We start from the raw sequence: 57,516 nt of genomic DNA on the forward strand, positions 1-57,516 counted from the left end.
GAGAGACGTCGACCCAGACGTCAGCAGAGGCCTCGGCGGGGCGGGGGACGGAGCCGATGCGGCCGGTGGAGCCACAGGAGCCCACGCTGGAGAGTCTGCGGCAGCGGCTGACGGAGTTCGCGGCGGCGCGCGGCTGGGAGCCCTTCCACACGCCTAAGAACCTGGCCGCCGCGCTGAGCGTGGAGGCCGGCGAGCTGCTGGAGATCTTCCAGTGGCTGACGCCGGAGCAGGCGGGGCGGGTGATGGACGACCCGGGCGGTGCCCACCGGGTGCGGGACGAGGTCGCCGACGTCCTGGCCTATCTCCTGCAGTTCTGCACGGCGGCGGGGGTCGATCCGCTGGCGGCACTGGCGGCGAAGATCGAGCGCAACGAGGTGCGATTCCCGGTGCCCAAGCCTCCGACGGAGGGGCGGTAGTCGGACTGCTTGACGGTCCGTTGATCGGCCGAATGTGCCCTGATCACCCTTGTGGGGGACAGGAGTTATCCACAACCCCCAGGTTGTCCACAGCTTTTGGATAGGTGGCTGCGCGGATCCGGCTCCCGCCGCACGCTTACGCCGTGACCACCGTCCGGAGCTCCCGCGGACGGTCCGACGCGAGCGAGGGGAGCGGCGACCTGTGGATGCGCTGCGACTGATCAAGACTGCCCGGCACGCCCTGGCCGAAGCGAGGAACGTACCGGATGCGCTGGCGGAGGCCTGGCAGGCCGGGCTGCTCACCGAGGCCGTCGGCGGCCGGCTCGCCGAACAGGAGGAGGGGGAGGTGGCCGCGCTCGGGCACCTGCTCTGCGAGGCCGGCGCCCATGCCGCGAGCTGCCTGGAACAGTCGCCGGACGGCCACGGGGTCGACTGGGGCGGCGCCGGCCGGGCCTCGCGACTCACCGACCTCGGTGCGCTCGATCCGCTGCTGGCTGAGCTGGGCAGGCTCCTGCACGACGTCGCCGAGACGCTGGTCGTGCTGGCCTGCGGCGCGGACGCGGAGAGCCTGTACTGGACGTGCATCGACGGTGTCGACGCCGGAGCCGAGTGCAAGGAGTTGGTGGCGGAGTTGCACCGGGCCGTCCGCAAGACGGAGGCGGCGGCCGGGGAGACGGCCGGCGGGGTGGTCGACGTGGAGGTCGGCACCCAGGAGAGCGGAGGTCCGGGCGGTGGCCCGGCCCTCGGGTGTGCGGCCTTGAGCGGTGCGGTCGTGGGAGGTGGGGCGCTGGGCGGTCGGGTCGGAAGCGGGGCCGCCGCCGGTCGGGGTCCGGGCCCTGCGGGGACTGGACCAGCTCCGGCGGCCTCGCCCGGGCGGGGTCTGCCGATACTCGTCGTCCCGCTGGGCCCGCCGGTCGGAGACCACTACCGGCCCCCGGGGGTGGCGGCCACCTCGGCGGAGCCGGCGACCGCCGCTGCCCTGGCACCGGAGGAGTGCAGCTCGGCGCCCAGCCCCGCGGGATCGGCGCTCACCGATGCGAGCAGCTCCCGCATCTGCTCCAGCAGGCTCTTCGGCCCGGCGTGTGCCGACTGCGCGGGGGCTGCGGCGGGTGAGGACGAGAGGGCTGCGGAGACGGCGGGTACGACCGGGGTGGGTCGGCCGGTGGCGCTCGGATCCTGCGGTGCGGCGGGTGCCTCGGACCATGGCTCGGACATGAGGGAGCCGCTTCGGCTCGGCGGCGCGCGGTGATGCGGTGGACATCGGCGCCGCTCACGGGGCAGGGCTGCCCGGCGGTGGCGTTGCCGGGGCAAGCGGCCCCCGTCGTCCCAACGGCCCGGCCGGCGACGGGGTCACGGCCGGCCACCCGATGCGGCCCAACCCCCGGCGCCGGTAAACCCCAGGGGTGAGCGGGGTTTGCGGCCGGCCACCCACCTGGGTTAGCGCCGCCCCACCCGCCCCGCCCTGAAGCCTTGGTCGGAAGCCCGACGGTGCCGGCCGTCCCGGGTGGGCCCGTGCGTGCCTCCGCACGCCGCCGGGCCCCCGGCACCGTCCGGGGTGGACGGCGCCGGGGGCCCGGCGGCGGAGCGGTGGCCGACCCTGACCGAGGAAGTCCGTGCAGTCAGTGAGGATCCGACCGAGGAGGTCAGTTGTGTGCGTGCAGCTCAGCGTTCAGGCCGCCCCAGGAACCGGACCGGGCGATCACCTCGACCGCGCCGGTCTGCGAGTTCCGGCGGAACAGCAGGTTGTCCTGGCCGGAGAGTTCGACGGCCTTGGCCACCGAGCCGTCGGGCGCGGTCACCCGGGTGCCGGCGGTGACGTACAGGCCGGCCTCCACGACGCAGTCGTTGCCGAGCGAGATGCCGATGCCCGCGTTGGCGCCGAGCAGGCAGCGCTCGCCGACCGAGACGATCTGCTTGCCGCCGCCCGACAGGGTGCCCATGATCGAGGCGCCGCCGCCGATGTCGCTGTGGTCACCGACCACGACGCCCGCGCTGATCCGGCCCTCGACCATGGAGGTGCCCAGGGTGCCGGCGTTGAAGTTGACGAAGCCCTCGTGCATCACGGTGGTGCCGACGGCGAGGTGCGCGCCGAGGCGGACCCGGTCCGCGTGGGCGATCCGCACGCCCGTCGGGGCGACGTAGTCGGTCATCCGCGGGAACTTGTCGATCCCGTACACCGCGAGCTGGCCGCCCTGGGCGCGGACGGCGAGGCGGGCCTGCTCGACCTGGTCCACCGGGACGGGGCCGATGCTGGTCCACGCGACGTTGGCGAGCAGCCCGAAGACGCCGTCCAGGTTCTGGCCGTGCGGCTTCACCAGGCGGTGGCTCAGCAGGTGCAGGCGCAGATAGGCGTCGTGCGCGTCGATCGGCTTCTCGTCCAGCGAGGCGATGGTGGTGCGGACGGCGACCACCTCGACGCCCCGGCGGGCGTCGCTGCGCAGCGCGTCGGTCGCGCCCGGGCCGAGCTCGGCCTCGGCCTGCTCGGCGGTCAGCCGGACGGTGCCAGCGGGGCCGGGCTCCGCAGCCAGGGCGGGCGAGGGGAACCAGGTGTCGAGGATGGTGCCGTCGGCGGCGATGGTCGCCAGACCGGCGGCGACGGCGCCGTTTGCGAGGGAGGTGGATTCAGCAGTCACACCGTGCACGTTAACGAATTCCGGCTCCGGGCGCCGCACGCGCCCACCGTGCGGACGGCCGTGCCGCAGGCCGGCGCGGCGGTCGGTGACGTCGCGGCCCAGCCGCAAAACCCCGTGCTCAGGGCGTCGGCGCTCGGTAATACTCTGCCGGGTGTTCATCTTGATCTCCACCACAGGTACGGCCGAACGTCCCGCCACCGACCTGGGCTTCCTGCTGCACAAGCACCCGGGCAGGGTCCAGCGGTTCGGGACGTCGCACGGCGAAGCCCATGTCTTCTACCCGGAGGCGACCGACGAGGTCTGTACGGCGGCGTTGCTGCTGGAGATCGACCCGATCGCGCTGGTCCGCCGGGGCAAGGGCCGCGGCGGCTCCCCCGACTTCGCGCTCGCCCAGTACGTCAACGACCGGCCGTACGCGGCGTCCTCGCTGCTCGCGGTCGCGCTGCGCACCGTGTTCCGCACCGCGATGAAGGGCGTGTGCGAGAGCCGGCCCGGGCTGGCGGACGAGGCGCGGCCGCTGCGGATCTCGCTGCCCGCCGTCCCGGCGAACGGTGCGGGCGACGGGGGCGGGGCGGCCATGGTCACCCGGCTGTTCGCACCGCTCGGCTGGCACGCCGAGGCGACGCCGATCCCGTTGGACGACACCTTCCCCGAGTGGGGCGACTCGCGCTACGTCCGGATCGAGCTGGCCGGGACGCTGCGCCTGGCCGACGCGCTCCAGCAGCTCTATGTCCTGCTGCCGGTACTCGACGGCGCCAAGCACTACTGGGTCGCACCCGACGAGGTCGACAAGCTGCTCGCCGCCGGGGAGGGCTGGCTCGCCGACCACCCCGAGCAGGCGCTGATCGCCCGCCGGTACCTGGCCCGGCGCTGGTCGCTCACCCGCACCGCCATGCAGCGGCTGGAGCTGGCCCGGCTGGCGGAGGCGGACGACCGGGAGGCGGAGGAGATCGACAACGCCGTGGACGACACGGAGGAGGAGACCGGCGCCGGGAACAGGGGCGCGCACACACACGCGACCACGACCACGACCGCCGAGGCGGGCAGGGCCGCAGATGCGGAGCAGCAGGTCGACGGCGAGCGGGAGGCGCCGGCCGAGCAGGAGAGCCGGCGGGTCTCGCTCGCCGAGCAGCGCCGCGAGGCGATCCTGGCCGCCCTGCGGGAGGTGGGTGCGACCCGGGTGGCCGATCTCGGCTGCGGACAGGGCGAGCTGATCGGCGCGCTCCTCCAGGACGCCCGGATCACCGAGGTGCTCGGCGTGGACGTGTCCGCGCGGGCGCTGTCGGCGGCCGCGCGCAAGCTGCGGATCGAGCGGATGCCCGAGCGTCGGGCCGCCCGGGTCAAGTTGGTCCAGGGCGCCCTGACGTACACCGACGCCCGGCTCAAGGGGTACGACGCCGCCGTGCTGTCCGAGGTCATCGAGCACCTCGACCTGCCTCGGCTGCCCGCCCTGGAGTACGCCGTGCTCGGCGCAGCCCGCCCGTCGGCTGTCGTCGTGACGACCCCGAACGTCGAGTACAACGTTCGCTGGGAGAGCCTGCCGGTCGGGCACGTCCGGCACGCCGACCACCGCTTCGAGTGGGACCGGGCGCAGTTCCGTGCCTGGGCCGAACGAGTCGCCGGCATCTACGGTTACACAGTCGGCTTCCGGTCAGTCGGTCCTGAGGACGCGGAGGTGGGCCCGCCGACCCAGCTCGCCCTGTTCCGCATCGGCGCAACCGCCGACGAGCCGGCCGGAGCCCCGGTTGCCGCCGCGACCACGACGGCCGCCACAACCGAAGCACCTGCTGCGCCCGCCATACCCGCCGCATCTGCCAGCACTGCGACCGCCACGACGCCCGAAGGGGGAGAGACCCGATGACCGACGACGCTCTGCAGCCCGAGGCCCCCGCAGCGGAGGACCCGTCAGCCGCACCGGCCGCCGCCGACATCTCCGCCACCGAGGCCGGTGCCGAGGCCGCCAACCAGGCCGGTGCCGTGCCGGCGCGCATGCTGCCCGTCACCGATGTCTCCCTGGTCGTCCTCATCGGCACGAGCGGTGCGGGCAAGTCCAGCTTCGCCCGCAAGCACTTCATGCCCACCCAGGTGATCTCCTCCGACTACTGCCGGGGCCTGGTCTCCGACGACGAGAACGACCAGTCGGCGTCCGCCGAGGCCTTCGACCTGCTCCACTACATCGTCGGCAAGCGGCTCGCCGCCGGGCGGCTCACCGTCGTCGACGCCACCAACGTGCAGGCCGAGGCGCGCAAGCAGCTGATCAAGATCGCCCGTGACCACGACGTGCTGCCGATCGCGATCGTCCTGGACATCCCGCCGGGGATCTGCGCCGAGCGCAACCGGACCCGCCCCGACCGTCAGCTGCCCGCACACGTGATCCCGCGCCAGAACCGGGAGCTGCGCCGCTCCCTGCGCGGGCTGGAGCGCGAGGGCTTCCGCAAGGTGCACGTCCTGCGCGGTGAGGCGGAGGTGGAGGCTGCCGAGATCGTCACCGAGAAGCGCTGGAACGACCTGCGTCACCTCACCGGCCCGTTCGACATCGTGGGTGACATCCACGGCTGCCGCTCCGAGTTGGAGACCCTGCTCACCCGGCTCGGCTACACCCTCACCCGGGACGCCGAGGGCCGCCCGATCGACGCCGGCCACCCGGCCGGGCGCACAGCCGTCTTCGTCGGCGACCTGGTCGACCGGGGGCCGGACACGCCCGGCGTGCTGCGTCTGGTGATGGGCATGGTCGCGGCGGGCCACGCCCTCTGCGTGCCCGGGAACCACGAGAACAAGCTCGGCCGGGCCATGGACGGTAGGAAGGTGACCGTCTCGCACGGCCTCCAGGAGTCGCTGGACCAGCTGGCCGCCGAGCCGGAGGAGTTCCGCGCCGAGGTCCGCGCGTTCATGCGCGGGCTGGTCAGCCACTACCTGCTCGACGGCGGCAAGCTGGTGGTCTGCCACGCCGGCCTGCCGGAGAGGTACCACGGCCGCACCTCCGGCCGGGTCCGCTCGCACGCCCTCTACGGTGACACGACCGGCGAGACGGACGAGTACGGTCTGCCGGTCCGTTACCCGTGGGCGGAGGAGTACCGGGGCAATGCCCTGGTCGTCTACGGTCACACGCCGGTGCCTACCGCGAGCTTCCTCAACAACACCATCTGCCTGGACACCGGCTGCGTCTTCGGCGGTAGCCTCACCGCGCTGCGTTACCCCGAGCGCGAGCTGGTCGGCGTCGAGGCCGAGCAGGAGTGGTATGCGCCGGTCCGGCCGATGCGTACCGACGCGCCCGGCGCCCGTGAGGGCCGCCCGCTGGACCTCTCGGACGTGGCGGGTCGGCGGGTGGTCGAGACGACCCTGCACGGCCGGGTCGCCGTTCGGGAGGAGAACGCCGCCGCCGCACTGGAGGTGATGAGCCGCTTCGCGCTGGACCCGCGACTGCTCGCCTACCTCCCGCCGACGATGGCGCCGAGCGCCACCTCGCGCCGGCCGGGCTACCTGGAGCACCCGGAGGAGGCCTTCTTCGCCTACCGCAACGACGGCGTCCAGCACGTCATCTGCGAGGAGAAGCACATGGGCTCCCGGGCCGTCGTGCTGCTCGCCAGGGACGGCGACGCGCTGGAGAGGCGGTTCGGCGTCCGGGGCCAGGGCGCGATCTGGACGCGTACCGGCAGGGCGTTCCTCACCGACGACCAGCTCACCAACGCCGTCCTCGGCCGAGTGCGGGCCGCCGCCGAGCGGGCCGGCCTCTTCGAGGAGCTGAAGACCGGCTGGCTGCTGCTCGACGCCGAGCTGATGCCCTGGTCGCTGAAGGCGGTCGAACTGCTGCGCCGGCAGTACGCGGCCGTCGGCGCGGCGGCCGGCGCCGCCCTGCCACAGGTGCTGGCCGCACTCGACCGGGCGGCCGGCCGCGGCCTGGACCTCGGCGAGTTGACGGAGCGCCAGCGCCGGCGGGCCGCCGACGCCGAGGCGTTCACCGAGGCGTACCGGCGCTACTGCTGGCCGACGGAGGGGCTGTCCGGAATCCGGCTGGCGCCGTTCCAGGTGCTGGCCGCAGAGGGGACCAATCTCGCGGTGCGCCCGCACGACGAGCACCTCGGCTGGATCGACCGGCTGGTGGCGGCCGACGATCCGGACGCGCCGATCCTGCAGACCACCGGCCGGCTGCTGGTGGACACCTCGGACGACGCCTCCATGGAGGCGGGCATCGCCTGGTGGGAGCGGCTGACGACGGATGGTGGCGAGGGCATGGTGGTCAAGCCGCTCTCCTCGCTGGCCCGTGGCACGGCGGGGGAGGGGCGGCCTGGCGGGCTGATCCAGCCGGGTGTGAAGGTGCGCGGCCGGGAGTACCTGCGGATCATCTACGGCCCGGACTACACGCGGTACCTCGACCAGCTCCGGCAGAGGTTCCTCGGGCACAAGCGCTCGCTCGCCCTGCGCGAGTACGCGCTCGGGCTGGAGGCACTGGACCGCCTCGCCGGAGGTGAGCCGCTCTGGCGGGTGCACGAGCCGGTGTTCGCGGTCCTGGCACTGGAGTCGGAGCCGGTGGACCCCCGGCTGTAGGCGGGCCGGCGGGCCGGGGCCTCGCTGCCGGGGCGGCCCACGCCCCGGGCCCGGCTGCGGGTCCTGGCCGCCGGTCCCGATTCGGCTCCCGGTTCGGGTCCCGCCTTCGGGCCGCTGCGTCAGGGATGCCCTGACGCAGCGGCCCGGCGTCGCCGCCCGAGTTCCGCTCCGGCGGCGTCCATCCCAGCTCTGCATACAAATTCCGAGAGTCGTATACTATTGCCGCTTCAGCATTCGCGTCCGCGTCACCCATCAGGAGCCCGGCATGGCGTTCAACCTCCGGAACAGGCACTTCCTCAAGGAGCTCGACTTCACTCCCCGGGAGTTCCGCTTCCTGGTGGACCTCGCCGCCCAGCTCAAGGCCGCCAAGTACGCGGGTACCGAGCAGCCCCGGCTGCGGGGCAGGAACATCGCGCTGATCTTCGAGAAGACCTCGACCCGCACCCGCTGCGCGTTCGAGGTGGCCGCGCACGACCAGGGCGCCAACACCACCTACCTGGACCCGGCCGGCTCGCAGTTCGGCCACAAGGAGTCGATCAAGGACTCGGCCAGGGTGCTCGGCCGGATGTTCGACGGCATCGAGTACCGGGGCCACGGTCAGGAGATCGTCGAGGAGCTCGCGGCGCACGCGGGCGTGCCGGTCTGGAACGGTCTCACCGACGAGTGGCACCCCACCCAGATGCTCGCCGACATCCTGACCGTCCAGGAGCACACCACCAAGCAGCTCGCCGAGGTCGCACTCGTCTACCTCGGTGACGCCCGCTCCAACATGGGCAACTCTCTACTGGTCACCGGCGCGCTGCTCGGTATGGACATCCGGATCGTCGCGCCCAGGCAGCTCTGGCCGGCCGAGGAGGTCCAGCAGGCCGCCCGGGGCCTGGCCGAGGCCAGCGGCGCGCGGATCACCCTCACCGAGGACGTCCCGGCCGGGGTGGCCGGGGCCGACTTCCTCTACACCGACGTCTGGGTGTCGATGGGAGAGCCCAAGGAGGTCTGGGCCGAGCGGATCGAGCTGCTGAAGCCGTACCAGGTCTCGATGGACACCGTCCGCGCTACCGGCAACCCGGGGGTGAAGTTCCTGCACTGCCTCCCGGCCTACCACGACCTCGGCACCGAGGTCGGCCGGCAGATGTACGAGGCGACCGGCATGTCCGAGCTGGAGTGCACCGACGAGCTCTTCGAGTCGCGGCACTCCGTGGTGTTCGACCAGGCGGAGAACCGCCTGCACACCATCAAGGCCATCCTGGTCGCCACCCTCGGGTCCTGACACCCCGGCGGGCCGAGCGGCGCGCGCCACCCGGGCCGACCCGTGGGTGCGCGGGATCGGCGTCAGGCGTTCAGCGTGAGGGCTCAGAACGGGACGTTCACACACGCCACCCGGTCGCTCGCACGGACGGCACCGGCCGCACCGGCTGCGTCGGGAAGGGCGCCGCCCGGGTGGCCGGCGTGCAGCACGATCGAGCGTGCCTCGCCCGCACGGACGGCCCACGCCACGCTCGCGTTCGCGGCGTCGGCCCCCGCGCCGTCCGTGCGGAGCGTCAGCCGCAGCTCGTTGCGCTCGTTGGCGTACGCGGGATCGGTGGACGGCTGCACCGGGTCGGGGACGTCCTGGTAGTGCGGCCCGGACGCCGCCGGATCGGCGCCGCACGCGCCGGTGTGCACATGCGCCGGGAACTCGTGCCCGGGCGCGAGCCCCGACACGGTCAGCGCGACGGCCGTCCGCCCGGCGGCCCGCTCCACCACCACCCGTACATGCGCGCCGTACGGGACCAGATCCTGCGCATGGCTGACGGCGGCGGACGGCACGAAGGCCGAGGCGCGGTCGAAGTCGGCCTCGACGACCGTCCTGGGCGGCCCGGTGGGTGGCAGCAGCACCAGCGGGATCAGCAGAGCGGTGGCAAACGGTGCGGACATCAGTGACCACGCCTTCGGGAGCAGGGAGCAGGGAGCAGGGAGCAGGGACCGGAGACCAGCGACCGGAGCGCAGGGAGCGGGGGAGGCGAGCGGCGTCACGGCGTCGGAGGCCGGTACCCACCCGCAGAGTCGATGCTCCCGCGCTCCCGTCCGCCGGCGGGCGCAGCCGGGCCTCAAGTCACCCGGACGAGCGCCCGACCGGCCCCGCCCTGCCCTGCCCCGGTCTCCCTCACGCGGACCCGCTGCCTGCCGTCCCGCCCCTGTCCGCCACCGCCGCCCTCGTCCGTTCAGGCCGCCCCGCCGACCCCCGTGATCCCCCGGATCTCGCAGCGCGGCCCGCTGGCCCTCATCAGTCGCAGATCGGCGGTGACCAGCGGCACCCCGTAATCCTCGGCGACGGCCACGTACGCGGCGTCGTCGGGGGTCAGGTTGTCCTTCAGCTCCCAGATCCGGCCCAGCAGCGGCACCACCGCCACCTTGCGGATCGCCAGCTCCGGCAGCAGTGCCGCCAGTTCCGCGACCCGGGCCGCCGTCAGCTCCCTCGCCAGGTACAGGCCGCGCAGGGACTGCATCACCTCGATGATCACGTGCTCCGGGGCCACCCATTCCCCGTCCGCCGCGAGCTCGGCCCGGGCGGCGTCGCCGCGCGCCCCCTCGTCCGCGAGCGCCAGTACCAGCGCGGACGCATCCACCACGATCATTCAGCTGCCCCAAGCCTGTCGTCTCTGCCGGTGCATCGGCGCACCTCGGCACCTCGGTTCCAAACCGTAGTCCCCATCAGCCGCCCAGCAGCATCCTGCCCAGCAGCAGCCCCGCCAGCAGCGAGCCGGCGTTGGCGGTGAGGGACGCGGCGTACGGGAGGGGCCCGCGCGCGCCGAGCAGGGCCCGCAGCAGCACCGCCTCCACCACGCAGACGGCGAGCTCGGCGAGGCCGAAGGCCGTCCAGTAGGCTGCGGCGGCGCCCGCTGCGAAGTGGCCCAGGAACCACCACAGCGGCGGGTGCGTCAGAGCGTTCACCGCGACGGCGGCCACCGTGGCCCGTACTGGGCGGACGCGGCCCACCGGGACGAGCGCCGCCACGTACAGCGGCACCTCGACCAGCAGGGTGAGCGCGAGGGCCAGGGGATACGGCACGGCCAGATCGTGCCACGGGGAGGATCGGCGTGGCCACAGCGGCAGCCCCGGCGACCGTGCGCGGCGTGGGTGCCGCGCCGCTGGCGGGCTTCGCCGCCGCCATGACGCTTGCCCTGTTCGCCGCGCTTCGGGCCCCCGCGGGCACCGCGGTGCTGGGGCTGGCGACCTTCGGCATCCTGCACAACGTGCTGGAGCTGCGCTATGTGGCGGGCCGCTTCGGGAACGTCCTCGCGGGGCCCTTCCTCAAGCTCCTCCTCGCCCTGATCACCGGCATCGTGCTGTGCCGCCTGCTGCCGCCCTCCACCGGCTCGCGCGCCGCCGAGATCCTGCTCGCGTACGGGCTGCTGGCCGTCGCCTGCGGGCACGCGCTGCGCCGCCGCCCCGCCCTGCTGGCGGCCGCGGCCGTGCTGCTGCCGAGTGCGGCTGCGACCTCGCTGGCCTTCCCCGGCTACCACTTCGTGGTGCTGGCGCACCTGCACAACCTCGTCCCGCTGCTCTTCCTCGGGGAGTGGTCGCGCCGGCTGGCGCGCGGCCGGGCGGCGTTTCTGGCCGCCCAGTGGTGCTGGGTGCTGGCCGTCCCGGTGCTGTTGCTGAGCGGTGCGCTGGACCGCTGGCTGGCCGCGGGCACGGCCACCACCGGCCGGCTGGCCGCCGCCTACACCCCGCCGGCCTGGCTGGACACCTCGGCGGGACTGCGGTTCGTCACGGTCTTCGCGTTCCTGCAGACCATGCACTACGTGGTGTGGGTCTGGTTCCTGCCGCGCTACGCGCCGGACGCCACCGCCGCCTTCGAGCGCCGGGCCCCGGTGCTGCGCGGCCCGCGCGCCTGGGCGCTGGGCATCGCCGCCGGTGCCGCGCTGGCCGTCCTGTTCGCCACCGACTACGCGCAGGGCAAGGCCCTGTACGCCGCTCTGGCGAGCTATCACGCCTACCTGGAATTCCCGGTCCTGCTCCTGCTGGTCCTGGGACTCGACCCCGCAGAAAGGAACAGCAGTGCTTCTCGCTGACGTCGCCGGCATCTCCGACCTCGCCGCCAAGGCCGACATCGCCCAGATCACCGGCATCGCCCAGGTCACCGGCATCACCCAGATCGCCGACATCGCCCCCGACCCCGTCGAGGCCGGCGGAGTCCCGCTGGCCCTGATCGTGGTGGCCGTCGCCGTGGTCATCGGTGTCGTGGCCCTGGTGCTGCTCGCCCGCTCCCGCCGCAAGCGCTGACCGGCCGGGGTACGTTCGCGGGCATGCCGAGCGCGTGCTTGCGCCGGGCATGCACTATGGTTTATCTCGACATCGAGATAACTGCCCACTACTATTTATCTCGACATCAAGATACTTGCCGAGAGGCGCTCACCGGCGATCCGGGTTAGGTAAGGCTAAGTTAGCCAGACCTTACCATCGTGACGGCCGGACATCGCACGAAGCACCTAGAAGGAGTCAGTCGTGTCCGCGAACAGCTTCGACGCCCGCAGCTCGCTGCAGGTGGGCGACGAGTCGTACGAGATCTTCAAGCTCTCCGCCGTCGAGGGCTCCGAGCGGCTGCCGTACAGCCTCAAGGTGCTGCTGGAGAACCTGCTGCGCACCGAGGACGGCGCGAACATCACCGCCGCCCACATCAGCGCCCTCGGCAACTGGGACGCGGCAGCCGAGCCGAGCGAGGAGATCCAGTTCACGCCGGCCCGCGTGATCATGCAGGACTTCACCGGCGTCCCCTGCGTCGTCGACCTCGCCACCATGCGTGAGGCCGTCAAGGAGCTGGGCGGCGACCCGGCGAAGATCAACCCGCTCGCCCCGGCCGAGCTGGTCATCGACCACTCGGTCATCGCCGACAAGTTCGGCACCCCGGACGCCTTCGTCCAGAACGTCGAGATCGAGTACGGCCGCAACAAGGAGCGCTACCAGTTCCTGCGCTGGGGCCAGACCGCGTTCGACGAGTTCAAGGTCGTCCCGCCGGGCACCGGCATCGTGCACCAGGTGAACATCGAGCACCTGGCCCGCACCATCATGGTCCGTAACGGCCAGGCCTACCCCGACACCTGCGTCGGCACCGACTCGCACACCACGATGGTCAACGGTCTCGGCGTGCTGGGCTGGGGCGTCGGCGGCATCGAGGCCGAGGCCGCGATGCTCGGCCAGCCGGTCTCCATGCTGATCCCGCGCGTGGTCGGGTTCAAGCTCAACGGCGAGCTGCCGGCCGGCGCGACCGCCACCGACCTGGTGCTCACCATCACCGAGATGCTGCGCAAGCACGGTGTGGTCGGCAAGTTCGTCGAGTTCTACGGCGCCGGCGTCTCCGCCATCCCGCTGGCCAACCGCGCCACCATCGGCAACATGTCGCCGGAGTTCGGCTCGACCTGTGCGATCTTCCCGATCGACGCCGAGACCATCAGCTACCTCAAGCTCACCGGCCGCAGCGCGCAGCAGCTCGCCCTGGTCGAGGCCTACGCCAAGGAGCAGGGCCTGTGGCACGACCCGTCGGTCGAGCCGGTCTACTCCGAGTACCTTGAGCTGGACGTCTCCACCGTCGTCCCGTCGATCGCCGGCCCGAAGCGCCCGCAGGACCGCGTGATCCTCGCCGAGGCCGCCGGCAAGTTCGCCGAGGCGCTGCCGACGTACTCCGCCGAGGCCTCGAAGCCGACCCCGGTCACCGCCCCGGACGGCAGCAAGTACGACATCGACAACGGCGCGGTCGTGATCGCCTCGATCACCTCCTGCACCAACACCTCCAACCCCTCCGTCATGCTGGGCGCCGCCCTGCTGGCGAAGAAGGCCGTGGAGAAGGGCCTGCACGTCAAGCCCTGGGTCAAGACCACCCTGGCCCCCGGGTCCAAGGTCGTCATGGACTACTACGAGAAGGCCGGCCTGCTCCCGTACATGGAGAAGCTGGGCTTCAACCTGGTCGGCTACGGCTGCGTCACCTGCATCGGCAACTCGGGCCCGCTGCCCGAGGAGGTCTCCAAGGCCGTCAACGACGCCGACCTGGCCGTCGTCTCGGTGCTCTCCGGCAACCGCAACTTCGAGGGCCGGATCAACCCCGACGTCAAGATGAACTACCTGGCCTCCCCGCCGCTGGTGGTCGCCTACGCCCTCGCCGGCAACATGAACGTCGACATCACCCGCGACGCGCTGGGCCAGGACGCCGACGGCAACGACGTCTTCCTCGCCGACATCTGGCCCTCCGAGAAGGAGGTCGCTGACACCGTCGCCGCCTCCATCGACGAGGAGATGTTCGCCAAGGACTACGCGGACGTCTTCGCCGGTGACCACCGCTGGCAGTCGCTCCCGATCCCGACCGGCAACACCTTCGAGTGGGACGCCGAGTCGACCTACGTCCGGAAGCCCCCGTACTTCGAGGGCATGGCGAAGACCCCGAGCCCGGTGACCGACATCGCCGGTGCCCGCGTGCTCGCCAAGCTGGGCGACTCGGTCACCACCGACCACATCTCCCCGGCCGGCAACATCAAGCCGGGCACCCCGGCCGCGCAGTACCTCACCGAGCACGGTGTGGAGAAGCGCGACTTCAACTCGTACGGCTCGCGTCGTGGCAACCACGAGGTGATGATCCGCGGCACCTTCGCCAACATCCGCCTGCGCAACCAGATCGCGCCGGGCACCGAGGGCGGCTACACCCGCGACTTCACCCAGGCCGACGCGCCGGTGTCGTTCATCTACGACGCCGCGCAGAACTACCAGGCCGCCGGCACCCCGCTGGTGATCCTGGCGGGCAAGGAGTACGGCTCCGGCTCCTCCCGTGACTGGGCCGCCAAGGGCACCGCGCTGCTGGGCGTCAAGGCCGTCATCGCCGAGTCGTACGAGCGCATCCACCGCTCGAACCTGATCGGCATGGGCGTCCTGCCGCTTCAGTTCCCCGAGGGCCAGAACGCCGACTCGCTGGGCCTGACCGGCGAGGAGACCTTCTCGATCTCCGGTGTCGTCGCGCTCAACGAGGGCGGCATCCCGCAGACCGTCAAGGTCACCGCGGGTGACGTCGAGTTCGACGCTAAGGTGCGCATCGACACCCCCGGCGAGGCGGACTACTACCGCAACGGCGGCATCCTGCAGTACGTGCTGCGCTCGCTCATCGGCTGAGCAGCGACCCAGGGCCCGCCTGACGGGCCGCTGACGGCAGCAACCGGCCGGGCCGCCCCCCTCCACCACGGAGAGGGGCGGCCCGGCCGCTGTCGTGGTACCACGGAGACATGGCGCCCAGATCCGATCCGTGGCCGCTGATCCACCTTGAGCGGCGTGCGCTGCTCGCGGACCTGGAGCAGCTGACCCCCGCGCAGTGGGCCTCGCCCTCGCTCTGCCCCGGCCGCAGCGTCCGCGACACGCTTGCGCACATGGCCGCGACCGCGCGGATGACACCGACGGGGTTCGCACTGAAGATGGCCAGGGCGGGCTTCCGCTTCGAGGCGATGGCCTCCCGAGAGATCGCCGAGCTGACCCGGGGGACGTCGCTGGACACCATGGCCAGGTTCGCCGAGCAGGTGGACTCCGTCACGGGCCCGCCGGGGCCGGCGGACACCTGGCTCGGCGAGACGGTGGTGCACGCGGAGGACATCCGCCGGCCGCTGGGCATCGGCCACGACTACCAAGCCGAGGCGCTGACCCGCTGCGCGGACTTCTACCGCGGCTCCAACCTGCTGATCGGCGGCAAGCACCGGGTCGCCGGGCTCACCCTGCGGGCCACCGACCTCGACTGGTCCGCAGGGGACGGCCCCGAGGTCAGCGGCCCGATGATCTCACTGCTGCTGGCGCTGACCGGGCGCCCGGCGGGCCTGGCCGACCTCGCCGGCGAGGGCGCGCCGGTGCTGGCCGAGCGGCTCTAGCGGCCGCCCGGCCCCACGTAGGGCGAACCACCTGCCCGGCCTCACGTAGCCGCCCGGCCGCCCGGCCCTACCGAGGGCGGACCGGGCGCCCGCCCGTGGCCGGCCCCTCAGGCGCGGTCGCAGGCCTGGGCCCGCAGCGCGCGGGACAGGTCGTCGCGGCACTCCAGGACGAGCCGGCGCAGCGCGGGCGCGGCGCCCTCGTGCTGCGTCAGCCACGCGTCCGCGGCGGCCAGCGTCTGTTCGGTGATCTGCAGCCGGGGGAAGAAGCCGCCGACGATCCGCATCGCGATCTCGATGCTGCGCTCCGCCCAGATGCGCTCCAGCAGCTCGAAGTACCGATCCGTGTACGGGGCGGTGAGCTCCCGCCGGCCGGGCAGTGCGAAGCCCGCGATCTGCGCCTCCACCAGGGCGTTGGGCAGCTGGTCGGAGTCGACCACGGCCGACCACGCGGCGGCCTTGGCCTCGGCCGTCGGCCGGGCGGCCAGGCACTGGGTGTACTGGCGCTTTCCGGAGGCGGTGTTGTCGGCGCTCAGCTCCGCGCCCAGTTCCTCGTCGGTGGCCTGGCCGGCGGCGGCCAGCGCGAGCCACAGCGACCAGCGCAGCTCCTGGTCGACGTCCAGGCCGTCGATCCGGGCGCTGCCGGCCAGCAGGCCCCGGACCAGCCGCAGGTGCTCGGAGCCGTTGGCCGTCTGGGCGAGGAACCGGGCCCAGGCCAGCTGGTGGTCGCTGCCCGGCGCTGCGGCGCGCAGCTCGCGCAGGGCGCCCTCGGCGAGCAGCCGCCCGCCCTCGGTGCGCCAGGCGGGGTCGGCGTACAGGTCGACGGCGCCCTTGGCCTGCTGGTGCAGGGACTGCAGCACGCCGATGTTGGACTCGTGCCCGGCGAAGCGCAGCACCAGGGCGACGTAGTCGCGGGCCGGCATCAGGCCGTCGCGGGTCAGGTTCCACACCGCCGACCAGGCCAGCGCCCGGGCGAGGTCGTCGCCGAGGTCGCCCAGGCCGGCGCGCAGGGTCTCCAGCGACTCGCCGTCGAAGCGGATCTTGCAGTACGTCAGATCGTCGTCGTTGAGCAGCACCAGGGCGGGCCGGGGCCGGCCCGCCAGCTCGGCGACGACCGTCCGTGCGCCGGTCACGTCGAGCTCGATCCGCTCGGTGCGCACCAGCGCGCCGTCGGCGTCCCGGTCGTAGAGGCCGATCGCGACCCGGTGCGGGCGCAGCGTGGCGCCGTCCTGGAACACCGCGAGTTCGGTGATCCGGCCCTCGGCGTCGACGGTCAGCTGCGGGGTGAGGGAGTTGACCCCGGCGGTCTGCAGCCAGGCCTTCGCCCAGGTCTTCAGGTCGCGCCCGCTGGTCTCCTCCAGGATGCCGAGCAGGTCGCCGAGCACGGTGTTGCCGAAGGCGTGCCGCTTGAAGTACTGCCGGGCGCCCTCGAAGAAGGCGTCCCGTCCGACGTACGCCACCAGCTGTTTGAGCACCGAGGCGCCCTTGGCGTAGGTGATGCCGTCGAAGTTGAGCTTGGCGTCCTCCAGGTCCCTGATGTCCGCGGTGATCGGGTGGGTGGTCGGGAACTGGTCCTGCCGGTAGGCCCAGGCCTTGCGCTGGTTGGCGAAGGTGATCCAGGCCGAGCCGTACCTCGTCCCGGCGCCGATCAGGGCGAACGAGCCCATGAAGTCGGCGAAGGACTCCTTCAGCCAGAGGTCGTCCCACCAGCGCATGGTGACCAGGTCACCGAACCACATGTGCGCCATCTCGTGCAGGATGACGTTGGCCCGGCCCTCGTACGCGGCGTCGGTGACCTTGGAGCGGAAGACGAACTCCTCACGGAAGGTCACGCAGCCCGGGTTCTCCATCGCGCCGATGTTGTACTCGGGAACGAAGGCCTGGTCGTACTTGCCGAACGGGTACGGGTAGTCGAACTCCTCGTGGAAGAAGTCCAGGCCCTTCTTGGTGACGCCGAGGATCTCGTCCGCGTCGAAGTGGCGGGCGAGCGAGCGGCGGCACATCGCGGAGAGCGGGATCTCCAGCGTGCTGCCGTCGGCCAGCTCGCGGCGGTAGTGGTCGCGTTCGACGTGGTACTGGCCGGCCACGACCGCGGTGAGGTAGGTGGAGATCGGCTGCGTGGGCGCGAACTCCCAGGTGCGGGCGGTGCCTTCGGCCGAGACGGTGTCGTGGACGGCGTCGTGGACGGCGTTGGACCAGACCTCCCAGGCGGCGGGGGCGGTCACGGTGAAGGTGAACGGCGCCTTCAGGTCGGGCTGTTCGAAGTTGGCGAACATCCGCCGGGCGTCGGCCGGTTCGAAGTGGGTGTACAGGTAGGTCTCGCCGTCCACCGGGTCGGTGAAGCGGTGCAGGCCCTCACCGGTGCGGCTGTACGCGCAGTCCGCGTCCACCACCAGGACGTTGTCCGCGGCGAGGCCGTCCACGGCGACCCGGGCGCCGTCGAAGACCTGGGCCGGGTCCAGCTCGCGGCCGTTCAGGGTGACCGCGCGGACGGCGGGTGCGAGCAGGTCGACGAAGGTCGAGGCGCCCGGCTGCGAGCTGCGGAAGGCGATGGTGGTGGTGGAGCGGAAGGTGGCCGCCGCCGGGTCCACGGCGGAGGTCACGTCCAGCCGGATCCGGTAGCTGTCCACGTCCAGGATGCTGGCCCGCTGCTGGGCTTCGTCGCGGCTCAGGTTCTTGCCCGGCACGGCGGTACTCCTTTGTCCGGCCCGCACTGCGATGCGGCGTGCGGCGTGCGGCTTTCGCGGTCTGCGGCGGCGCGAGCTGCGAGGCTGCGAGCTGCGGGTGCCGCGGAGGCATCCTTTCACGCGCTCTCGCGCGGGTACCATTGCACACTCGCGCGGACGGGGGCGGAATCAGCGGTGCCGCGCGGACGTTGGGTCTGGAGACCCCGTGCGGGGCCCGGACTCACCGAAGGACACCTGGCTGTGACGACTGCCGCTGACCGTAAGACCGCAGACTTCTGGTTCGACCCGGCCTGCCCCTGGGCCTGGATGACCTCGCGCTGGCTGATCGAGGTCCAGCAGCTGCGGCCGGTCGACGTGAACTGGCATGTGATGAGCCTCGCGGTGCTCAACGAGCACCGCGACCTGCCCCAGAACTACCGTGAGCTGCTCGACAACGCCTGGGGCGCGGTGCGGGTGTGCATCGCGGCCGCCGAGAAGCACGGCGAGGAGGTGCTGGGCCGGCTGTACACCGAGCTCGGCACCCGCTTCCACAACCAGGGCCTGCCGCAGAACCGCGAGACCATCGCGGCCGCGCTGGTCGCCGCCGGCCTGTCGGCCGAACTGGCCGACGCCGCCGACACCGACGCGTACGACGAGGCCCTGCGCGCCTCGCACAAGGAGGGCATCACCCTGGTCGGCGAGGACGTCGGCACCCCGGTGATCGCGGTCGAGGGCGCGGACGGCGAGCGGGTGGCGTTCTTCGGCCCGGTCGTCACCCCGACCCCGCGCGGCGAGGCCGCCGCCCGGCTGTGGGACGGCACCCTGCTGGTCGCCTCCACCCCCGGCTTCTACGAGATCAAGCGCACCCGCACCGCGGGCCCGTCCTTCGAGTGAGCAGCTGAGCCCTGATCCACTCAGCCGCTGGGGACGCATGCGGAAGGGGCCCGGTACCAAGTCGGTACCGGGCCCCTTCCGCGTCGGAATCAGCTCTCGACGCGCTCGGCGCTCACGGCGCTCACGGCGCTCTTGGCCGCCGCGTCGCGGCGCTGCTTGACGTACCCCGCCAGGGCGAGGGCGGCGACCAGCACACTCGCCGCGTACAGCTGTTCGCGGTTGCCCTCGGTGGTGGTCATCAGGCCGAGGATGGCGAGCACGGCGAGCAGCGCGGCCCAGGTCAGGTACGGGTAGCCCCACATCCGGACGGTGAGCAGCTCGGGTGCCTCGCGCTCCAGCTTGCGGCGCATCTTCAGCTGGACGACGCAGATGAAGAACCAGACCACCAGGATCGCCACGCCGGTGGTGTTCATCAGCCAGGTGAAGACGGTGTCCGGCCAGAACTTGCCGGCCAGCACGGCGCCGAAGCCGAAGCCACAGGAGGCCAGCACGGCCAGTCGCGGCACGCCGCCGCTCACCTTGGCCAGTGCCCGCGGGCCCTGCCCGCGGGAGACCAGCGAGTACGCCATCCGCGAGGAGCCGTAGATGTTGGCGTTCATCGCCGAGAGCAGCGCGATGAGCACCACGAACTTCATGATGTCGCCGGCGGCGGGCACGCCCAGGTGCTGGAGGACGGTGACGTACGGGCCGTCCGAGACGATCGACGGGTCCTTCCAGGAGACCAGCGTGACGACCAGGGCCATCGAGCCGATGTAGAAGACCGCGATCCGCCACACGGCGGTGCGCACCGCGTTGGCGACGTTCTTGCGCGGGTCCTCGGACTCGGCGGCCGCGATGGTGACCGTCTCCAGGCCGCCGTAGGCGAAGACCGAGGCCAGCAGGCCGACGATCAGACCACTGGTGCCGTTGGGCAGGAATCCGCCCTGGCCGGTCAGGTTGCTGCTGCCGGGCGCGCCGCCGTCACCGAGGACGCCGAGGACGCCGAGCGTGCCGAGCACCAGGAACGCCACGATCGCGGCCACCTTGACGGCGGCGAACCAGAACTCGAACTCGCCGAAGTTCTTCACGGCCGTCAGGTTGCTGGCGCAGAAGAACACCATGAAGATGCCGACCCAGACCCACGGCGAGACGGCGGGGACCATGTCGTTCATGATCTTGCCGGCGGCGGTGGCCTCGGCCGCGACACCGCAGCAGAGCATCACCCAGTACATCCACCCGGCGGTGACGCCGGCCCAGGGGCCGATCTCGCGCTCGGCGTGCACCGAGAAGGAGCCGGACGCCGGGCGGGCCGCCGACATCTCGCCGAGCATCCGCATGATCAGCATGACCAGCAGGCCGGAGAGGGTGAAGGCCAGGATGATCGCGGGGCCGGCGGCCGCGATGCCCGCGCCGGATCCGACGAAGAGTCCGGCGCCGATCACGCCACCGAGCGCGATCATCGAGAGGTGACGCTGCTTCAGGCCGTGCGACAGCTGCTGCCCGTCGCCGGTGGCCGGGGAGGGGGCGGTCGCGAGCTGACGGTCAGCCGTGGACTGCTCGGGCGCCGGCGGCGCGGGGGTACGGGCCATGAGGGTGGATCCAGACTGTTCGGATAGCGGGTCGAGTCGCCCAATATCCGGTGTGGCGGCGGTTCATGCCAATGAATCGGGCTCTGGGCCCACTATTCGGACCGATTCACTACCATCTGTGACCGAATGTGGACTGTTCTGGTCGATTTGCCCCTCTGGAGCCCGGCTCCCGGGGTGGAACTGCGGGCGGGGTTCGGCGCGGGCTCTTCTCGGGCCCGGCGCGGGCTCGGCACCGGCGCTTCGCGGGCCGTTCGTGGGCTCCTGACCGGTGTTGCATGGGCCGGATCCGACAATGGCCGACTCCGGCGCTTTGTCGGGTTCCCTGACGCGGGCACCGCGCGTGAGCGCGTAGGTTCACAGTTGTTCACTCAGCAGCCCCACAGTGCGGAGATTCCCCCGATGGCCACAGCCAGCACGCCCATACCGACCCGCGCCGTCCTCGCGGACCTGCTGCCCGCGGCGTCCACCCGGATCGGCACCCAGCTGCGCGACCTCGCGCTGGTGACCGGCGGCGCGGCGCTCACCGGCCTGGCGGCCCAGCTGTCGGTCAACGTCCCCGGCTCGCCCGTGCCCGTCACCGGCCAGACCTTCGCCGCCCTGCTGGTGGGCACGGCCCTCGGCACCCGGCGCGGCATCGCCTCGCTGGGCCTCTACCTGCTCGCGGGGATGGCCGGCCTGCCGTGGTTCGCGCAGGGCACCTCGGGCGTGCTGATGCCCTCGCTGGGCTATGTGATCGGCTTCGTCCTGGCGGCGGGCCTCACCGGCGCGCTGGCCCGCCGCGGCGCCGACCGCAGCCCGCTGAACACCGCCGTCGCCATGGTGCTCGGCAACCTGGCGATCTACGCGGTCGGCGTCCCCTACCTCGCGCTCTCGCTGGACATCTCCCTCGCCAAGGCCGCCGAGCTGGGGCTTTACCCGTACCTGGTCGGCGACGCCCTCAAGGCCCTCCTCGCCGTCGCGGCCCTCCCGCTCGCCTGGAAGCTCCTCAGGCAGCGCTGAGAGCAGGGCCGGGGCTCCGCGGCTCGGTCGGCGGAGCCCCGATCCCGCGGTCGGGCCGGTGCGCATGCCACACTCATACGCATGCGCGTGTACCTGGGTTCCGACCATGCCGGATTCGACCTCAAGAACCACCTCGTCCAGTGGCTGAAGGAGGCCGGCCACGAGCCGGTCGACTGCGGGCCGCTCGTCTACGACGCCGAGGACGACTACCCGCCGTTCTGCCTGCGCGCCGCCGAGCGCACCGCCGCCGACGCCGAGGCGCTGGGCATCGTGATCGGCGGCTCGGGCAACGGCGAGGCCATCGCCGCCAACAAGGTCAAGGGTGTCCGTGCGGCGCTGGCCTGGAGCGAGGAGACCGCCTCGCTCGGCCGCGAGCACAACAACGCCAACGTGATCTCCATCGGCGGCCGCATGCACACCCAGGACGAGGCCACCAAGTTCGTCGAGGTGTTCCTCAACACCCCGTACAGCGGCGCCGAGCGGCACACCCGCCGGATCGAGATGCTGAGCGACTACGAGACCACCGGTGAGCTTCCGCCCATCCCGGCGCACCACCCGAACAGCTGATCAAACGTCAGGCCCGGGAACGGCCGGCCCCTCCTCGGAGGTGGCCGGCCGTTCGTGTTCCCCGGCACCGCGGTGACCGCTGCCCGGTCAGCGGGCCTCAGGTAGGCGGGCCTCCCGCCGGCAGGCGTCCGGTCATCAGAAGTTGTGCGGCAACCAGGGCGCGACATCGGAGGTGAACGCCCGCGAGGCCTCGGTGAGCGCGCCCTTGCCCAGCTCGCGGACCCGCCCGGCGCGCGCCAGCGCACCCAGCGTCACCCCGCCCAGGTACACCGAGCCCAGCTCCCGTACGGTCAGCGCCAGCTCGGCCGGTGCCGTGGTCGGCAGGCAGCTGGCGCCCTTGCCGGGGCCCTCGCTGTGCAGCTGCCAGCGGCCGGAGTTCCACGGGCAGAAGGTGTCCTCCACCTCCAGCACCACTTCCACCGGCGCCGCGTACCCCCGGCCCTGGAGCGCCGCACCCACGTCCACCAGCCGCACGAACAGCGCGTCGGACAGCTGCGGCTGGAGCCGGCGGGGGTCGGAGACCAGGTGCAGCAGCGGGTCGTCCATCGGCCGGTTGCGGGCGGCCACCGTGTCGGTGAGGTCGAGGTCGAGCAGGAACGCCCAGAGCGCCGCGTACGCCTGCGGGCCGACCGCCTCCACGTCGTCGACCCGGACGGTGCCGGCAGGTCCCGTCCGGTGCCAGTCCGCCTTCACCGCGTAGCGGGCGTAGCCGAGCAGCCGGCCGCTCACGGCGTCCTCGGCGAGCACGCACTGCAGCTTGGAGAAGCCGGCCCGCTCGGACTCCGGGTCGACCAGCGCCAACTGCTCCCAGCCCGGCCGGCGCTCCAGCATCCCCGGCCGCAGCGGCACCCGGCTCGCGTACAGCTTCTCGCAGGCGGCGGCCGACCCGGCGGGGTCGGTCAGCCGCAGCCGCAGCGGGGTGCCGCCCGGGTCCGCCGGATCGGCGGCGGGGGAGTGCACCCGCACCCGGCCGCGCTGGATCTCGACCGACAGCCGCCAGCTGCCGAGCCCGTACCCGTACCGGCCGTAGATCGCCGGCTCGGAGGCGGTGAGCACCGCGAGCGCCTCGCCGCGGTCCCGGACGTCGTCCAGCTGCCGCCGCATCAGCGCGGTGAGCACGCCGCGGCGCCGGTAGGTGGGCAGCACGCCGACCATGGTCACCCCGGCGGCCGGCAGGACGGCGCCGCCGGGAACGGCGAGCCGGAAGGAGAACGCGCCCGCGCAGCCGACCGGCTCGGGGCCGTCCCAGACCCCGAGCGAGCGCTCGGGTTCGAAGACCCGCCGCCACAGCTTCCGGTGCTCCGGCGTCTCCTCGCCGCCACCGAAGGCGATCTCCACGGTCCGGAACCAGGCGGGCCAGTCTGTGGCGTCCAGGGTCCGTACGGTCAGAGCCTCGTGGGTCGTCCCGTCCTGTGTCATATGCCACAGCTACCACCGCGGTCCGGGGCGCGCTACCCCGTGCCGCGCGCGTGTCGCGTGCGCCGCCCGCCGGAGCCGTACGCCCTGCGGGGTCAGCCCTGGCGGCACCGGGCCCGAGGCGCCGAGTCGGCCGAAACCCGCCGAGTGCCGCCCGGCCCAACTCGCCCGGGCCCGCGTACCCCGTCGACGCCGACCCGCGGCGGTGGATATGGTCGGACCCCATGGCTGGCAGACTGCCGGGCGCATCGCCCCAGACGACTGCGACGAGGCCCGATGCCGCCCCGGTGGCGCCGGACCCCGTGACGACCCGGTTGCGCAAGCGGCTCCGCCGGGTCCGCCGAAGGCTGCGCACGGCCGGGGTCGACTACTTCCGCGGCGGCGCCGCGGACTGGCCGGTGCTGAGCGCGCTCGCGCTGCTCGTCCCGGTGCTGGTCCTGCTCAACATCCTCGCCCCGGCCTGGGCCCCGCCGACCGCGCTGGTGCTGCCGATCCTGGCGGCCGCGCTGCTGCTGCGCCCCGGCAGCCTGGTGCTGCTGTACGCGCTCACCGCGCTCGGCCTGTCCGCCGAGTCCGTGATCCACACCGGCCAGCGGGTGGCCAGCAACAACCCCGACGCCTACACCTACGGTGTCACCCCCGGCGCCGCGCTGGTGGTCGGCGCGGCCGGGGTGGCCGGGCTGCTGCTGGCGCAGTTCCGCAGCCGGGTCGGGGTGCCCTGGTGGGGCGGCTCCACGATGCTCTTCGACCTGCGCGAGCGCCTGCGGGTGCAGAGCCGGGTGCCCGAGCTGCCCGAGGGCTGGCACGCCGACATGGCGCTGCGCCCGGCCGGCGGGCAGTCCTTCTCCGGCGACTTCGTGGTCGCCGGGCGTACCGGCCCCGGCCAGCGGGTGCTGGAGGTGGTGCTCGCGGACGTCTCCGGCAAGGGCATGGACGCCGGCTCCCGGGCCCTGCTGCTCTCCGGAGCCTTCGGCGGCCTGCTCGGCTCGCTCCCGGCGCACGAGTTCCTGCCCGCCGCCAACGGCTACCTGCTGCGGCAGTCCTGGGAGGAGGGCTTCGCCACGGCCGTCCACCTGGTGCTCGATCTGGACTCCGGGGAGTACGAGCTGCTCTCGGCCGGTCATCTGCCGGGCATGCAGCGGCTGGCGGGCGCGGGGCGCTGGGAGATCAAGGAGACCACCGAGGGCCCGCTGCTGGGGATCTACGACGGTGCGAAGTTCGAGGGCGTGCGGGGGCGGCTGAACCGCGGCGACGTTCTGATGCTCTGCACCGACGGCATGGTGGAGGCGCCGGGGCGCGATCTCTCCGAGGGCATGGACCGGCTGATGGGCGAGGCGGACCGGCTGGTCCCGGGCGCGGGGCCGGCGAGCCGCCCGGGAGCGGCGGGGCGGCTGATCGAGACGGTGGCCAGGGACATCAACGATGACCGTGCGGTGCTGCTGCTCTGGCGTGATTGAGGATGACCGGATGTGCCCCGGTGTGATCGGGCACACGGGGAGCACCAGGCCAGGCGTATGTGCCGCTGTCAATTCCGGCCGATATCGGGAGCTGATCTTCGGCCATTCCTCCCGCACCCGTCGGTGACCTGGGCCGGACCCCCGTGACCGGGCATCGGGGTGCTCCGCCGCCGCTCGGCCCGGCCCCGCCGACGGACCGTCACCCGGTGTCCGCTAGGGTCTCGGTCGGCGGAAATCCGTCTCACATCGCAGGATCTTGACGGTCTGCTTCCAGCCAGACCTTTACGCAACCCGCACGGTCGACCACACTGAGTCCGGGCGGGACCGGTCGGGACTTGGGGGGATGGGGGCGTCGGGTGCGGCGAGACACGCACCGTACGGGCGCACGGAACTCCGGTCGTGATGTGTTCGACCGGAACCTCCGCCTCGGGACCGTCGGACAGGCCGGGGTCCGGCTTCGCACGGGATCTCGTACCGGGATCCGCACTGAAACGAGGAAGTGAGTCCGGGTGGCACTCTCCGTCTCCGCGCTGGTCCTGTTCGGCATCGTCTGCCTGATCTTCATCCGCAACAAGCAGATGAAGCTCGGCCACGCCGTGCTGGCCGCGCTCTTCGGCTTCATGCTCAACCAGACCACGGCCGCCAAGCCCATCCAGGACTTCCTGAGCCAGCTGGCCAAGAGTATCTCCGGCATCGCCAGCTGACCGGCCTGACGGTGACCGCGTGACCGTAACGGCCTGACCGGACCGGCCTCACCCGCCGGGCCGGCCGGTGCACCGGCCGCCGGTACCAGGTCGGTTCACCAGCCGTCGGCCCGTCGGCCGTCCGGCACGGGTGAACGGCCGGCTCACTGACCGGCGCGCCGCGCGTGCCGCCAGCGGCTGAACAGTTCGCGCGCCCGCATCCGCGTCCGCCCGCTCGCTGCGGGCCCGGGCTGCGCCGGCGCGACCACCGGCTCCGGCCGGTACGGCGTGCTGCCCTCGGCCGTCAGCAGGACGAACAGCCGGGCCCAGCAGAGCCGCTCGCCGCGCGGCCAGTGCAGCGCGCGCAGCGCCGCCGACGCGCGCTCGGACACCTCGCCGTTGATCCGCACCTCGGCGACGTCGTCCCCGGCCTTGCCGCCGAGGAACAGCTTGACGCCGCCCAGCTGCGTTCCGGCCAGCTCCGGCAGCAGGGCGGGCCCGAGTGCGGGCAGCAGCTCGTTCTCGGCCAGCCACTGGCTCAGCCGCTCCCGGCCGAACCCGAAGACCGCGGCCGGGCCCTGGACGGCGTGCCAGCCCGGCAGCTCCCGCGGCCGGTAGTGGTCGCCGTGCTCGCCGCGCCGCTCCTGGAGCTCCACCACGGTCGCCGCGGTGGTGGTCGCCCACATCCGTACGGCGTTGGCGAGCTTCTCCTCCTCGGTCTTGCCGAGTCCGGCCGCGCAGTCCCAGATCACCGGGGCCTCGGCCCGGCCCAGGTGCAGGACGAAGCCGAGGTCCACATGGCCGGCCCCGTCCTGCCCCGGGTGCTCCCGGACGGCCACCGCGGTGGTGCCCGGACCGCGGACCACGCTGCCGTCGATGGTGAACTCCCGCCCGTAGCGCGCCATCTCCCGGACCACGTTGCGCTGAATGACGTCCAGTCGGTCCTGGGGACGCACGGGGGTACTCCTCACCCTTGAGAGTCGGACACTCGATCCGCTGTCCGATTGCTCTCGAACTTCCGTTTGACGCCAGCGAGGCTATCGGGCCGGGAGGTCCACGGGGAAACCGTCCGTCAGGTGTCCGTCGCCAGCCACTCCTGGAGCTCGATCAGGTTCCCCTCGGGGTCCGCCAGGTACGCCACCTTCAGCCGGCCCCACTGCACCTGCGGCTCCGTCAACAGCTCGTACCCCCGCGCGGCCACCCGCGCCGCCGCCGCGTCCACGCTCTCGACCTTCAGCACCACCAGCGCCCGTACGCCCTGCGCCGCGGACCCGAGCCCGTCCGGCAGCGCCTGCGCGAAGTGCTCCCGCTGCTGGAGCGTCACGGCCGCGGCGCCGCTCGGCGGGCTGAGCTTGCCGTACGGCCCGCTCTCGTCGTCCACCTGCGGCGTCAGCCCGAGCACGTCCCGGTAGAACCGGAAGCAACTGCCGAAGTCCTCCACCAGCAGCCGTACTTGCGTGAGTTCCATGTCTGCCTCCCCGAGATGTCCTGTTGCGGGCGAGAGCCTACTGCGGGGCGGGGGAGGGGCGACGGGGTGGCTCACCTGGGTAGCGCATTGTTCGGATGTATACCAGTTTGGGTAGTGCAATCATCGGCCCGCGCAGGAGAGACCCATGGCCCGCACCACCCTGACGTCCGCTCCGCTCGTCCTCGCGCCGGACACCGCCGGCCTGGTCGCGGAGATCGAGGCCTACCTCGCCTCGCTGCCCGCCCCCGCCCGCACTCCGGCCCCCTACGTCTGCCCGCTCGGCAGCGTGCTCCAGCCCTGGAACGCCGGCTACCCGCTGCCCGGCCCCACCCTGCTGGAGCGGGTCCTGCGCCGGCCCTCCCGCCCCGCGCCGGTGACCGCGGCCGGTCATCTGCGGCTCGCCTCGCGGTACATCGCGGCGCACGGCTGGCTCCAGGGTGCGATGTGGGACTCCGCCGGCCGGGTCTGCCTGCTCGGCGCCCAGGCCGCCGTCCTGGCGCACGGCTACGGCACGCCGGCCACCGTCCAGAGCGCCCGGGTCCAGGTGATGGAGGTCCTGCACGCCACCGGCCGGCCGGCGTCCTCCCCCGACGACTACAACGACCGGCCCACCACCCGTCAGGCCGACATCCACCAACTGTTGGAGCGCGCCGCCGCCCGCGCGCGCTCCCTGGGCCTGTGACCGGACGCCCGCCCACCCGGGGAACCGACTGCCCGGAGCCGCTGACCGCCCGTCGGACATGCGAAAGAGGCCCGGCCCGGGGTGCACCCCGGGCCGGGCCTCTGACGTTGGAGCGGGCGACGAGAATCGAACTCGCGTGACTAGTTTGGAAGACTAGGGCTCTACCATTGAGCTACGCCCGCGTGCGCGCCTGCCGACTGCACGCACCCCGCGACCGCTGCCGGTCGTGAGGACGGGGTTCAGCGTACCTGGTCCGGTCGGTTTCGTGCACACCGCTTCGGGTCGAGTGGTGTCGGGCGAGCGTCGGATATGTCGGCGAGCCGTGGGGGCCCGGCGTGTACGCTTCCTCTCGGCACCACGGGGTGTGGCGCAGTTTGGTAGCGCGTCCGCTTTGGGAGCGGAAGGCCGTCGGTTCGAATCCGGTCACCCCGACAGTGCGGCAGGGTCTCGTCTGGTGGACGGGGCCCTGTTGGCGTTCCGGGCGACGGTCGTGCAAGGTGGAATGTTGATTCTTCACCAACCTTCCCCGAGTCGCACCGATCCGCTGGAGTTCCGATGCCCACGCCCGACCGTACCGTTCCCCCGCGCCGGGGGCTGAACCCCAAGGTCGCGGTCGGTGCGGTGTTCGTGGCTGCGCTGTTCATGACGATCATGGACACCACGATCGTCAACGTGGCCCTGCCCTCGATCGGGCGGCAGTTCGCCACCGACCCGGCCGGCGTCGGCGTGGTCAACGTCGGTTACCTGCTCGCCCTCGCCGTCTTCGTCCCGCTCTCCGGCTGGCTGGCGGACCGGATCGGCACCCGGCCGGTCTTCCTGGGCGCCCTCGCGCTGTTCACCGTCGCCTCCCTGCTCTGCGGCGCCGCCGACTCCCTGACCCAGCTGACGCTCTACCGGATCCTGCAGGGCGCGGCCGGCGGACTGCTCACCCCGGTCGGGATGACCATGCTGTTCCACGCCTTCCCGCAGCAGGAGCGGATGCGGGCCACCCGCATCCTGATGCTCCCCACCGCCGTCGCCCCGGCGCTCGGCCCGGTGCTCGGCGGCTGGCTGGTGGACGGCTGGTCCTGGCACTGGGTCTTCATCGTCAACGCGCCGGTGGGGATCGCCGCCCTCGTCTTCGGCCTGCTGTTCCTCCCCGACTTCCGCACCGGGCACGCCGGACGCTTCGACGCCGCCGGCTTCCTGCTCTCCGCCACCGGTTTCGGTCTGGCGATGTACGCGCTCTCCGAGGGCGCCGGCCAGGGCTGGGGGAGCGCCCGGATCCTGCTGCCCGCCGTACTCGGCGTGCTCGCGCTGGTGGCCCTGGTGGTGGTCGAGCTGCGCCGGCCCGAGCCGCTGCTGGACCTGCGGCTGTTCGGCGACCGGCTGTTCCGGTCCGTCAACCTGCTCTCGCTCTCCTCCGGCGCGGCCTTCCTCGGCATGCTCTACCTCTTCCCGCTGCTGATGCAGGACGCGCTGGGCATGGACGCCCTGCACAGCGGGCTGATGGTGTTCCCCGAGGCGATCGGTGTGATGATCGCCAGCCAGCTGTCCGGTCTGCTCTACCCGCGGGTGGGCCCGCGCCGGATCCTCATCGCCGGCTGCACCGTGGTGGCCGGCTGCCTGGCGCTGATGGCGACGATCACGCCGGAGAGCAACCTCTGGGCCGTACGCGGCCTGTTGTTCGTCACCGGGTTCGCAATGTCGCACGTCTTCATGCCCTCCCAGACGGCCGCGTTCGCGACCGTCCCGGCCCGGTCCACCGGCGCCGCCTCCACCCTCTACAACGCGCAGCGCCAGCTCGGCGCCGCGCTGGGGGTGGCCGTCCTCGGCACCGTGCTGACCGCCCTCGGGACGGTCTCCACGAATGCGGCGGGTACGCCCGTGGCGAACCTCGCGGCCTACCGGACGGCCTTCCTGGTCGCGGCCGCGCTGGCCCTGGTGGCGGCCGCGATCTCCTTCTCCGTCCGGGATTCCGACGCCGCGGCGACCATGCGGCCGGCCCCCGGGGGCCCGTCCGAGCCCGCGCCCGAGGCCCCCGGGAGGGCTCCGGCGAGCCTCTGAGCGGCGCTCGGCGGCGGCGTCCTGGCGTCCGCCTTTCGTGGTACCGGTAGGATGGGTCGCTGGCGGTAGTCCCTGTGGTGTGCACGCAGGTCAACCGCACGAGGGCGAGGAGTCACGCTCACCGTCCACCCCCAACGGGAGATGCAGCTCCAACCGCCCATCGCCCGTCTCGCCCGACCCGACCGGCCCGTACCGGCCGCCGGGAACGGCGGAGGCAACCTGACCGCAAGCCCCTAGGAGACCTAACCGTGAAGAGCGCCGTCGAGACTCTGAACCCGACCCGGGTTCGACTCACCATCGAGGTGCCCTTCGAGGAGCTCAAGCCCAGCCTCGACGCGGCGTACAAGAAGATCAACCAGCAGGTCTCGGTCCCGGGCTTCCGCAAGGGCAAGATCCCGAACCGTGTCATCGACCAGCGTTTCGGTCGTGGCGCCGTGCTGGAGGAGGCCGTCAACGACGCGCTTCCGCGCTTCTACACGCAGGCCGTCGACGAGGGCAAGATCGAGGTCCTCGGACAGCCCGACATCACCGACATCGAGGGTGTCGAGAAGATCGCCGACGGTGGTGACCTCAAGTTCACCGCCGAGGTCGACATCCGCCCGGAGATCACCCTCCCCGACTTCTCCGAGATCTCGGTGACGGTCGACCCGATCGTCGTCTCCGACGAGGACGTCGACAAGTCCCTGGAGCAGCTGCGCGAGCGCTTCTCCTCGGTCAAGGACGTCGAGCGCGCCGCCGCCGCCGGTGACATCGTGGTCGTCGACCTCGAGGCCAAGGTCGACGGCGAGGTGCCGGACGACGGCACCGCCGCCGGTGTCAGCTACGAGATCGGCTCCGGCCGCCTCATCGACGGCATCGACGACGCCGTGATCGGCCTCGCCGCCGGTGGCACCGCGACCTTCAGCACCGAGCTCAAGGGCGGCACGCAGGCGGGCAAGACCTCCGAGGTCACCGTCACCGTGACCGCCGTCCAGGAGAAGGAGCTGCCGGAGCTGGACGACGAGTTCGCCCAGCTGGCCAGCGAGTTCGACACCCTGGAGGAGCTGCGTGGCGACTCCCGCAAGCGCCTCGAGCGCATGAAGGAGTTCGACCAGGCCACCCAGGCCCAGGAGAAGGTCCTGGACGAGCTGCTCTCCAAGGTCGAGATGGAGTACCCGGAGAAGCTCCTCAAGGACGAGATCCAGACCCGTCGCCACAACCTCGAGCACCACCAGCTCGAGCCGATGGGCCTGACCCTGGAGGCCTACCTCGCCACCCAGGACAAGTCCGTCGAGGACTTCGAGGCGGAGACCGAGGAGCAGGCGAAGAAGGGCATCAAGACCCAGTTCGTGCTGGACCAGATCGTCGGCAACGAGGAGCTGGGCGTCAACCAGGAGGAGCTCACCGAGCACCTCATCCGCCGTGCCGCCGGCTCGGGCCTGACCCCGGACCAGTTCGCGCAGCAGGTCGTCCAGGGTGGCCAGGTGCCGCTGCTGGTCGGCGAGGTGGCCCGCGGCAAGGCGCTGGCCCTGGTCGTCGAGAGCGCCAAGGTGGTCGACACCGAGGGCAACGAGATCAACTTCGACGACGACGAGACCGACGAGTCGGGCGAGACCGTCGAGGCCGCCGCCGAGACCACCGAGGCCTGACCTCCCCGGTAGTGTGACGCAGCCAGTGGGCCCGGACGCCGTACGCGGTGTCCGGGCCCACTGTCGTACCCCACCGCGGTACGCCGCCGGCTACCCCGCCCGGGTACCCGCCGGGCCCGTACGGGGCCGCCGAGGGCCGCTCGGCGGGCCCGCCGCGGCGCCCGTGACCCTGCGCTCACAGCGAACAGTTCTGCGTGGGGGATTCTGCGGCCCGGCCTGCGCGTTAGGGTCCTTGGACAGCGACATTCACGCAGTGATATCTCAAAGCTGTGCGACAAAGTGACGGCCGTGGAGCGACCGTCCAAATCGACTGAGCAGGTGGCTAAGTGACGTTCCCGCAGATGCAGATGCCTGGCCTGATGGCGCCGCACGCCGCCGCTGGTGACGTGCTCGGCGGCCTGGGCGACCAGGTCTACAACCGGCTCCTGAACGAGCGGATCATCTTCCTCGGCCAGCAGGTCGACGACGACATCGCCAACAAGATCACCGCCCAGCTGCTGCTGCTGGCAGCCGACCCGGACAAGGACATCTACCTCTACATCAACTCCCCGGGCGGCTCGATCACGGCCGGCATGGCGATCTACGACACCATGCAGTACATCAAGAACGACGTGGTCACCATCGCGATGGGTATGGCCGCCTCGATGGGCCAGTTCCTGCTGACGGCCGGCGCCAAGGGCAAGCGCTTCTCGCTGCCGAACGCCAACATCCTGATGCACCAGCCCTCCGCGGGCCTCGGCGGCTCCGCCACCGACATCCGGATCCAGGCCGAGCAGCTGCTGCGCACCAAGAAGCGGATGTCCGAGCTGATCGCCCAGCACAGCGGCCAGTCCTTCGAGCGGGTGACCGCGGACTCCGACCGCGACCGCTGGTTCACGCCGGAGGAGGCCAAGGAGTACGGCCTGATCGACTCGATCATGCACAGTGCCGCGGACGTCCCCGGCGGCGGCGGCACCGGCGCCTGAGCGCGGCCGGCAGCAGACTCCCAGACCGTACGCTTCGGAGGACAGAACACCCCATGAACACGCCCCAGACGCCCCGCGGCGAGTACTACGGCGCCCGCGCCGAAGGCCGTTACATCGTCCCGCGCTTCGTCGAGCGCACCTCGCAGGGCATCCGCGAGTACGACCCGTACGCCAAGCTGTTCGAGGAGCGCATCATCTTCCTCGGCTCGCAGGTGGACGATGTCTCCGCGAACGACATCATGGCCCAGCTGCTCTGCCTGGAGTCGATGGACCCGGACCGCGAGATCCAGATGTACATCAACTCGCCCGGTGGCTCCTTCACGGCGCTCACCGCCATCTACGACACCATGCAGTACGTCAAGCCCGACATCACCACCGTCTGCATGGGCCAGGCGGCCTCGGCGGCGGCCGTGCTGCTCGCGGCCGGCACGCCCGGCAAGCGCATGGCGCTGCCGAACGCCCGGATCCTGATCCACCAGCCGTACACCGAGACCGGCCGCGGCCAGGTGTCCGACCTGGAGATCCAGGCCAGGGAGATCTTCCGGATGCGCGAGCAGCTGGAGGAGATGCTCTCCAAGCACTCCAACAAGCCGGTCGAGCAGGTCCGCGACGACATCGAGCGCGACAAGATCCTGACGGCCGAGGAGGCCCTGGAGTACGGGCTGATCGACCAGATCATCTCCACCCGCAAGACCTCGCTGACGGACTGACGTCGGCGGCTCGGGGCGGGGCGTACGCGAAAGTGACGTACGCCCCGCCCCCGCCCGTTCCGGCCGGGCCGCTCGGCCCGGCACAATTGAGTACGGGCTCATGCCCGGGCGACGGCATCTGTTCGGTATCAATTCGCCCAGGGCGTAGGGCAGACCTGCCGAACACAAGGGAATCACCGGCCCGGCAGAGTACCGTCGGATAGCGAGACCGACCGCCGACGGCGATACCGGTCCACAGCACCAGGCCCCGGAACCCCCGCGGGGCCCCTGGCGAAGGGGAAGCACCTCGTGGCACGCATCGGAGACGGTGGCGACCTGCTCAAGTGCTCGTTCTGCGGCAAGTCGCAGAAGCAGGTGAAGAAGCTGATCGCCGGGCCCGGCGTGTACATCTGTGACGAGTGCATCGACCTGTGCAACGAGATCATCGAGGAGGAGCTCGCCGAGACCTCCGAGGTGCGCTTCGAGGAGCTCCCGAAGCCGCGCGAGATCTACGAGTTCCTGGACCAGTACGTGGTCGGCCAGGACCTCGCGAAGAAGGCGCTGTCGGTCGCGGTGTACAACCACTACAAGCGCGTCCAGGCCGGCGAGGCGGGCCGCAGCGGCGGCAACGGCCGTGAGGACGCCATCGAGCTGGCGAAGTCCAACATCCTGCTGCTGGGCCCCACCGGCTCGGGCAAGACGCTGCTGGCGCAGACCCTGGCCCGGATGCTGAACGTGCCGTTCGCGATCGCGGACGCCACGGCGCTGACCGAGGCCGGTTACGTCGGCGAGGACGTCGAGAACATCCTGCTCAAGCTGATCCAGGCGGCGGACTACGACGTCAAGAAGGCCGAGACCGGGATCATCTACATCGACGAGATCGACAAGGTCGCCCGCAAGAGCGAGAACCCGTCGATCACCCGCGATGTCTCGGGCGAGGGCGTCCAGCAGGCGCTGCTGAAGATCCTGGAGGGCACCACGGCCTCGGTGCCCCCGCAGGGCGGGCGCAAGCACCCGCACCAGGAGTTCATCCAGATCGACACCACCAACGTGCTGTTCATCGTGGGCGGCGCGTTCGCGGGCCTGGAACGGATCATCGAGGGCCGCGCGGGTGCCAAGGGCATCGGGTTCGGCGCCAACATCCGCTCCAAGCGGGAGTCGGACGCCAGCGACCACTTCCGCCAGGTGATGCCGGAGGACCTGGTGAAGTTCGGGATGATCCCCGAGTTCATCGGCCGGCTGCCGGTGATCACCAGCGTGCACAACCTGGACCGCGAGGCGCTGCTGCAGATCCTCACCGAGCCGAAGAACGCGCTGGTCAAGCAGTACCGCAAGCTCTTCGAACTGGACGGCGTGGAGCTGGAGTTCAGCCGCGACGCGCTGGAGGCCATCGCCGACCAGGCGATCCTGCGCGGTACCGGCGCCCGTGGACTGCGGGCCATCATGGAGGAGGTGCTGATGTCCGTGATGTACGAGGTGCCCTCGCGTCAGGACGTCGCCCGCGTGGTGGTCACCGGGGACGTCGTCTCCAAGCACGCGATCCCGACCCTCGTGCCGCGCGACATGATCAAGCGGGAGCGGCGCGAGAAGAGCGCCTGAGCCCCGCCCGCCAGGGCTGCTACGGCGAAGGGCCCCGCACACCGGACGGTGTGCGGGGCCCTTCGCCGTAGCTGTGTCCCGTGGCCGTGGCCGTAGGGCCTACTTCGGGACCTCGGCGACCTGGCGCAGGTCCCGGGCGTCGGTGGCGACCTTGTCCAGCGAGGGCGCCTTGCCGTCCTCGTTGGCCTCGACCACCCCGATGACGCTGCTGCTGTCGGCCCAGGCGCAGACACCGAACTCGGACTCGCCGTTGGAGACGGTGGCGCAGTCCAGCTTGCCGCCGAGCGGGCCCGGGTCGACGCTGCGCCGGCCGGAGACGGTGGCGCCGTCGCTCTCGGAGATCCCCTTGAAGAAGCCGTCCAGCTCGCGCTGCGGCTGGAGCACCTTGCCGTAGGCGCCGACCACGATCACGGCCTGGCTCTCGTCGGCGCTCTTGTAGAGGGCGCTGACGCCGGTGGGGCTCCAGGAGCCGTCGCCGCTGCCGATCTCCTTGACGATGCCGTCGCTGAGCTGCTTGGCGGCCTCGCTGCTGTCGTCACGCGCCATGCTCTTGAACTCGGTGGGCAGCGCGATCTTCTTGGTGCCGGCCTTGGACGTGACGTCGTAGACGAAGTAGGCCAGCAGGCCGCCGATGAGCACCAGCAGGCCCAGGAAGCAGCCGATCAGGATCCACAGCGTCCTGCGGGACTTCTTCGGCGGCTGGGTCGGGTACCCGGGGTACCCCGGGTACCCGGGGTAGGCGCCCGGGGCGGGGTAGCCAGGCTGCCCCTGCGGCGGGACGGCGCCGTAGGCGGGCGGCTGCGGGGGAGGCGGGGCGCCGTAGGGCTGGGCCGGCGGCGGGCCGAACGGGTTCTGGTCGGACACCTGGTCCTCTTCTCGGACGAAAGTGGGCGGGATCGGGACCGCTACTTGGAGGTGACCATCGCGTCGCGGATCGCCCGGGTCTTCTCGGCGGCCTGCTCCGGGGTCATCGGCGGCTTGTCGCCGGCGGTGGCGCTGATGTGGGAGAACGAGACCGCGGCCCAGGTGGAGTTGTCGCCCCACTCGCAGACCGCCTTGCCCTGCGGCTTCGTGCCGGCGATCGACATCGGCTGCAGGATGCCGCAACGCAGCTTGCCGCTGGAGTCCTTGGCCTCGTTCGCCGGGAAGTCCTTCATCGGGGTCGACCAGGTGGCGCCGTTGGCGGCGGACTCGCTCTGGTAGCTGTTCATCTCCTGGTTGACGTCCTTGAGCTCGCCGAAGTGGCCCAGGATGGACACGGTGTCGCTCGGGTCGGCGGTGCTGGCGTAGCTGGCGACCACGCCGGAGAGGCTGCTGCCGTACTTGGCGGTCTCGGCGGCCTTGGAGGGGTCGGCCGGCGCCGTCTTGGCCATCTTCTGGGTGTAGCCGCCCGGCAGGGTCTGCGGGGTGGAGATGACCAGGCTTCCGGCGGAGGCGCCGCCGAGGAACTTCCAGGCCGCGAACCCGCCGCCGCCCAGCACCAGGGCGCCGATCACCAGACCGACGACCAGGCCGCCCTTGCCCTTCTTCGGCGGGGCAGGCTGCGGGTAGCCGCCCGGCGCCCCGTAGGGGGCCTGCGGGGCGCCGTACTGCGGCTGGGGCGCGCCGTACTGAGGGGCCGGCGCGGGTTGCTGGGGCGGGTAGCCGTACTGCGGCTGGGGCGCGCCGTACTGCGGCGGTGCGGGCTGCTGTGGTGGGTAGCCGTACTGGGGCGGTTGCCCGTACGGTGGCTGAGGCTGCCCCTGCGGATACTGCTGACCCTGGCCGTACATGCTCCGTGCTCCCCCGCCGCGCGCGCGGCCTGTCGTGGTCCGATTTCCTCCGCACTCGCACGAATAGTCGTGCGAGTGTCGGCGAACGCTACCGCACGTGGCTGACGGCACGCCCGACTGGACCGAAGGAGGGGCCGGACCGAAAGCGGTTCGTAACCCGTGTCCGCTCTTACGTAAACTGTGCGTTGTGACCGACACGACGAACCAGCGCCCCGAGAGTCCGCAGGGATCCAACCCGGCCCCCGGGGACGACGCAGCCACCCTCCCGACGACCTACGCCCCGGCCGAGGTAGAGGGCGAGCTGTACGAGCGCTGGGTGGAGCGCGGCTACTTCACCGCCGACGCCAAGAGCGACAAGCCCGCGTACACGATCGTCATCCCCCCGCCGAACGTGACCGGTGCCCTGCACCTGGGCCACGCCTTCCAGCACACACTGATGGACGCGCTCACCCGCCGCAAGCGGATGCAGGGCTTCGAGACGCTCTGGCTGCCGGGCATGGACCACGCCGGCATCGCCACCCAGAACAAGGTCGAGCAGCAGCTCGCCGAGTCCGGCCTCTCCCGCCACGACCTGGGCCGCGAGGCCTTCGTCGAGAAGGTCTGGGAGTGGAAGGAGAACTACGGCGGCCGGATCCTGGGCCAGATGCGCCGCCTCGGCGACGGCGTCGACTGGTCCCGTGAGCGCTTCACCATGGACGAGGGCCTGTCTCAGGCCGTCCAGACCATCTTCAAGAAGCTCTTCGACGACGGCCTGATCTACCGCGCCGAGCGCATCATCAACTGGTGCCCGCGCTGCCTCACCGCGCTCTCCGACATCGAGGTCGAGCACGAGGACAGCCCCGGTGAGCTGGTCTCGATCCGTTACGGCGAGGGCGAGGACTCCATCGTCGTCGCCACCACCCGGGCCGAGACGATGCTCGGCGACACCGCGATCGCCGTCCACCCGGACGACGAGCGCTACGCGCACCTGGTCGGACGCACCGTCGCCCTGCCGCTGACGGACCGTCGCATCCCCGTGGTCGCCGACACGCACGTCGACCCGGAGTTCGGCACCGGCGCCGTCAAGGTGACCCCGGCGCACGACCCCAATGACTTCGCCATCGGCCAGCGGCACGACCTGCCCAGCCTGAGCGTGATGGACGAGCGCGGTGTGATCACCGTGCACGGCCCGTTCCTCGGCCTGGACCGGCTGGAGGCCCGCTCGGCCGTTGTCGGCGCGCTGCGGGAGCAGGGGCGCATCGTCGCCGAGAAGCGCCCCTACATGCACGCGGTCGGCCACTGCTCGCGCTGCCACACCATCGTCGAGCCGCGCCTGTCGCTGCAGTGGTGGGTCAAGGTCGGGCCGCTGGCCGCCGAGGCCGGCACGGCGGTGCGCGACGACCGGGTGCAGATCCACCCGAAGGAGCTGGAGGGCCGCTACTTCAGCTGGGTCGACAACATGCACGACTGGTGCATCTCGCGCCAGCTCTGGTGGGGCCACCGGATCCCGGTCTGGTACGGCCCCGAGGGCCAGGTCGTGTGCGTCGGCCCGGACGAGCAGCCGCCCGCGGGCGAGGGCTGGTACCAGGACCCGGACGTCCTGGACACCTGGTTCTCCAGCGCCCTGTGGCCCTTCTCGACCCTCGGCTGGCCCGAGCGGACGCCGGACCTGGAGAAGTTCTACGCCACCGACGTCCTGCTCACCGGCCACGACATCATCTTCTTCTGGGTCGCCCGGATGATGATGTTCGGCCTGTACGCGATGGACGGTCAGGCGCCGTTCCACACCATCGCGCTGACCGGCCTGGTCCGCGACCAGTTCGGCAAGAAGATGTCCAAGTCTTCCGGCACCGCGGTGGACCCGCTGGACTGGATGAACGAGTACGGCGCCGACGCCGTCCGCTTCACCCTGGCCCGCGGCGCCAACCCCGGCGCCGACGTGCCGATCGGCGAGGACTGGGTCAAGGGCTCGCGCAACTTCTGCAACAAGATCTGGAACGCCACCCGCTTCGCGCTGATGAACGGCGCGACGGTCCAGGGCGAGCTGCCGGCCGCCGAGGAGCTGACCGCGGCCGACCGCTGGATCCTCTCGCGCCTGAACGAGACCGTGGCCGAGGTCGACGCGCTCTATGACGACTACCAGTTCGCCAAGCTGGCCGACACCCTCTTCCACTTCGCCTGGGACGAGGTCTTTGACTGGTACGTCGAGCTCTCCAAGACCACCCTGGCCAAGGGCGGTGCGTCGGCCGACGCCTCGCGCCGGGTGCTCGGCGAGGTCCTGGACGTGACGCTGCGGCTGCTCCACCCGGTCGTCCCGTTCGTCACGGACACCCTGTGGACGACGCTCACCGGTGCCGAGTCCCTGGTGGTCACCGACTGGCCGACCGACAGCGGCTTCCGTGACGAGGCCGCCGAGGCCGAGATCGCAACCCTCCAGCAGGTCGTCACCGAGGTCCGGCGCTTCCGCTCCGACCAGGGCCTGCAGCCGGGCCAGAAGGTTCCGGCGCAGCTCGGCCTGGCCGGTACGGTGCTCGTCCCGCACGAGGACGCGATCCGCTCGCTGCTGCGGCTGACCGCCTCCGAGGAGGGCTTCTCGGCCACCGCCTCGCTCCAGGTCGCCGGCGCCACCGTCGCGCTGGACCTCTCCGGCACCATCGACGTCGCGGCGGAGCGCAAGCGTCTCGCCAAGGACCTCGCGGCCGCGGAGAAGGAGAAGGCCCAGACGGCCGGCAAGCTCGGCAACGAGGCCTTCCTGGCCAAGGCGCCGGACGACGTGGTCGCCAAGATCCGCGCCCGGCAGGAGGCCGCCGAGGCCGACATCGTCCGGATCACCGCTCAGCTCGCGGCCCTGCCGCAGGCCTGACGCACCGGCAGGACCGAGCGCGCCGCGGCAGCCGCGGCGCGGCAGTACCGACAGGGCCGCCCCCCGAGCAGGGGGGCGGCCCTGCGTGTTGCGCCCGGCCCGCAATCCCCGCCGAATCACGGTCGCGGTGGAATATCCACCGGGATCCGGATAGCCCATTCGGCGGTATTCCCCGGTGTCCACGGCATGGTCAACGGCCGCACTGCCGTGCCGTGACCGGTGCTGTCGCACAGCTGCGACGGAATTGACCCTTCTCGTCCGGGAGATCTCCGCGAGGTTGCACGGGTAATCCGCGCACAGCGGGGGAAGGTGACGAAAGTCTTGCCGCTCTTCGATCAAAGTCCGGTCGATTTCCTTCCGGTCTTGTACGGGCGGGTTCGGCGAAGTTCACAGGTCGACTGTGTACGGTGGGCAGGAGTTCCGCGGAGCCGGCTGACTGACGGGAGGGCATGGCGTGGTGGTGACCAAGGAGTTGGCCGACGAACTGCCTGCTGAGGCGGTCGAGGAGGCCAAAGCCCGGGCGGCGGTACTGCTGCTCGCCTTTCGGCACGGAAACCAGCTGGCATTCGACCAGGCGCTGGACCGGTTGTTCGAGGAGCGGGCGGAACGGGAGGTGACCACGCTGCTGGTGTGGATCGCCGCCGAGGCGGTCCGCAAGGCGTACGCCCCGCAGGTCGCCGACCGGGTCCTGCGAGGTCTGGCCAGGCGGGCCCCCACCGACACCACCGTGGTGGCTGTCGACGAGCAGACGGCGGACGCGGCCCGGCTGGTCGAGGCGGTCGAGGCCGGCGAGGTGGCCGTGGTGCGCGGCCTGGTCGCCGCCACGCCCGACACCACCTTCCTGCTCGGCGGGCTGCTCCAGGCGGTGGCGATGATGCTGCCGCTGCTGCCGGAGGGCGAGGCCGCGGAGATCGTGGCCGAGCTGCGCCGGCGGCACTGCGGCCCCTGCCCGGACATCCCCGAGGCCCGCGCCGGTGCGTAGCCGCGGCGGGCCGGCCGCGCCGGGCGCAGCGGCGGGTGCCACGGGCGCGGCCGCAGGGACGGCCGCCCGGCTCCGTAGACTGTGGTCGTGAGCGACAAGGCCGAGCAGAACCCGTACACCGTCCGTCCCAGCAGCGACGAACCCGCGAGCGCCCTACGCGACGTCGAGCTGGAGCTGGCCAAGCGCTGGCCGGAGAACAAGCTGGAGCCCTCGCTCGACCGGATCGAAGCCCTGATGGACATCCTCGGACAGCCCCAGCGGGCCTTCCCGTCCATCCACATCACCGGGACCAATGGCAAGACGTCCACCGCCCGGATGATCGAGCAGCTGCTGAACACCTTCGAGCTGCGCACCGGCCGTTACACCAGCCCGCACGTGGAGTCCGTGACCGAGCGGATCACGCTGGACGGCAGCCCGATCAGCGCCGAGCGATTCGTCGAGACCTATCGGGACATCGAGCCCTACGTGCAGATGGTCGACGCCCAGCAGTCGGTGCCGATGTCCTTCTTCGAGGTGCTGACCGGCATGGCGTACGCGGCCTTCGCCGACGCGCCGGTGGACGTGGCGGTGGTCGAGGTCGGCATGGGCGGCTCCTGGGACGCCACGAACGTGATCGACGCCGCCGTCTCGGTGATCACCCCGATCTCGCTGGACCACACCGACAAGCTCGGCGAGACGCCCGGCGAGATCGCCGTCGAGAAGTCCGGGATCATCAAGGCCGGTTCGCTGGCCGTCGTCGCCCAGCAGCCGCTGGACGCCGCGCAGAGCATCCTCAAGCGCGCCGTCGAGGTGGACGCCACGGTGGCCCGCGAGGGCATGGAGTTCGGCGTGATCCGCCGCGAGGTGGCCATCGGCGGCCAGCTGATGACACTGCGCGGGCTCGGCGGCGAGGAGTACGAGGACATCTTCGTCCCGCTGCACGGCGCCCATCAGGCGCACAACGCGGCCCTCGCGCTGGCCGCGGTGGAGGCGTTCTTCGGCGTCGGCGGCGCGCGCGGCGGGAAGCTGGACGCGGACAAGGTGCGCCAGGCGTTCTCCGGCGTCTCCTCACCGGGCCGCCTGGAGGTGGTCCGCCGCAGCCCCACGGTCCTGCTGGACGCGGCGCACAACCCGCACGGCGCCGAGGCCAGCGTCGCCGCGATCGGCGAGTCCTTCGGCTTCACCCGGCTGGTCGGCGTGATCAGCACCAGCGGCGACAAGGACGTCGCGGGCCTGCTGGAGATCTTCGAGCCGATCCTCGCCGAGGTCGTGATCACCCAGAACTCCACCCACCGCGCGATGCCGGTGGACGACCTGGCCGCGATCGCGGTGGAGGTCTTCGGCGAGGACCGGGTGCAGGTCGAGCCCCGGCTGGACGACGCCATCGCGGCCGCCGTCACCCTGGCCGAGGAGGAGGGCGACCTCGGCGGTGCCGGTGTGCTGGTCACCGGCTCGGTCATCACGGTGGGCGAGGCGCGCCTGCTGCTGGGAAGGAAGTGACATGCGAACGCTCTGTTCCTCGACGCTGATCGGCGAGGCGCTGCTGGTGCTCTTCGCCGGGCTGGTGGCGATGCGGCTCTCGGACGTTCCGACCGGGACGATCTGGGCCGTCAGCGGGGTCGCGATGCTGCTCTGCGTCCTGCTCTGCGGCGCGATCACCCGCCCCGGCGCGGTGGCGGTCGGCTGGGCGTTGCAGATCGGTCTGATCGCGAGCGGGTTCGTCCTGCCGACGATGTTCGTTCTCGGCCCGGTGTTCGCCGGCCTGTGGTGGTGCTCGGTGCACTACGGCCGCAAGATCGACGAGATCAAGGCCGCGCGCACCGTGCCGGCCTAGAGGTCGCTGAGCAGCCCGTACGCGCAGGCGGGCTGCTCACGCAAGGTAGCCTTCGGGGTGGACGCATACACCATGCCGAACCGATTCCCCAGGAGCCGCACCGTGTCCCAGCGCACTCTCGTCCTGCTCAAGCCCGACGCCGTCAAGCGCGGCCTGGCCGGCGAGATCATCAGCCGTATCGAGCGCAAGGCCGGTTGGCAGCTCGCCGCCGTCGAGCTGCGGACCTTCGACCGGTCGACGCTGGAGCAGCACTACGAGGAGCACATCGGCCGCCCGTTCTACGAGCCGCTGCTGGAGTTCATGACCTCGGGCCCGTCGATCGCGCTGATCGTCGAGGGCGAGAACGTCATCCCCGGCATCCGCGCGCTGGCCGGCGCGACCGACCCGCTCCAGGCCGGCCCGGGCACGATCCGTGGTGACTTCGCGACCATCACCCGCGAGAACCTGATCCACGCCTCCGACTCCGAGGCCTCCGCCGAGCGCGAGATCAAGATCTTCTTCCCCTCGCACGCGTGAGTGGACCAGCACGCCGGTGCTGAGCGGGAATCCCCGGGCGGGTCCATTGACCCGGCCGGGGCATTCTTATCGTCAAATACGGAACTCAACCGCCCGACACGGCGTCCCAATGCTCAGAGAAGCGATCACACCCCGGACAATGGTCGGTATGCCCCACGTCGACGTCCGAGCTGACCGGCGTGGCTACGATGGACACAACTCACGGGCCCCGTACGGCTGCTCAGCTGGTGTCCGCCCTGTCGTGGGCGAGCGCGATCGGTCCACTCCCCGCCATTGACTCCGAGCCCGGGAAGGCACACCAACCCCATGGCCAACAACCTGTCGTTCATCGGCCGTGACATGGCGATCGACCTCGGCACTGCCAACACGCTGGTGTACGTCAGGGGCAAGGGGATCGTCCTGAACGAGCCGTCAGTGGTGGCGGTGAACACCAACACCGGTGGCATCCTGGCCGTCGGGTCCGAGGCGAAGAAGATGATCGGCCGCACGCCCGGCAACATCGTCGCCATCCGCCCGCTCAAGGACGGCGTGATCGCCGACTTCGAGATCACCGAGCGGATGCTCCGCTACTTCATCCTCAAGATCCACCGCCGCCGGTACCTGGCCCGCCCCCGGGTCGTGGTCTGCGTGCCCTCCGGCATCACCGGGGTCGAGCGCCGCGCCGTGATCGAGGCCTCCTCGCAGGCCGGCGCCCGCCAGGTGCACATCATCGAGGAGCCGATGGCCGCCGCGATCGGTGCGGGCCTGCCCGTGCACGAGGCGACCGGCAACATGGTGGTCGACATCGGCGGCGGCACCACCGAGGTCGCGGTCATCTCGCTCGGCGGCATCGTCACCGCGCAGTCCATCCGGGTCGCCGGCGACGAGCTGGACAACGCGATCGTCCAGCACATCAAGAAGGAGTACTCGCTCCTGCTCGGTGAGCGCAGCGCCGAGCAGATCAAGATGAGCATCGGCTCGGCCTTCGCGCTGGAGGGCGAGAAGGACGAGCACGCCGAGATCCGCGGGCGGGACCTGGTCAGCGGCCTGCCCAAGACCGTGGTCATCTCCGCCGCCGAGGTCCGCGCGGCCATCGACGAGCCGGTCAACACCATCATCGACGCGGTGAAGACCACGCTGGACCAGTGCCCGCCCGAGCTCGCGGGCGATGTGATGGACCGTGGCATCGTGCTGACCGGCGGCGGCGCGCTGCTGCGCGGTCTGGACGAGCGGCTGCGCCGGGAGACCGGCATGCCGATCCACATCGCCGAGAACCCGCTGGACTCGGTCGCGCTCGGCTCCGGCAAGTGCGTGGAGGAGTTCGAGGCCCTCCAGCAGGTACTCGACGCCCAGCCCCGCCGTTAAGCACGTCGGTCCGCCGGCGCCGCCGCTCGGACAGCATTTCAACTGAAGGGCCCTCACCAGCCCACAGCCCGGTGGGGGCCCGGCACCGGAAACCGGACGAAGGGGCAGTTCCAGCACCGTGAGGGACACACGAGAGAGCCGGCTGCTGCTCATCCTGCTGGTCGCCGTCGCCTTCGCGCTGATCACCGTCGACATCAAGGGCGGCGAGAGCTCCCCGCTCGGCGGCGCCCGGCGGGCGGCGGCGAAGGCCCTCGGCCCGGTGGAGCGCGGCGCCGCCTCGGCGGTCGACCCCGTCGCCGACACCGTCCGCTCCTTCCGGGACGCCGTCACGCACCGGGGCCGCACGGACCAGCTGACCCGGGAGAACACCGAGCTGCGCGAGAAGCTCGCGTCCTCCGACACCGCCGCCGGGCGCACCAAGCAGCTCGACGACATGCTGCGCACCGCCGGCGCCGGGGGCTACACCGTCAAGGCCGCCCAGGTGATCGCGATCGGCGCCGCCCAGGGCTTCTCCTGGACGATCACCATCGACGCCGGCAGCGACGACGGCCTCACCCGGGACATGACCGTGGTCAACGGCCAGGGCCTGGTCGGGCGGATCACCACGGTCGCACGCACCACCTCCACCGTGCTGCTCGCCTCCGACCCCGGCTTCACCGCCGGCGCCCGGCTGGAGGGCAGCGGCGAGATCGGCTTCGCCTCCGGGCAGGGCACCAGCCCGATGAAGGTCTCCCTGCTCAACGGCAAGGCCCAGGTGAAGGCGGGGGACCGGCTGGTCACCTTCGGTTCGCAGAGCGGGCGCCCGTTCGTGCCCGGAGTGCCGGTCGGCAAGGTGGTGGAGGTCGAGGCGACCCCCGGCCAGCTCACCAAGACGATCATGGTCGAGCCGTTCGTGCAGTTCACCACGCTCGACCTGGTCGGCGTGGTGGTCGTGCCGCCGCGCACCGACCCGCGTGACGCCGTCCTGCCGCCCGCGCCCGGCCAGCCGGCCTCCGCCCCGGCGGGGGCGCCCGCCGCTCCGCCCGCCAAGCCCACTGGGGGGAACTGACCCATGCGACTCGCCCGGATCCCCGTCTCGTTCGTCCTGATCCTGATCGGCCTCGTCCTCCAGGTCAGCGTGCTCGGCCGGCTCCAGCTGCCCGGCGCCACCCCCGACGTCCTGCTGCTCATGGTGGTCGGCCTGGCCATGGTGTACGGCCCGACCGGCGGCTGCCTGGTCGGCTTCGGCGCCGGACTGCTGGCCGACCTCGCCCCGCCCTCCGACCACGCGATCGGCCGCTACGCCCTGGTGCTCTGTCTGATGGGCTACGCCGCCGGGCTGCTGCGCTCCGACTACGGCCGCCAGCGCTCGGTGTTCGGCGCGCTGCTGACGGTGGGCGGCGCGGCCGTCCTCTCCACGCTGCTGTACGCGCTGGTCGGCGCGCTGGTCGGCGACACCGCCGCCCGCCATGTCGGCCTCACCGGCCTGGTGTTCAGCGCTCTGATGTACGACCTGCTGCTGGCCCCGTTCGTGGTGCCCGCCGTGATGCTGTTCGCCCGCCGCTTCGAGCACGACCCGGTGGCCGCGGCGGGCGGCGAGGGCGGCAGCGCGAGTGGTGAGGGGCTGGGCACCCTGGCCCGGTACCGCACCACCCGGGAGGCCTCCGCGGGCCCGTCGTACAAGAAGAAGCGCGTCTCCGGTCTGGCCAAGCGCCCGTGAGCGGCGTGTCCGCCCGCGCCGCCGTCCCTGACACGGACCGCGCCACCGCCCGCGCCACCGCCCGTTAACCCGCACTCTGGAGCACACGCGACGTGAGCAACATCCCCGAGACCGGCCGCACCCGGCGGGTGACGATCCGTCTGGTGGTGCTGCAGATCCTCGTGCTGTCGCTGCTCGCCACTCTCGGCGGGCGGCTGTGGTACCTGCAGATCCGCAGCGCCAGCGAGTACACCGCCAAGGCGACCGGCAACCACATCCGCGAGGTGGTCGAACCGGCCGTGCGCGGGGAGATCCTGGACGCCGCGGGGCGGATCCTGGCCGGCAACGAGACCAAGCTGGTCGTCTCGGTCAGCCGGACCGCGCTGATGCAGCAGAAGGACCAGGGCAAGGCCGTCCTGAGCAGGCTCGCCGAGGTGCTCGGCATGCCGGCCAAGGACGTCCAGGAGAAGGTCAGGCTCTGCGACGCCAAGACGCCGCAGCCCTGCTGGAACGGCTCGCCCTACCAGCCGATCCCGGTCACCAAGGACGCCACCACCCAGCAGGCGATGCAGATAATGGAACGCCGCGAGGACTTCCCCGGCGTGACTGCGCAGCCCACCGCGATCCGGCACTACACCGGGGTCGAGGGCGCCAACGCCGCCCAGGTGCTCGGCTACCTCTCGCCCGTCACCGACGACGAGGTCAGCAAGACCGTCGACAAGACCGGACTGGACCGCTACCTGCCCTCCGACCAGATCGGCCGGGCGGGCCTGGAGTCGGTGTACGACCGGGACCTGCGCGGCACCACCGGTGTCACCAAGCTGGAGGTGGACAACCTCGGCCGGGTCATCGGCACCGCCGGCGCCGTCCCCGCCCAGCCCGGCAACAACCTGGTGACCAGCATCGACGCGCGGGTGCAGAAGGTGGTCGAGGACAACCTGGCGCAGGCCATGTCCGACGCCCGCAAGACCTTCGACAAGGTGACCAACCGCAACTACGAGGCCGACTCCGGCGCCGCCGTCGTGATGGACGTACACACCGGGCGGATCGTGGCGATGGCCAGCGCCCCCACCTACGACCCCAACCTCTGGGTGGGCGGCATCACGGGCAAGGACTACCAGAACCTGACCACCAAGGAATCAAACTTCCCGCTGCTCAACCGGGCCATACAGGGTCAGTCCGCCCCCGGTTCGACCTTCAAGGTGATCTCCACCACCGCCGCCGTGCAGGCCGGCTACCCGCTGGACGGGAAGTACCCCTGCCCGACCAGCCTGACCATCGGCGGCCGTGAGTTCAAGAACTTCGAAGCGGAGAGCTTCGGCTCGATCTCGCTGGAGAAGGCGCTGGAGATCTCCTGCGACACCGTCTTCTACGGCCTGGCGTACGACCAGTGGATGAAGGACGGCGGCATCAAGCCGAAGAAGGACCCGGGCGACTGGTTCTACAAGACCGCCCACCAGTTCGGCCTCGGCGCCAAGACCGGCATCGACCTGCCCAGCGAGGTCACCGGCCGGGTGCCGGACCGGCAGTGGAAGCAGTCCTTCTACGACAACAACAAGGACGCCTGGTGCGCCCAGGCGGCCAAGGGCGGCAACAGCTACTCCGACCAGATCGCCCGGGAGAACTGCCAGGACGGCTACCAGATGCGCGCCGGTGACTCGGTCAACTTCGCGATCGGGCAGGGCGACACCCTGGTCACCCCGATCCAGATGGCCCGGATCTACGCGGCGCTGGCCAACGGCGGCACCTTCTACCGGCCGACCGTCGCCAAGGCGGTGATAAGCCCGAGCGGGGATCTCGTCCGCGAGATCGCCCCGCACGAGGACGCCAAGTTCCCCGGCGACCAGAAGCTGCTGAGCTACATCGACCAGGCCACCGCCGGCGTCGTCACCGGCGGCACCGCCGCCTGGAAGTTCACCGGCGCGGGCTGGCCGCAGGGCAAGATCGAACTGCACGCCAAGACCGGCACCGCCGAGGTGCAGGACAAGCAGACCACCTCCTGGCTGACCACCTACAGCGCCGACTACGCGGTCGTGATGACGATAAGCCAGGGCGGCACCGGCTCCGGCGGCTCCGGCGACGCGATCCGGCGCATCTACCAGGCCCTGTACGGCGTGGACGACAAGGGCAACATCGACACCGGCAAGGCCGTGCTGCCCAAGCCGCAGGCCGAGCTGCCCAAGTTCAACCCGGACGGCACCGCGATCATCAAGCAGGCCGCCTTCCCGGCCGCACCGGGCACCTTCCTGGACCCGGCGCAGCCGGCCGGCCCCGCCTCGGCGCTGTACACGGCGGCCGGCGCGGCCCTCGAACCCAACCGCGGCACGTGGAACGGCAGTACCGGAAGGGGCCGGGCATGACCTCCTACGGCTCGTACCGTCAGGTGCGGCTCTCCCCGCAGCGCGGGGCGGTGTCCAAGGCACTGGCCAAGGACTCCCCGCTGCGCCGGCTCGACTGGATACTGATACTGGCCGCGCTGGCACTGTCGCTGGGCAGCTCGCTGCTGGTCTGGTCGGCCACCCGCGGGCGGGACCAGCTCACCCACGGGGACCCGCAGTACTTCCTGTTCCGCCACCTCACCAATCTGATGATCGGTCTGGTGCTCTGTGCGGTGGTCATCGGGATAGGGAGCCGCCGGTTCCGCACCCTGGTGCCCTTCGTCTACGTCGCCGTGATGCTGATGCTGGTGGCCACCCTCAGCCCGCTCGGCTCCACCATCAACGGGCAGCACTCCTGGATCCAGTTCGGCGGCGGCTTCTCCATCCAGCCGGCCGAGTTCGCCAAGCTGGCCATCGTGCTCGGCATGGCCGTCATCGTCTCCGCCCAGGTGGACGCGGGCGAGCGGGAGATCCCCTCCAACCGGGCCGTCTTCCAGGGCCTGGTGGCGGCCACCATCCCGATGGCCGTCGTGATGCTGATGCCGGACGCCGGCTCGGTGATGGTGATGGCCGTCGTCGTGCTGGGCATCCTGCTCGCCTCCGGCGCCGCCAACCGCTGGATCGTCGGGCTGCTGCTGGCCGGCGTGGGCGGCTGCGTGGCGATCTGGAAGCTGGGCGTGCTGAGCAAGTACCAGATCGACCGCTTCGCGGCCTTCGCCAACCCGGCGCTGGACCCGTCCGGTGTCGGCTACAACACCGCGCAGGCCCGGATCGCCATCGGCTCCGGCGGGCTGACCGGCAAGGGTCTCTTCCACGGGACCCAGACCACCGGCCAGTTCGTCCCCGAGCAGCAGACCGACTTCGTCTTCACGGTGGCCGGCGAGGAGCTCGGCTTCCTCGGCGCCACCGCGATACTGCTGCTGATCGGGGTGATCCTCTGGCGCGCGTGCCGGATCGCCCGGCACGCCACCGACCTGTACGGCACGATCGTGGTCGGCGGCGTGGTGACCTGGTTCGCGTTCCAGGCCTTCGAGAACGTCGGGATGTGCCTGGGCATCATGCCGGTCGCGGGCATCCCGCTCCCGTTCGTCTCCTACGGCGGATCGTCGATGTTCGCCGTCTGGATCGCGGTCGGCCTCACCCAGGCCGTCCACGGTCAGCGCCCGATAGCGGGCTGAGCGAGCGCCGCGACTCTCCCGTGGCCCGGCCGGCGTCCACCGCCGCCCGGGCCACCGGTGCGAGGAGCCGGGAGCCGCCGCCGTTCGGCTACCCTTGAGGGTCACCCCCTCCCCGCACCTCATCGTCGTAAGGGTTCCTAGTACATGACTGTCGAATCGGTCTTCCCACGCCTGGAGGCCCTCCTCCCGCACGTCCAGAAGCCGATCCAGTACGTCGGCGGCGAGCTCAACTCGACCGTCAAGGACTGGGACGCCTGCGACGTCCGCTGGGCCCTGATGTACCCCGACGCCTATGAGGTGGGCCTGCCCAACCAGGGCGTCATGATCCTCTACGAGGTGCTCAACGAGCGCGAGGGGGTGCTGGCCGAGCGCACCTACAGCGTCTGGCCGGACCTCGAAGCACTGATGCGTGAGCACCACGTGCCGCAGTTCACCGTGGACGCGCACCGCCCGGTGAAGGCGTTCGACGTCTTCGGCCTGAGCTTCTCCACCGAGCTCGGCTACACCAACATGCTCACCGCGCTGGACCTCGCGGGCATCCCGCTGGAGTCCCGCGACCGCACGATCGACGACCCGATCGTGCTGGCCGGCGGCCACGCGGCGTTCAACCCGGAGCCGATCGCGGACTTCATCGACTGCGCGGTCGTCGGTGACGGCGAGCAGGCCGTGCTCGACATCACCGAGATCGTCCGGACCTGGAAGGCCGAGGGCCGGCCCGGCGGCCGCGACGAGGTGCTGCTGCGCCTGGCGCGGACCGGCGGGGTGTACGTGCCGCGGTTCTACGACGTCGAATACCTGGCCGACGGCCGGATCGCGCGCGTCGTCCCGAACGCCCCCGGTGTGCCGTGGCGGGTCTCCAAGCACACGGTGATGGACCTCGACGAGTGGCCCTACCCCAAGCAGCCGCTGGTGCCGCTCGCCGAGACGGTGCACGAGCGGATGTCCGTGGAGATCTTCCGCGGCTGCACCCGGGGCTGCCGCTTCTGCCAGGCCGGCATGATCACGCGCCCCGTGCGGGAGCGAAGCATCACCGGCATCGGCGAGATGGTCGAGCGCGGGCTGAAGGCCACCGGCTTCGAGGAGGTCGGCCTGCTCTCGCTGTCCTCCGCCGACCACACCGAGATCGGCGACATCGCCAAGGGCCTGGCCGACCGCTACACCGAGGACAAGATCGGCCTGTCGCTGCCCTCCACCCGGGTCGACGCCTTCAACATCGACCTCGCCAACGAGCTGACCCGCAACGGCCGCCGCTCGGGCCTCACCTTCGCCCCCGAGGGCGGCAGTGAGCGCATCCGCAAGGTGATCAACAAGATGGTGTCGGAGGAGGACCTGATCCGCACCGTCGCCACCGCCTACGGCAACGGCTGGCGCCAGGTGAAGCTGTACTTCATGTGCGGCCTGCCCACCGAGACCGACGAGGACGTGCTCCAGATCGGCGAGATGGCGAAGAACGTCATCCAGAAGGGCCGCGAGGTCACCGGCCAGAACGACATCCGCTGCACCGTCTCCATCGGCGGGTTCGTGCCCAAGCCGCACACCCCGTTCCAGTGGGCCCCGCAGCTGTCCGCCGAGGCCACCGACGCCCGCCTCGCCAAGCTGCGGGACTCCATCCGCGGCGACCGCAAGTACGGCAAGAACATCGGCTACCGCTACCACGACGGCAAGCCCGGCATCGTCGAGGGCCTGCTCTCGCGCGGCGACCGCCGGATCGGCGCCGTCATCCGGGCGGTGTACGAGGACGGCGGCCGCTTCGACGGCTGGCGCGAGCACTTCTCCTTCGACCGCTGGATGGCCTCCGCCGAGAAGGGCCTGGCCGGCACCGGCGTCGACGTCGACTGGTACACCACCCGCGAGCGCACCTACGAGGAGGTGCTGCCCTGGGACCACCTGGACAGCGGCCTCGACAAGGACTGGCTCTGGGAGGACTGGCAGGACGCGCTGGAGGAGGTCGAGGTCGACGACTGCCGCTGGACCCCGTGCTTCGACTGCGGCGTGTGCCCGCAGATGGATACGGCCATACAAATCGGCCCCACGGGCAAGAAGCTGCTGCCGTTGGCCGTGGTCAACACCGCGACCAGCGCAAATGCCGCTCACTCGCATGGGTGAGGCTCTGGCAAAGTTAGGGCAAATTCTTGCCGGCGCGACTGATCACGACCGGTCGGCGGTCTTGTCAGCACTGCAGACGGGTCCTCGCGATGAGGTCCGGCAGGCAAAGCAGAGGACCCCTCTGCCCGCCCGTCGGACCGCTCCGGGCATCGTGAGCGAGATCGAGTGGGTCTGACACCCTGATCGCGAAACAGTGGAGCCCTCCCCGATGCTCGGGCGAGGGCTCCACTGTTGAGGTTCGGCGGCCTACCGGATTGCCGGGCCTGCCCCGGAACGCCAGTCGTTAATCCGCTTGCGGATGCTAGGCACCATGGGAAGGCCATCCATCTCGCCCGGGTCGAACCAGGCCACCTCGTGGGACTCGTCGGACACACGGACCGTGCCGCCGATCGGTCGGGCGCGCAGGCAGATGGAGAACTCCTGGCGCACCTCGCCGTCGTCGTAGGCGAACACGTGGCCGGGGTTGGTGTAGGTGCCCACGATGCCGGTGATCTCGACATCGATGCCGGTCTCTTCGCGGGTCTCCCGGATGCCGCAGTCGGCGAGTGACTCGCCGAGTTCCATCTTTCCGCCGGGCAGGGCCCACATGCCGTTGTCCGTCCGTCGCTGGAGCAGGACGCGGCCGGCCTCGTCCACAACGACCACGGAGGCTGCCGGTACCAGGCTGTTGGGCTTCGGGGCGTTCGGGTCGTCCTCGTAGTCGCGCCTACCCATGCTGCGCTCCCTCCCAGATGTTTCGTCCTCGGGACCAGAGTTCTTCCACGTGATCGGCGAAGCGGTCGAACATGCCGTCGGCCTGGCTGCGCCGTAGATGCATCATCGGTGAGTCGTGGCCGACTCGGCGGGCGAGAATCGGCGTGACGATCATCTCATCGTCGAAGCGGAACACCGACAGGTTGACGTGGCCGGTTTCGAAGCGGCCTTCGATGTTCCCGACCTCGCGCAGCCGCTCCAACTCGCTTATCGTCACTGCGATGCGCGTGGACAGGGTGAGCGGAACGTCCTCCTCGTCCTCGCGCGCACGAGTGACCGGGCTGTCGGGATCGCCGATCAGGAACCTGACCCGACAGCCGGCCTGCGCCTTGCGGCGAAGCGCGCCCGCCAGGTTGGCCTGCTCCAGCCAGAGGAAGTAGTTGGTGTAGCCCGCGAATGTCAGCTCGTGCTGGGCCTTGGTGATCAGAGAGCGCCACAGCGATGCCGGGGCGGCTGACCGGTACGGGAACACCTGGATGACTTCGCGGTCGGGGCCTGTCTTGAGTGCCGAGCGCACGGCGGTGGGCCACACGGCAGCCTCCTCCTCTCCCAGTGCCTCGCAGGCTGCCCACCGGTGGCGGGCGTGTGGGATACGGCTGGACTCGGAAATCCATCGGCTGACGGTCTTGGCGTCAACGCCGCATGCCTCTGCGAGCTGCGCTTCAGTCATCTTGGCATTCGCCATCGCGCGCCGGAGAGCATGGTTCACAGTTCGCCTCCTGGACCCATGGGGGACGGGACGAACCATAGCGGCGAAGTGTCCCAAACGTCCTGCAAACGCGGTAGGAACGCCCTGACGTGCGGTGGAGTATCGGGAGTGTCATCGAGACCCGTTGCTCCATGGAGGGCGGGTTCCCTTTGCGGTCCCCTCGCATGGCGAAGGTGACCTCGGGGTGCCCAAGCTGGAGCGCGCTGACGTCTCGCCCGAACAATCTTTCTCAGAGGGGGCTTTGACGTGCCCGAGATGCTCACACGACCGCCCGCCCTTGTGGGTGAGGAGTCGTCGTGGTTACCGCGCCACCGGAAGTCGTCGGGTGCAGCGCGGGGGCGGCTGCGAGCCTTCCTCTCCACTATCGACAAGAACGAACGGCTCCTGGAAGTGGGCGAGTTGGTGATCTCCGAGCTGGTCGCCAACGCGGTGGAGCACGCGCGAACGCCGCCCGGCAGGTTGATCGAAGTGCGTTTCGAGATGGTCGCCACCGATCAGCTGCGGATCGAGGTACATGACGCGAGCAGTGAGCATCCGGTGATCCGGCCGCTGGCCGGTGACGACGACGAGTCGGGGCGGGGCCTGTGTCTGGTCGAAGCGCTGGTGACGGCGTGGGGCTGCTGCCCGCGTCCGGGTGGTGTCGGGAAATTCGTGTGGGCTCTGATCGGGCCGGTGGAAGGGAAGTCATGACAGGGGACAAGCGCCCCGTGCTGGTGCAGGTGGCGCGCTGCCACTACTGCGGTGCGGGGATTCGGACGGCGGCGGCGCGGTTCGTTGTGGTGGGTGGCCGGATGCTCGCAGTGCATCGTCGTCACCCGCGTCGTACGGGTGAGGTAGCGGCATGAGGGGCGCATCGGTGGCCGGCGGGCGGGCGGTCAGCACTGGCGCCCCTGCGGCCGTGCCCGCGCCAGCCGTGCGGCAGGTAACGGCGGGGATCGATGGGGTGATGCCCGCGGCGTCCTTCAAGGGGGCGCCGGAGGCGGTTGGGGCGTTGCTGGAGGTGGTGCGGATTCTCCCGCTTTCTGTGCAGCACCGTCAGTTCGTCGAGGGCTGCCTTGCTGGCGGCTTGGCGCTGGAGGTGATCACTCGGCGACTGGAGCGCGTGGGTGAGTTTTCGCTGATGGTTCGCCTGGTGGACGTGAAGGGCGACACACCCCGATGGGTGGAGCATCCGCTGCGGATCACGGTGGTGGGGCGGTGATCGGGCGGTGACGTCTGAGCGGCCCTGACCGGGGCGATCACAACTGAAGACTTGCCGGACCACCCCGTTTCCTTGGCGGGTGAGGGGTGGTCCGGCGGGAGTTAACCCGGTGCCGATGGTACCGGGCTCGTCGGCATGTCTGTACACAGATGGCGCCCGTTGACTTGTGGATCAGGGGAGTTGAGGGCGGTTGTACGGGGATGGCGACTTCTTCGGGGAGTTGGCGGCGGACCTTGATCCGGATGCCTGGGTGTGGCTGCCCGGGGTGGACTACGCGACCGGGTGGCGGGCGGCTCGCGTGGCGGCGGACGCGGTGAATGCTCTGCTGGCGGTGTGTGGGGTGGAGCGGTCGCAGCTGCGGGCGATCGCGGACACTGATGCGCAGGGCCGGGGCGTGGTGCGCCTGGAGGGCGTGGCCGGGGGCTGGCTGAAGCTCGAAGAGCTGTTGTGCCTGGCGGCGCATGTTCGGCGCGAGGCTGCCTGAAAGACGGTCGGTCGCCGTCGCGTCGGGGCAGCTTGGCGCGGGGCCGGCGGGGGGAGGCTTTGGGCGGTGTCCTTGCGGGGTTGGGGTTGGGCATGGTCGGGGGGCCGTAAGCTGGCCCGCGATCTCGGGCAGGCTTCTGGGCCTGACCGCAATTTGGCCGAGTGGCCCCCCGTCCTTGCCCGACGCGGGCCCCGGCCCGGCAAGGTGCGTAAAGCCTCGCCGCGCGGCCGCCCCGGCCACCGCGCGGCAGCGGACCTTAGCCCGCTCCGGAGCCGCACTTAGCCTCTCGTGCTCCGGCAGGCTCGCGCCAGGGCGGCCCGGCCGCCCGGCCCGGAACGGCCGCAAGGCCGCATGCCCGGCCGGGGCGGCAAGGGCCGCCCGGCGGCGCGTAAGCGCCGCCCTTGAGCAAGTGAAGAAGATATGCGACAGCGGGCCACGATCAGCCGATTCTGCTGACTGTGGCCCGCTGTCTACCAGCGCCATCCCTTAGGAGGCTACTGGAGGGGCGAGTCCGGCCCTGGGAGTCGGTAGGTCTTCTCCCGTTCCACCGCTTCGACACCGTCTACGTGGGTGAGCGCGGCAAGGCGGTCTTGGGCGATCACGCCAACGACGGTTCCAATGCTTGGCTGCTCCGACTTGATTTTCAGGCCAGCCGAGCGCACGGCCCTGACCGCCTCGGGGAAGCGGTCGGCATCGAGCAGCACTAGGACGTGCACAGCAGCGTCATCAGCCACTTGGGGCGAGTCATGCTTCATGAGGCGCATGTTGTTCTCCTGCCTGCTCGATGCTTGATGCTCTCACCCCAAGGGGGCTTGCACCAGCCCGCTACCGCCATCTGGTTCAGAGAGCCCCATCGGGCGGGCGTTGCTCTTTAGGAGGTTCTTGATCTCTTGTGCGGTCCAGTTGGTGCCCTTCTGCTGCCAGAATAGTGCGGCTACCCCAGCAACGTGCGGCGTAGCCATGCTGGTGCCCGAGAGACGGCGGTAGCCGCCTCCAACCGAGGCGGAAAGCACATCGACCCCAGGGGCGACCAGGTCAATCGTCCCGCCGTCTGGGTTGAGACCGGCACACGAGAAGGGCGCGATGGTCCGATCGCGGGCGATGGCGCCCACGGCAAGGACGGACGGACAGTTCGCCGGGTGTCCCACAGGCGCGATGAGGAGAGGACGTTCGCTCTCATTACCTGCCGCCGCCACGATGAGCGTGCCGCGCCGCAGAGCTCTCCGGGCGATTCCCTCAAAGATCACGGAGTATGCCTCGTCCGGGCCAACCGGCTGCGAGAGTGACATGGACACGATCTTTATGTTCTTCTCGCGAACGGCCCAGTCGATCCCAGACAGAACCCACCCTTCCTCGCCCCACTCTTGGTTGCTGAGGACCTTGCCGACATAGATTTCAACCTCTGGTGCGACACCGTAGCGCGGTCCACCCGCCGGCACCTTGGGGCCGCACGCTGTTCCGACGCAATGGGTTCCATGTCCTGACGGGGATCCGTCGTCCACGACTTCCTCAGGGACGAAGGACTCTGCGCCTGCGATCCGACTTGAGAAATCTGGGTGATTCAGATCTGCACCGGTATCGAGTACGGCAACCCCTACTTGCTGGCCGGTGTACCTTGTCTCGGTCCCTAGAACCTCCTGGACTCCCCAGGTGACGCGGGACTCGTCCCACTCTGGCGCAGGTATGGCCTGAGCGCGTTGAGGCCCCGACTGCCCAACGGTGCCGTCGATCGGGCCTGTAACGCGGTAGATCGCGTCAGCCACCCCATCCTGATAGCCACGTAGGTAGTCGTTCGTTGGTGCCGCGTAGAGCACCCTCTCGGGCTCAACCCGCAGTAGCGAGGGAACCGCCGCAACAGCAGTCCTCAGGGCTCCTCGCTGGTCCGGATTGGCTTCTACGATGGCCACGCCGAGATCGTCCAGCACGACCGTGCCTGCCCCGCTGAGCGCTTCAGCCCTGGAGCTGGCGTCCATACCTCGCACGTGCTCTGCTGAGGCGAGTCCAGCCCTGGAATGCAGGGCAGTCAACCCGCGTTCCATGTCATCCGTGTCCAGCAGAACGAGAAACCTGCCGGTGTTCCTACGAGACCTGGTGACGCTTGCATCTGCCATCGGGGCTAAGTCATTGATGCCGCTCATCGTCTGCCCTCTCGATCGGCCCGCCTTGCCATGGCATTGGACGGGGCCCGGAGATCGTGATTGAGAGCGAGGAGCCCATCTACAGAGACCAAGCTGATGCGCCCAGCGATCCATCGGTCGGCATCGCTTGTTGTGCGGGTGGGCCTTGGCCGTCGTCCTCAAAATCAGGATATGCGGTCGGTTGGCTTCCCTCGCTCTGGGACCGGCACGGGCTGCGGCGGATCCGCCTCCACGGGCAGATAGGTCGGCTTGCTCATCGCACGGCCTTGGTGCGGCGCGCCCGGCCAGGTACATCCCGGACCTCGACGACGTACGCGAGTCCGGCGCTCTCAGCCCCGAGGCGAGTCTCTTCAAGCATCAGCGCCCGATGGTCGGTCCGGTCGCAGGTGACGCGGTGGACGACCAGGAGCGCGGCGGCCTCGGAGAGGTGCAGGGCCTCGCGTTCGTCGGGCTGGGGAATGCGGGCGGTCACCTGCTCCCGCCACGTCAGGTCGTGGCCTGCGGTGGCGAGGATGGCGTACGCCTTGGCCGGGACCACCGTGGGTGTCTTGGCGAGCGGGGTGCCCTCGATGCGTTCCATGGGCAGCAGGAGGCGGTGCAGTGCGCGGGTGCCGGCGGCGGGGTCGATGATCAGGCGATCAACGCCGATCATCATCTCGCCCTCGTCCATGTCCAGCAGCGGAGCGGTGACCGCGTCGGTGTGGGTGCGGTAGACGGCCGGTTCTTCGCCGTCCTGGAACCAGGTGTCGGTGGGGGTCTCGTAGCGGGTTCCGTGCTGGGTGATGGTGCGCTCGATGGCGGCGCTGGGGCCGTGGATGGTGGCGCGGACG

General features: G+C 71.1%; 50 protein-coding genes and 2 tRNA genes (1 of these 52 running past the window's edge). 35 read left to right on the forward strand and 17 right to left on the reverse strand.

What is annotated here, in order from left to right; translation table 11 throughout:
- Positions 1-56 precede the first annotated feature (56 nt).
- Complete coding sequence (locus tag ACIBH3_RS02600; RefSeq protein WP_396310008.1) at positions 57-416, forward strand: nucleotide pyrophosphohydrolase; 360 nt, start codon at positions 57-59, stop codon at positions 414-416.
- A gap of 202 nt (positions 417-618) precedes the next feature.
- Complete coding sequence (locus tag ACIBH3_RS02605) at positions 619-1,665, forward strand: DUF6099 family protein (protein ID WP_396310009.1); 1,047 nt, start codon at positions 619-621, stop codon at positions 1,663-1,665.
- 394 nt (positions 1,666-2,059) lie between these two features.
- Here ACIBH3_RS02605 and dapD read toward each other — a convergent pair whose 3' ends face one another.
- Positions 2,060-3,049 (reverse strand): 2,3,4,5-tetrahydropyridine-2,6-dicarboxylate N-succinyltransferase, encoded by a 990-nt coding sequence (gene dapD, locus ACIBH3_RS02610; protein ID WP_396310010.1) that lies wholly within the window; start codon positions 3,047-3,049, stop codon positions 2,060-2,062.
- A gap of 151 nt (positions 3,050-3,200) precedes the next feature.
- Between dapD and ACIBH3_RS02615 the strand changes: the two genes are divergently transcribed.
- From ACIBH3_RS02615 to argF, 3 genes are all read left to right on the forward strand, one after another.
- Positions 3,201-4,910 carry a 3' terminal RNA ribose 2'-O-methyltransferase Hen1 gene (locus tag ACIBH3_RS02615; protein ID WP_396310011.1) on the forward strand — a complete coding sequence of 570 codons (1,710 nt, stop codon included), beginning with the start codon at positions 3,201-3,203 and terminating at the stop codon, positions 4,908-4,910.
- A gap of 128 nt (positions 4,911-5,038) precedes the next feature.
- A complete protein-coding gene (locus tag ACIBH3_RS02620) occupies positions 5,039-7,594 on the forward strand; it encodes a polynucleotide kinase-phosphatase (RefSeq protein WP_396310344.1) in 2,556 nt (851 codons plus the stop codon).
- A 265-nt stretch (positions 7,595-7,859) separates the two neighbouring features.
- Complete coding sequence (gene argF / locus ACIBH3_RS02625) at positions 7,860-8,861, forward strand: ornithine carbamoyltransferase (RefSeq protein WP_396310012.1); 1,002 nt, start codon at positions 7,860-7,862, stop codon at positions 8,859-8,861.
- A gap of 83 nt (positions 8,862-8,944) precedes the next feature.
- Here argF and ACIBH3_RS02630 read toward each other — a convergent pair whose 3' ends face one another.
- The 3 genes from ACIBH3_RS02630 to ACIBH3_RS02640 form a co-directional block, all read right to left on the reverse strand.
- Entirely contained in the window at positions 8,945-9,508 is a 564-nt protein-coding gene (locus ACIBH3_RS02630) for a superoxide dismutase family protein (protein ID WP_396310013.1), read from the reverse strand.
- 287 nt (positions 9,509-9,795) lie between these two features.
- A complete protein-coding gene (locus ACIBH3_RS02635) occupies positions 9,796-10,209 on the reverse strand; it encodes a type II toxin-antitoxin system VapC family toxin (protein ID WP_396310014.1) in 414 nt (137 codons plus the stop codon).
- 76 nt (positions 10,210-10,285) lie between these two features.
- Entirely contained in the window at positions 10,286-10,642 is a 357-nt protein-coding gene (locus ACIBH3_RS02640; protein WP_396310015.1) for a hypothetical protein, read from the reverse strand.
- A 29-nt stretch (positions 10,643-10,671) separates the two neighbouring features.
- Here ACIBH3_RS02640 and ACIBH3_RS02645 point away from each other — a divergent pair, with 29 nt between their 5' ends.
- The 4 genes from ACIBH3_RS02645 to ACIBH3_RS02660 all read left to right on the forward strand — a co-directional run bounded on the left by ACIBH3_RS02645 (position 10,672) and on the right by ACIBH3_RS02660 (position 15,468).
- Positions 10,672-11,649, forward strand: coding sequence for a hypothetical protein (locus ACIBH3_RS02645; protein ID WP_396310016.1), 978 nt, complete (start codon positions 10,672-10,674; stop codon positions 11,647-11,649).
- Complete coding sequence (locus ACIBH3_RS02650; RefSeq protein WP_396310017.1) at positions 11,636-11,860, forward strand: hypothetical protein; 225 nt, start codon at positions 11,636-11,638, stop codon at positions 11,858-11,860. The genes ACIBH3_RS02645 and ACIBH3_RS02650 overlap by 14 nt, the downstream gene beginning before the upstream one ends.
- 222 nt (positions 11,861-12,082) lie before the next feature.
- Entirely contained in the window at positions 12,083-14,728 is a 2,646-nt protein-coding gene (gene acnA / locus ACIBH3_RS02655) for an aconitate hydratase AcnA (RefSeq protein WP_396310018.1), read from the forward strand.
- A 110-nt stretch (positions 14,729-14,838) separates the two neighbouring features.
- On the forward strand, positions 14,839-15,468 hold the full coding sequence (locus ACIBH3_RS02660) for a maleylpyruvate isomerase family mycothiol-dependent enzyme (protein WP_396310019.1): 630 nt from the start codon (positions 14,839-14,841) through the stop codon (positions 15,466-15,468).
- A 107-nt stretch (positions 15,469-15,575) separates the two neighbouring features.
- Here ACIBH3_RS02660 and pepN read toward each other — a convergent pair whose 3' ends face one another.
- A complete protein-coding gene (pepN, locus tag ACIBH3_RS02665) occupies positions 15,576-18,152 on the reverse strand; it encodes an aminopeptidase N (protein WP_396310020.1) in 2,577 nt (858 codons plus the stop codon).
- A gap of 240 nt (positions 18,153-18,392) precedes the next feature.
- On the opposite strand from pepN, the gene ACIBH3_RS02670 reads away from it, so the two are divergent.
- On the forward strand, positions 18,393-19,025 hold the full coding sequence (locus ACIBH3_RS02670; protein ID WP_396310021.1) for a DsbA family protein: 633 nt from the start codon (positions 18,393-18,395) through the stop codon (positions 19,023-19,025).
- Positions 19,026-19,114: 89 nt separating this feature from the next.
- Here ACIBH3_RS02670 and ACIBH3_RS02675 read toward each other — a convergent pair whose 3' ends face one another.
- The gene (locus ACIBH3_RS02675) at positions 19,115-20,593 is read right to left on the reverse strand and encodes an amino acid permease (RefSeq protein ID WP_396310022.1); all 1,479 of its coding nucleotides are present in this window, start codon (positions 20,591-20,593) and stop codon (positions 19,115-19,117) included.
- A gap of 399 nt (positions 20,594-20,992) precedes the next feature.
- Between ACIBH3_RS02675 and ACIBH3_RS02680 the strand changes: the two genes are divergently transcribed.
- Together ACIBH3_RS02680 and ACIBH3_RS02685 are read left to right on the forward strand one after the other, a co-directional pair.
- A complete protein-coding gene (locus ACIBH3_RS02680; RefSeq protein WP_396310023.1) occupies positions 20,993-21,592 on the forward strand; it encodes a biotin transporter BioY in 600 nt (199 codons plus the stop codon).
- An 81-nt stretch (positions 21,593-21,673) separates the two neighbouring features.
- The gene (locus tag ACIBH3_RS02685) at positions 21,674-22,159 is read left to right on the forward strand and encodes a ribose-5-phosphate isomerase (protein WP_396310024.1); all 486 of its coding nucleotides are present in this window, start codon (positions 21,674-21,676) and stop codon (positions 22,157-22,159) included.
- Between the two features lie 135 nt (positions 22,160-22,294).
- Here the strand turns inward: ACIBH3_RS02685 and ACIBH3_RS02690 are convergent, their stop codons facing one another.
- A complete protein-coding gene (locus ACIBH3_RS02690) occupies positions 22,295-23,578 on the reverse strand; it encodes a GNAT family N-acetyltransferase (protein WP_396310025.1) in 1,284 nt (427 codons plus the stop codon).
- Between the two features lie 284 nt (positions 23,579-23,862).
- On the opposite strand from ACIBH3_RS02690, the gene ACIBH3_RS02695 reads away from it, so the two are divergent.
- Positions 23,863-25,032: a PP2C family protein-serine/threonine phosphatase gene (locus ACIBH3_RS02695; RefSeq protein ID WP_396310026.1), complete on the forward strand. Its 1,170-nt coding sequence runs from the start codon at positions 23,863-23,865 to the stop codon at positions 25,030-25,032.
- Positions 25,033-25,541: 509 nt separating this feature from the next.
- Positions 25,542-25,736, forward strand: coding sequence for a hypothetical protein (locus ACIBH3_RS02700; RefSeq protein WP_396310027.1), 195 nt, complete (start codon positions 25,542-25,544; stop codon positions 25,734-25,736).
- Positions 25,737-25,879: 143 nt separating this feature from the next.
- Here the strand turns inward: ACIBH3_RS02700 and ACIBH3_RS02705 are convergent, their stop codons facing one another.
- Complete coding sequence (locus tag ACIBH3_RS02705) at positions 25,880-26,671, reverse strand: DUF6348 family protein (protein ID WP_396310028.1); 792 nt, start codon at positions 26,669-26,671, stop codon at positions 25,880-25,882.
- A gap of 116 nt (positions 26,672-26,787) precedes the next feature.
- Positions 26,788-27,183: a VOC family protein gene (locus ACIBH3_RS02710; protein WP_396310029.1), complete on the reverse strand. Its 396-nt coding sequence runs from the start codon at positions 27,181-27,183 to the stop codon at positions 26,788-26,790.
- A 145-nt stretch (positions 27,184-27,328) separates the two neighbouring features.
- Here ACIBH3_RS02710 and ACIBH3_RS02715 point away from each other — a divergent pair, with 145 nt between their 5' ends.
- A complete protein-coding gene (locus tag ACIBH3_RS02715) occupies positions 27,329-27,865 on the forward strand; it encodes a hypothetical protein (RefSeq protein ID WP_396310030.1) in 537 nt (178 codons plus the stop codon).
- A 108-nt stretch (positions 27,866-27,973) separates the two neighbouring features.
- Here ACIBH3_RS02715 and ACIBH3_RS02720 read toward each other — a convergent pair.
- A tRNA-Gly gene (locus ACIBH3_RS02720) sits at positions 27,974-28,047 on the reverse strand.
- 176 nt (positions 28,048-28,223) lie between these two features.
- On the opposite strand from ACIBH3_RS02720, the gene ACIBH3_RS02725 reads away from it, so the two are divergent.
- The 6 genes from ACIBH3_RS02725 to clpX all read left to right on the forward strand — a co-directional run bounded on the left by ACIBH3_RS02725 (position 28,224) and on the right by clpX (position 34,792).
- Positions 28,224-28,297 (forward strand) — tRNA-Pro (locus ACIBH3_RS02725).
- Positions 28,298-28,420: 123 nt separating this feature from the next.
- Positions 28,421-29,911, forward strand: a complete 1,491-nt coding sequence (locus tag ACIBH3_RS02730) for an MDR family MFS transporter (protein ID WP_396310031.1) — start codon at positions 28,421-28,423, stop codon at positions 29,909-29,911.
- A gap of 248 nt (positions 29,912-30,159) precedes the next feature.
- Positions 30,160-31,539, forward strand: a complete 1,380-nt coding sequence (gene tig, locus ACIBH3_RS02735; RefSeq protein WP_396310032.1) for a trigger factor — start codon at positions 30,160-30,162, stop codon at positions 31,537-31,539.
- A gap of 347 nt (positions 31,540-31,886) precedes the next feature.
- Entirely contained in the window at positions 31,887-32,504 is a 618-nt protein-coding gene (locus ACIBH3_RS02740) for an ATP-dependent Clp protease proteolytic subunit (RefSeq protein ID WP_350530854.1), read from the forward strand.
- 53 nt (positions 32,505-32,557) lie between these two features.
- Positions 32,558-33,214 (forward strand): ATP-dependent Clp protease proteolytic subunit, encoded by a 657-nt coding sequence (locus tag ACIBH3_RS02745; RefSeq protein ID WP_396310033.1) that lies wholly within the window; start codon positions 32,558-32,560, stop codon positions 33,212-33,214.
- 288 nt (positions 33,215-33,502) lie between these two features.
- On the forward strand, positions 33,503-34,792 hold the full coding sequence (gene clpX, locus ACIBH3_RS02750; protein WP_063347569.1) for an ATP-dependent Clp protease ATP-binding subunit ClpX: 1,290 nt from the start codon (positions 33,503-33,505) through the stop codon (positions 34,790-34,792).
- A gap of 99 nt (positions 34,793-34,891) precedes the next feature.
- Here clpX and ACIBH3_RS02755 read toward each other — a convergent pair whose 3' ends face one another.
- On the reverse strand, positions 34,892-35,656 hold the full coding sequence (locus tag ACIBH3_RS02755) for a hypothetical protein (RefSeq protein ID WP_396310034.1): 765 nt from the start codon (positions 35,654-35,656) through the stop codon (positions 34,892-34,894).
- A gap of 41 nt (positions 35,657-35,697) precedes the next feature.
- Complete coding sequence (locus ACIBH3_RS02760; RefSeq protein WP_396310035.1) at positions 35,698-36,564, reverse strand: hypothetical protein; 867 nt, start codon at positions 36,562-36,564, stop codon at positions 35,698-35,700.
- Between the two features lie 187 nt (positions 36,565-36,751).
- Here ACIBH3_RS02760 and ACIBH3_RS02765 point away from each other — a divergent pair, with 187 nt between their 5' ends.
- From ACIBH3_RS02765 to ACIBH3_RS02815, 11 genes are all read left to right on the forward strand, one after another.
- A complete protein-coding gene (locus ACIBH3_RS02765; RefSeq protein WP_396310036.1) occupies positions 36,752-39,406 on the forward strand; it encodes a valine--tRNA ligase in 2,655 nt (884 codons plus the stop codon).
- 454 nt (positions 39,407-39,860) lie between these two features.
- Entirely contained in the window at positions 39,861-40,388 is a 528-nt protein-coding gene (locus ACIBH3_RS02770; protein ID WP_396310037.1) for a hypothetical protein, read from the forward strand.
- Positions 40,389-40,475: 87 nt separating this feature from the next.
- Positions 40,476-41,867 carry a bifunctional folylpolyglutamate synthase/dihydrofolate synthase gene (locus tag ACIBH3_RS02775; RefSeq protein WP_396310038.1) on the forward strand — a complete coding sequence of 464 codons (1,392 nt, stop codon included), beginning with the start codon at positions 40,476-40,478 and terminating at the stop codon, positions 41,865-41,867.
- A 1-nt stretch (position 41,868) separates the two neighbouring features.
- Complete coding sequence (locus tag ACIBH3_RS02780) at positions 41,869-42,201, forward strand: DUF4233 domain-containing protein (protein ID WP_396310039.1); 333 nt, start codon at positions 41,869-41,871, stop codon at positions 42,199-42,201.
- Between the two features lie 102 nt (positions 42,202-42,303).
- Complete coding sequence (gene ndk / locus ACIBH3_RS02785; protein ID WP_396310040.1) at positions 42,304-42,717, forward strand: nucleoside-diphosphate kinase; 414 nt, start codon at positions 42,304-42,306, stop codon at positions 42,715-42,717.
- A 318-nt stretch (positions 42,718-43,035) separates the two neighbouring features.
- On the forward strand, positions 43,036-44,061 hold the full coding sequence (locus tag ACIBH3_RS02790) for a rod shape-determining protein (protein WP_396310345.1): 1,026 nt from the start codon (positions 43,036-43,038) through the stop codon (positions 44,059-44,061).
- Between the two features lie 118 nt (positions 44,062-44,179).
- Positions 44,180-45,109 (forward strand): rod shape-determining protein MreC, encoded by a 930-nt coding sequence (mreC, locus tag ACIBH3_RS02795; protein WP_396310041.1) that lies wholly within the window; start codon positions 44,180-44,182, stop codon positions 45,107-45,109.
- Between the two features lie 3 nt (positions 45,110-45,112).
- A complete protein-coding gene (gene mreD, locus ACIBH3_RS02800; protein ID WP_396310042.1) occupies positions 45,113-45,760 on the forward strand; it encodes a rod shape-determining protein MreD in 648 nt (215 codons plus the stop codon).
- Between the two features lie 92 nt (positions 45,761-45,852).
- Positions 45,853-48,099, forward strand: coding sequence for a penicillin-binding protein 2 (gene mrdA / locus ACIBH3_RS02805; protein ID WP_396310043.1), 2,247 nt, complete (start codon positions 45,853-45,855; stop codon positions 48,097-48,099).
- Complete coding sequence (locus ACIBH3_RS02810) at positions 48,096-49,295, forward strand: FtsW/RodA/SpoVE family cell cycle protein (protein WP_396310044.1); 1,200 nt, start codon at positions 48,096-48,098, stop codon at positions 49,293-49,295. Before mrdA ends, ACIBH3_RS02810 begins: the two co-directional genes overlap by 4 nt.
- Positions 49,296-49,439: 144 nt before the next feature.
- Positions 49,440-51,401 carry a TIGR03960 family B12-binding radical SAM protein gene (locus ACIBH3_RS02815; RefSeq protein ID WP_396310045.1) on the forward strand — a complete coding sequence of 654 codons (1,962 nt, stop codon included), beginning with the start codon at positions 49,440-49,442 and terminating at the stop codon, positions 51,399-51,401.
- 246 nt (positions 51,402-51,647) lie between these two features.
- On the opposite strand, the gene ACIBH3_RS02820 is transcribed toward ACIBH3_RS02815, so the two are convergent.
- Entirely contained in the window at positions 51,648-52,115 is a 468-nt protein-coding gene (locus tag ACIBH3_RS02820) for an NUDIX hydrolase (protein WP_396310046.1), read from the reverse strand.
- The gene (locus ACIBH3_RS02825; RefSeq protein WP_396310047.1) at positions 52,108-52,863 is read right to left on the reverse strand and encodes a DUF5919 domain-containing protein; all 756 of its coding nucleotides are present in this window, start codon (positions 52,861-52,863) and stop codon (positions 52,108-52,110) included. The genes ACIBH3_RS02820 and ACIBH3_RS02825 overlap by 8 nt, the downstream gene beginning before the upstream one ends.
- A gap of 255 nt (positions 52,864-53,118) precedes the next feature.
- On the opposite strand from ACIBH3_RS02825, the gene ACIBH3_RS02830 reads away from it, so the two are divergent.
- From ACIBH3_RS02830 to ACIBH3_RS02840, 3 genes are all read left to right on the forward strand, one after another.
- Positions 53,119-53,553 carry an ATP-binding protein gene (locus ACIBH3_RS02830; RefSeq protein WP_396310346.1) on the forward strand — a complete coding sequence of 145 codons (435 nt, stop codon included), beginning with the start codon at positions 53,119-53,121 and terminating at the stop codon, positions 53,551-53,553.
- A 151-nt stretch (positions 53,554-53,704) separates the two neighbouring features.
- Positions 53,705-54,064, forward strand: coding sequence for a hypothetical protein (locus ACIBH3_RS02835; RefSeq protein ID WP_396310048.1), 360 nt, complete (start codon positions 53,705-53,707; stop codon positions 54,062-54,064).
- A 190-nt stretch (positions 54,065-54,254) separates the two neighbouring features.
- Positions 54,255-54,548: a hypothetical protein gene (locus ACIBH3_RS02840; protein ID WP_396310049.1), complete on the forward strand. Its 294-nt coding sequence runs from the start codon at positions 54,255-54,257 to the stop codon at positions 54,546-54,548.
- Between the two features lie 494 nt (positions 54,549-55,042).
- Here ACIBH3_RS02840 and ACIBH3_RS02845 read toward each other — a convergent pair whose 3' ends face one another.
- From ACIBH3_RS02845 to ACIBH3_RS02855, 3 genes are all read right to left on the reverse strand, one after another.
- Entirely contained in the window at positions 55,043-55,312 is a 270-nt protein-coding gene (locus ACIBH3_RS02845) for a hypothetical protein (RefSeq protein ID WP_396310050.1), read from the reverse strand.
- Between the two features lie 33 nt (positions 55,313-55,345).
- The gene (locus ACIBH3_RS02850; protein ID WP_396310051.1) at positions 55,346-56,686 is read right to left on the reverse strand and encodes a S8 family serine peptidase; all 1,341 of its coding nucleotides are present in this window, start codon (positions 56,684-56,686) and stop codon (positions 55,346-55,348) included.
- Between the two features lie 253 nt (positions 56,687-56,939).
- On the reverse strand, positions 56,940-57,516 hold the 3' portion of the coding sequence (locus ACIBH3_RS02855; protein WP_396310052.1) for a GntR family transcriptional regulator. It continues 212 nt past the right edge of the window; only the last 577 of its 789 coding nucleotides appear in the window; its start codon lies off the right edge, out of view — the gene reads right to left on this strand; its stop codon occupies positions 56,940-56,942.

The organism is Kitasatospora sp. NPDC050543 (genome assembly GCF_044457565.1).
GTDB lineage: Bacteria > Actinomycetota > Actinomycetes > Streptomycetales > Streptomycetaceae > Kitasatospora.

Bases quoted from the DNA above. Each gene is read 5' to 3' on its own strand.
- ACIBH3_RS02600 (WP_396310008.1), top strand. From the start codon at position 57: ATGCGGCCGGTGGAGCCACAGGAGCCCACGCTGGAGAGTCTGCGGCAG.
- ACIBH3_RS02620 (WP_396310344.1), top strand. From the start codon at position 5,039: ATGCTGCCCGTCACCGATGTCTCCCTGGTCGTCCTCATCGGCACGAGC.
- argF (WP_396310012.1), top strand. From the start codon at position 7,860: ATGGCGTTCAACCTCCGGAACAGGCACTTCCTCAAGGAGCTCGACTTC.
- ACIBH3_RS02630 (WP_396310013.1), bottom strand. From the start codon at position 9,508: ATGTCCGCACCGTTTGCCACCGCTCTGCTGATCCCGCTGGTGCTGCTG.
- ACIBH3_RS02635 (WP_396310014.1), bottom strand. From the start codon at position 10,209: ATGATCGTGGTGGATGCGTCCGCGCTGGTACTGGCGCTCGCGGACGAG.
- ACIBH3_RS02660 (WP_396310019.1), top strand. From the start codon at position 14,839: ATGGCGCCCAGATCCGATCCGTGGCCGCTGATCCACCTTGAGCGGCGT.
- ACIBH3_RS02675 (WP_396310022.1), bottom strand. From the start codon at position 20,593: ATGGCCCGTACCCCCGCGCCGCCGGCGCCCGAGCAGTCCACGGCTGAC.
- ACIBH3_RS02680 (WP_396310023.1), top strand. From the start codon at position 20,993: ATGGCCACAGCCAGCACGCCCATACCGACCCGCGCCGTCCTCGCGGAC.
- ACIBH3_RS02685 (WP_396310024.1), top strand. From the start codon at position 21,674: ATGCGCGTGTACCTGGGTTCCGACCATGCCGGATTCGACCTCAAGAAC.
- ACIBH3_RS02690 (WP_396310025.1), bottom strand. From the start codon at position 23,578: ATGACACAGGACGGGACGACCCACGAGGCTCTGACCGTACGGACCCTG.
- ACIBH3_RS02710 (WP_396310029.1), bottom strand. From the start codon at position 27,183: ATGGAACTCACGCAAGTACGGCTGCTGGTGGAGGACTTCGGCAGTTGC.
- ACIBH3_RS02715 (WP_396310030.1), top strand. From the start codon at position 27,329: ATGGCCCGCACCACCCTGACGTCCGCTCCGCTCGTCCTCGCGCCGGAC.
- ACIBH3_RS02730 (WP_396310031.1), top strand. From the start codon at position 28,421: ATGCCCACGCCCGACCGTACCGTTCCCCCGCGCCGGGGGCTGAACCCC.
- ACIBH3_RS02740 (WP_350530854.1), top strand. From the start codon at position 31,887: ATGCCTGGCCTGATGGCGCCGCACGCCGCCGCTGGTGACGTGCTCGGC.
- ACIBH3_RS02745 (WP_396310033.1), top strand. From the start codon at position 32,558: ATGAACACGCCCCAGACGCCCCGCGGCGAGTACTACGGCGCCCGCGCC.
- ACIBH3_RS02760 (WP_396310035.1), bottom strand. From the start codon at position 36,564: ATGTACGGCCAGGGTCAGCAGTATCCGCAGGGGCAGCCTCAGCCACCG.
- ACIBH3_RS02780 (WP_396310039.1), top strand. From the start codon at position 41,869: ATGCGAACGCTCTGTTCCTCGACGCTGATCGGCGAGGCGCTGCTGGTG.
- mreD (WP_396310042.1), top strand. From the start codon at position 45,113: ATGCGACTCGCCCGGATCCCCGTCTCGTTCGTCCTGATCCTGATCGGC.
- ACIBH3_RS02810 (WP_396310044.1), top strand. From the start codon at position 48,096: ATGACCTCCTACGGCTCGTACCGTCAGGTGCGGCTCTCCCCGCAGCGC.
- ACIBH3_RS02815 (WP_396310045.1), top strand. From the start codon at position 49,440: ATGACTGTCGAATCGGTCTTCCCACGCCTGGAGGCCCTCCTCCCGCAC.
- ACIBH3_RS02820 (WP_396310046.1), bottom strand. From the start codon at position 52,115: ATGGGTAGGCGCGACTACGAGGACGACCCGAACGCCCCGAAGCCCAAC.
- ACIBH3_RS02830 (WP_396310346.1), top strand. From the start codon at position 53,119: ATGCTCACACGACCGCCCGCCCTTGTGGGTGAGGAGTCGTCGTGGTTA.
- ACIBH3_RS02835 (WP_396310048.1), top strand. From the start codon at position 53,705: ATGAGGGGCGCATCGGTGGCCGGCGGGCGGGCGGTCAGCACTGGCGCC.
- ACIBH3_RS02845 (WP_396310050.1), bottom strand. From the start codon at position 55,312: ATGCGCCTCATGAAGCATGACTCGCCCCAAGTGGCTGATGACGCTGCT.
- ACIBH3_RS02850 (WP_396310051.1), bottom strand. From the start codon at position 56,686: ATGAGCGGCATCAATGACTTAGCCCCGATGGCAGATGCAAGCGTCACC.